This is a genomic window from Streptomyces sp. AC627_RSS907 (genome assembly GCF_019049165.1).
The window spans coordinates 56,747-112,954 of the sequence record NZ_JAGMUE010000030.1 but is presented as its reverse complement, the minus strand read 5'-3'; the positions used below and the strand labels follow the sequence as shown (position 1 = coordinate 112,954).

56 protein-coding genes (2 of these 56 only partly in view) are annotated in these 56,208 nt (G+C 70.7%); 25 read left to right on the top strand and 31 right to left on the bottom strand.

The features are described from left to right. Window positions 1-1,379, bottom strand: the 5' portion of a protein-coding gene (locus KUM32_RS08910; protein WP_217141261.1) for a fumarate hydratase. It extends 289 nt beyond the left edge of the window; only the first 1,379 of its 1,668 coding nucleotides appear in the window; it begins with the start codon at window positions 1,377-1,379; its stop codon lies off the left edge, out of view. A gap of 210 nt (window positions 1,380-1,589) precedes the next feature. Here KUM32_RS08910 and KUM32_RS08905 point away from each other — a divergent pair, with 210 nt between their 5' ends. Continuing rightward, window positions 1,590-2,294: a DUF1707 domain-containing protein gene (locus tag KUM32_RS08905; protein ID WP_217141260.1), complete on the top strand. Its 705-nt coding sequence runs from the start codon at window positions 1,590-1,592 to the stop codon at window positions 2,292-2,294. Window positions 2,295-2,398: 104 nt separating this feature from the next. Continuing rightward, window positions 2,399-2,779, top strand: a complete 381-nt coding sequence (locus KUM32_RS08900; protein ID WP_217141259.1) for a WhiB family transcriptional regulator — start codon at window positions 2,399-2,401, stop codon at window positions 2,777-2,779. 236 nt (window positions 2,780-3,015) lie between these two features. Here the strand turns inward: KUM32_RS08900 and glpX are convergent, their stop codons facing one another. Beyond that, the gene (gene glpX, locus KUM32_RS08895; RefSeq protein ID WP_217141258.1) at window positions 3,016-4,047 is read right to left on the bottom strand and encodes a class II fructose-bisphosphatase; all 1,032 of its coding nucleotides are present in this window, start codon (window positions 4,045-4,047) and stop codon (window positions 3,016-3,018) included. A 135-nt stretch (window positions 4,048-4,182) separates the two neighbouring features. Here glpX and KUM32_RS08890 point away from each other — a divergent pair, with 135 nt between their 5' ends. Next, a complete protein-coding gene (locus KUM32_RS08890) occupies window positions 4,183-4,707 on the top strand; it encodes a DUF4245 domain-containing protein (RefSeq protein WP_217141345.1) in 525 nt (174 codons plus the stop codon). An 84-nt stretch (window positions 4,708-4,791) separates the two neighbouring features. On the opposite strand, the gene KUM32_RS08885 is transcribed toward KUM32_RS08890, so the two are convergent. Then, window positions 4,792-5,382 (bottom strand): malonic semialdehyde reductase, encoded by a 591-nt coding sequence (locus KUM32_RS08885; protein ID WP_217141257.1) that lies wholly within the window; start codon window positions 5,380-5,382, stop codon window positions 4,792-4,794. A gap of 522 nt (window positions 5,383-5,904) precedes the next feature. On the opposite strand from KUM32_RS08885, the gene KUM32_RS08880 reads away from it, so the two are divergent. Beyond that, window positions 5,905-6,117, top strand: a complete 213-nt coding sequence (locus tag KUM32_RS08880; RefSeq protein ID WP_217141256.1) for a DUF4287 domain-containing protein — start codon at window positions 5,905-5,907, stop codon at window positions 6,115-6,117. Between the two features lie 71 nt (window positions 6,118-6,188). Here KUM32_RS08880 and KUM32_RS08875 read toward each other — a convergent pair whose 3' ends face one another. From KUM32_RS08875 to KUM32_RS08865, 3 genes are all read right to left on the bottom strand, one after another. Continuing rightward, on the bottom strand, window positions 6,189-6,446 hold the full coding sequence (locus KUM32_RS08875) for an exodeoxyribonuclease VII small subunit (protein ID WP_217141255.1): 258 nt from the start codon (window positions 6,444-6,446) through the stop codon (window positions 6,189-6,191). 9 nt (window positions 6,447-6,455) lie between these two features. Further along, the gene (gene xseA / locus KUM32_RS08870) at window positions 6,456-7,664 is read right to left on the bottom strand and encodes an exodeoxyribonuclease VII large subunit (protein WP_217141254.1); all 1,209 of its coding nucleotides are present in this window, start codon (window positions 7,662-7,664) and stop codon (window positions 6,456-6,458) included. A 453-nt stretch (window positions 7,665-8,117) separates the two neighbouring features. Further along, window positions 8,118-9,491 (bottom strand): APC family permease, encoded by a 1,374-nt coding sequence (locus KUM32_RS08865; RefSeq protein WP_217141253.1) that lies wholly within the window; start codon window positions 9,489-9,491, stop codon window positions 8,118-8,120. A gap of 104 nt (window positions 9,492-9,595) precedes the next feature. On the opposite strand from KUM32_RS08865, the gene KUM32_RS08860 reads away from it, so the two are divergent. Then, window positions 9,596-10,612, top strand: a complete 1,017-nt coding sequence (locus KUM32_RS08860; protein WP_217141252.1) for a 4-hydroxy-3-methylbut-2-enyl diphosphate reductase — start codon at window positions 9,596-9,598, stop codon at window positions 10,610-10,612. A 29-nt stretch (window positions 10,613-10,641) separates the two neighbouring features. Next, window positions 10,642-11,406 (top strand): polyphosphate--glucose phosphotransferase, encoded by a 765-nt coding sequence (gene ppgK, locus KUM32_RS08855; protein WP_217141251.1) that lies wholly within the window; start codon window positions 10,642-10,644, stop codon window positions 11,404-11,406. 373 nt (window positions 11,407-11,779) lie between these two features. Here ppgK and KUM32_RS08850 read toward each other — a convergent pair whose 3' ends face one another. After that, on the bottom strand, window positions 11,780-12,394 hold the full coding sequence (locus tag KUM32_RS08850) for a DUF6542 domain-containing protein (RefSeq protein ID WP_217141250.1): 615 nt from the start codon (window positions 12,392-12,394) through the stop codon (window positions 11,780-11,782). A 175-nt stretch (window positions 12,395-12,569) separates the two neighbouring features. Here KUM32_RS08850 and ychF point away from each other — a divergent pair, with 175 nt between their 5' ends. Continuing rightward, window positions 12,570-13,658, top strand: coding sequence for a redox-regulated ATPase YchF (ychF, locus tag KUM32_RS08845; RefSeq protein ID WP_217141249.1), 1,089 nt, complete (start codon window positions 12,570-12,572; stop codon window positions 13,656-13,658). 108 nt (window positions 13,659-13,766) lie between these two features. Here the strand turns inward: ychF and KUM32_RS08840 are convergent, their stop codons facing one another. From KUM32_RS08840 to KUM32_RS08820, 5 genes are all read right to left on the bottom strand, one after another. Beyond that, window positions 13,767-14,060: a tyrosine-type recombinase/integrase gene (locus KUM32_RS08840; RefSeq protein ID WP_308408621.1), complete on the bottom strand. Its 294-nt coding sequence runs from the start codon at window positions 14,058-14,060 to the stop codon at window positions 13,767-13,769. Window positions 14,061-14,623: 563 nt separating this feature from the next. After that, entirely contained in the window at window positions 14,624-15,169 is a 546-nt protein-coding gene (locus KUM32_RS08835) for an HAD domain-containing protein (RefSeq protein WP_217141248.1), read from the bottom strand. Window positions 15,170-15,203: 34 nt separating this feature from the next. Next, entirely contained in the window at window positions 15,204-15,896 is a 693-nt protein-coding gene (locus KUM32_RS08830) for a bifunctional 2-polyprenyl-6-hydroxyphenol methylase/3-demethylubiquinol 3-O-methyltransferase UbiG (protein WP_217141247.1), read from the bottom strand. A gap of 1 nt (window position 15,897) precedes the next feature. Continuing rightward, entirely contained in the window at window positions 15,898-16,809 is a 912-nt protein-coding gene (locus KUM32_RS08825) for an aminoglycoside phosphotransferase family protein (RefSeq protein WP_217141246.1), read from the bottom strand. 81 nt (window positions 16,810-16,890) lie between these two features. Continuing rightward, window positions 16,891-17,640, bottom strand: coding sequence for a hypothetical protein (locus KUM32_RS08820; protein ID WP_217141245.1), 750 nt, complete (start codon window positions 17,638-17,640; stop codon window positions 16,891-16,893). A gap of 224 nt (window positions 17,641-17,864) precedes the next feature. Between KUM32_RS08820 and KUM32_RS08815 the strand changes: the two genes are divergently transcribed. Further along, on the top strand, window positions 17,865-19,220 hold the full coding sequence (locus tag KUM32_RS08815; RefSeq protein ID WP_217141244.1) for a tetratricopeptide repeat protein: 1,356 nt from the start codon (window positions 17,865-17,867) through the stop codon (window positions 19,218-19,220). A gap of 1 nt (window position 19,221) precedes the next feature. Further along, window positions 19,222-19,752 carry an NUDIX domain-containing protein gene (locus tag KUM32_RS08810; protein ID WP_217141243.1) on the top strand — a complete coding sequence of 177 codons (531 nt, stop codon included), beginning with the start codon at window positions 19,222-19,224 and terminating at the stop codon, window positions 19,750-19,752. A 310-nt stretch (window positions 19,753-20,062) separates the two neighbouring features. Here the strand turns inward: KUM32_RS08810 and KUM32_RS08805 are convergent, their stop codons facing one another. Both KUM32_RS08805 and KUM32_RS08800 read right to left on the bottom strand, forming a co-directional pair. Next, a complete protein-coding gene (locus KUM32_RS08805; RefSeq protein ID WP_217141242.1) occupies window positions 20,063-21,001 on the bottom strand; it encodes a restriction endonuclease in 939 nt (312 codons plus the stop codon). 261 nt (window positions 21,002-21,262) lie between these two features. Then, window positions 21,263-21,805, bottom strand: coding sequence for a hypothetical protein (locus KUM32_RS08800; RefSeq protein WP_217141241.1), 543 nt, complete (start codon window positions 21,803-21,805; stop codon window positions 21,263-21,265). A 96-nt stretch (window positions 21,806-21,901) separates the two neighbouring features. Here KUM32_RS08800 and KUM32_RS08795 point away from each other — a divergent pair, with 96 nt between their 5' ends. Continuing rightward, window positions 21,902-22,258, top strand: coding sequence for a hypothetical protein (locus tag KUM32_RS08795; protein WP_217141240.1), 357 nt, complete (start codon window positions 21,902-21,904; stop codon window positions 22,256-22,258). A 66-nt stretch (window positions 22,259-22,324) separates the two neighbouring features. Further along, a complete protein-coding gene (locus KUM32_RS08790; protein WP_217141239.1) occupies window positions 22,325-22,861 on the top strand; it encodes a CbrC family protein in 537 nt (178 codons plus the stop codon). A 20-nt stretch (window positions 22,862-22,881) separates the two neighbouring features. Here KUM32_RS08790 and KUM32_RS08785 read toward each other — a convergent pair whose 3' ends face one another. The 8 genes from KUM32_RS08785 to KUM32_RS08750 form a co-directional block, all read right to left on the bottom strand. Then, window positions 22,882-23,514 carry a DUF6000 family protein gene (locus tag KUM32_RS08785; RefSeq protein ID WP_217141238.1) on the bottom strand — a complete coding sequence of 211 codons (633 nt, stop codon included), beginning with the start codon at window positions 23,512-23,514 and terminating at the stop codon, window positions 22,882-22,884. Window positions 23,515-23,517: 3 nt separating this feature from the next. Continuing rightward, window positions 23,518-24,249, bottom strand: coding sequence for a HEAT repeat domain-containing protein (locus KUM32_RS08780; protein WP_217141237.1), 732 nt, complete (start codon window positions 24,247-24,249; stop codon window positions 23,518-23,520). Next, the gene (locus tag KUM32_RS08775) at window positions 24,246-24,626 is read right to left on the bottom strand and encodes a CPCC family cysteine-rich protein (protein ID WP_217141236.1); all 381 of its coding nucleotides are present in this window, start codon (window positions 24,624-24,626) and stop codon (window positions 24,246-24,248) included. Before KUM32_RS08775 ends, KUM32_RS08780 begins: the two co-directional genes overlap by 4 nt. Before the next feature lie 341 nt (window positions 24,627-24,967). Further along, entirely contained in the window at window positions 24,968-25,231 is a 264-nt protein-coding gene (locus tag KUM32_RS08770) for a type II toxin-antitoxin system RelE/ParE family toxin (protein ID WP_217141235.1), read from the bottom strand. Beyond that, the gene (locus tag KUM32_RS08765; protein WP_217141234.1) at window positions 25,224-25,493 is read right to left on the bottom strand and encodes a type II toxin-antitoxin system Phd/YefM family antitoxin; all 270 of its coding nucleotides are present in this window, start codon (window positions 25,491-25,493) and stop codon (window positions 25,224-25,226) included. Before KUM32_RS08765 ends, KUM32_RS08770 begins: the two co-directional genes overlap by 8 nt. 270 nt (window positions 25,494-25,763) lie before the next feature. Beyond that, a complete protein-coding gene (locus KUM32_RS08760) occupies window positions 25,764-26,582 on the bottom strand; it encodes an NAD(P)-binding domain-containing protein (protein ID WP_217141233.1) in 819 nt (272 codons plus the stop codon). Between the two features lie 60 nt (window positions 26,583-26,642). Then, the gene (locus tag KUM32_RS08755) at window positions 26,643-27,053 is read right to left on the bottom strand and encodes a hypothetical protein (protein WP_254405227.1); all 411 of its coding nucleotides are present in this window, start codon (window positions 27,051-27,053) and stop codon (window positions 26,643-26,645) included. A 97-nt stretch (window positions 27,054-27,150) separates the two neighbouring features. Next, complete coding sequence (locus tag KUM32_RS08750; RefSeq protein WP_217141231.1) at window positions 27,151-28,095, bottom strand: alpha/beta hydrolase; 945 nt, start codon at window positions 28,093-28,095, stop codon at window positions 27,151-27,153. Window positions 28,096-28,206: 111 nt separating this feature from the next. Between KUM32_RS08750 and KUM32_RS08745 the strand changes: the two genes are divergently transcribed. Continuing rightward, window positions 28,207-28,848 (top strand): TetR/AcrR family transcriptional regulator, encoded by a 642-nt coding sequence (locus tag KUM32_RS08745; protein WP_217141230.1) that lies wholly within the window; start codon window positions 28,207-28,209, stop codon window positions 28,846-28,848. Between the two features lie 189 nt (window positions 28,849-29,037). Here KUM32_RS08745 and KUM32_RS08740 read toward each other — a convergent pair whose 3' ends face one another. The 3 genes from KUM32_RS08740 to KUM32_RS08730 all read right to left on the bottom strand — a co-directional run bounded on the left by KUM32_RS08740 (window position 29,038) and on the right by KUM32_RS08730 (window position 31,044). After that, a complete protein-coding gene (locus KUM32_RS08740; RefSeq protein ID WP_217141344.1) occupies window positions 29,038-29,385 on the bottom strand; it encodes a DNA-binding protein in 348 nt (115 codons plus the stop codon). A 115-nt stretch (window positions 29,386-29,500) separates the two neighbouring features. Then, window positions 29,501-30,490, bottom strand: coding sequence for a hypothetical protein (locus KUM32_RS08735; protein WP_217141229.1), 990 nt, complete (start codon window positions 30,488-30,490; stop codon window positions 29,501-29,503). Then, the gene (locus KUM32_RS08730) at window positions 30,487-31,044 is read right to left on the bottom strand and encodes a hypothetical protein (RefSeq protein WP_374227494.1); all 558 of its coding nucleotides are present in this window, start codon (window positions 31,042-31,044) and stop codon (window positions 30,487-30,489) included. The genes KUM32_RS08735 and KUM32_RS08730 overlap by 4 nt, the downstream gene beginning before the upstream one ends. A 399-nt stretch (window positions 31,045-31,443) precedes the next feature. Between KUM32_RS08730 and KUM32_RS08725 the strand changes: the two genes are divergently transcribed. Next, window positions 31,444-31,977 carry a hypothetical protein gene (locus KUM32_RS08725; RefSeq protein WP_217141227.1) on the top strand — a complete coding sequence of 178 codons (534 nt, stop codon included), beginning with the start codon at window positions 31,444-31,446 and terminating at the stop codon, window positions 31,975-31,977. 648 nt (window positions 31,978-32,625) lie between these two features. Continuing rightward, window positions 32,626-34,302, top strand: a complete 1,677-nt coding sequence (locus tag KUM32_RS08720) for a cellulase family glycosylhydrolase (RefSeq protein WP_217141226.1) — start codon at window positions 32,626-32,628, stop codon at window positions 34,300-34,302. Window positions 34,303-34,363: 61 nt separating this feature from the next. Here KUM32_RS08720 and KUM32_RS08715 read toward each other — a convergent pair whose 3' ends face one another. Then, the gene (locus KUM32_RS08715; protein ID WP_217141225.1) at window positions 34,364-35,392 is read right to left on the bottom strand and encodes a LacI family DNA-binding transcriptional regulator; all 1,029 of its coding nucleotides are present in this window, start codon (window positions 35,390-35,392) and stop codon (window positions 34,364-34,366) included. Further along, window positions 35,389-37,812, bottom strand: a complete 2,424-nt coding sequence (locus KUM32_RS08710; protein ID WP_217141224.1) for a glycoside hydrolase family 2 protein — start codon at window positions 37,810-37,812, stop codon at window positions 35,389-35,391. Before KUM32_RS08710 ends, KUM32_RS08715 begins: the two co-directional genes overlap by 4 nt. A 278-nt stretch (window positions 37,813-38,090) precedes the next feature. Here KUM32_RS08710 and KUM32_RS08705 point away from each other — a divergent pair, with 278 nt between their 5' ends. The 4 genes from KUM32_RS08705 to KUM32_RS08690 all read left to right on the top strand — a co-directional run bounded on the left by KUM32_RS08705 (window position 38,091) and on the right by KUM32_RS08690 (window position 43,527). Next, window positions 38,091-39,413, top strand: coding sequence for an ABC transporter substrate-binding protein (locus tag KUM32_RS08705; RefSeq protein ID WP_217141223.1), 1,323 nt, complete (start codon window positions 38,091-38,093; stop codon window positions 39,411-39,413). A gap of 94 nt (window positions 39,414-39,507) precedes the next feature. Beyond that, window positions 39,508-40,482: a carbohydrate ABC transporter permease gene (locus KUM32_RS08700; protein ID WP_217141222.1), complete on the top strand. Its 975-nt coding sequence runs from the start codon at window positions 39,508-39,510 to the stop codon at window positions 40,480-40,482. After that, complete coding sequence (locus tag KUM32_RS08695; protein ID WP_217141221.1) at window positions 40,479-41,342, top strand: carbohydrate ABC transporter permease; 864 nt, start codon at window positions 40,479-40,481, stop codon at window positions 41,340-41,342. Before KUM32_RS08700 ends, KUM32_RS08695 begins: the two co-directional genes overlap by 4 nt. A gap of 604 nt (window positions 41,343-41,946) precedes the next feature. Continuing rightward, entirely contained in the window at window positions 41,947-43,527 is a 1,581-nt protein-coding gene (locus KUM32_RS08690; RefSeq protein WP_217141220.1) for a S8 family peptidase, read from the top strand. A gap of 12 nt (window positions 43,528-43,539) precedes the next feature. Here the strand turns inward: KUM32_RS08690 and KUM32_RS08685 are convergent, their stop codons facing one another. After that, a complete protein-coding gene (locus tag KUM32_RS08685) occupies window positions 43,540-44,736 on the bottom strand; it encodes a serpin family protein (RefSeq protein WP_217141219.1) in 1,197 nt (398 codons plus the stop codon). 134 nt (window positions 44,737-44,870) lie between these two features. Between KUM32_RS08685 and KUM32_RS08680 the strand changes: the two genes are divergently transcribed. The 7 genes from KUM32_RS08680 (at window position 44,871) to KUM32_RS08650 (ending at window position 53,135) form a co-directional block, all read left to right on the top strand. Continuing rightward, entirely contained in the window at window positions 44,871-46,007 is a 1,137-nt protein-coding gene (locus KUM32_RS08680) for a DUF4190 domain-containing protein (protein WP_374227493.1), read from the top strand. Window positions 46,008-46,153: 146 nt separating this feature from the next. Continuing rightward, on the top strand, window positions 46,154-46,906 hold the full coding sequence (locus KUM32_RS08675) for a GntR family transcriptional regulator (RefSeq protein ID WP_217141218.1): 753 nt from the start codon (window positions 46,154-46,156) through the stop codon (window positions 46,904-46,906). A 376-nt stretch (window positions 46,907-47,282) separates the two neighbouring features. Beyond that, complete coding sequence (locus KUM32_RS08670) at window positions 47,283-47,462, top strand: SPOR domain-containing protein (protein WP_217141217.1); 180 nt, start codon at window positions 47,283-47,285, stop codon at window positions 47,460-47,462. A 289-nt stretch (window positions 47,463-47,751) separates the two neighbouring features. Continuing rightward, window positions 47,752-48,174 carry a (deoxy)nucleoside triphosphate pyrophosphohydrolase gene (locus tag KUM32_RS08665; protein WP_217141216.1) on the top strand — a complete coding sequence of 141 codons (423 nt, stop codon included), beginning with the start codon at window positions 47,752-47,754 and terminating at the stop codon, window positions 48,172-48,174. A gap of 139 nt (window positions 48,175-48,313) precedes the next feature. After that, window positions 48,314-48,721: an ATP-binding protein gene (locus KUM32_RS08660; protein WP_374227492.1), complete on the top strand. Its 408-nt coding sequence runs from the start codon at window positions 48,314-48,316 to the stop codon at window positions 48,719-48,721. Window positions 48,722-49,011: 290 nt separating this feature from the next. Then, window positions 49,012-51,597 carry a SpoIIE family protein phosphatase gene (locus tag KUM32_RS08655; RefSeq protein ID WP_217141214.1) on the top strand — a complete coding sequence of 862 codons (2,586 nt, stop codon included), beginning with the start codon at window positions 49,012-49,014 and terminating at the stop codon, window positions 51,595-51,597. A 314-nt stretch (window positions 51,598-51,911) separates the two neighbouring features. Continuing rightward, a complete protein-coding gene (locus KUM32_RS08650) occupies window positions 51,912-53,135 on the top strand; it encodes a glycoside hydrolase family 18 protein (protein WP_217141213.1) in 1,224 nt (407 codons plus the stop codon). A 14-nt stretch (window positions 53,136-53,149) separates the two neighbouring features. Here KUM32_RS08650 and KUM32_RS08645 read toward each other — a convergent pair whose 3' ends face one another. The 3 genes in view from KUM32_RS08645 to KUM32_RS08635 are tightly spaced (at most 56 nt apart) and all read right to left on the bottom strand, a layout consistent with a single transcriptional unit that may run on beyond the window. Continuing rightward, window positions 53,150-53,917 (bottom strand): succinate dehydrogenase/fumarate reductase iron-sulfur subunit, encoded by a 768-nt coding sequence (locus KUM32_RS08645; RefSeq protein WP_217141212.1) that lies wholly within the window; start codon window positions 53,915-53,917, stop codon window positions 53,150-53,152. Further along, complete coding sequence (locus KUM32_RS08640) at window positions 53,914-55,851, bottom strand: fumarate reductase/succinate dehydrogenase flavoprotein subunit (protein ID WP_217141211.1); 1,938 nt, start codon at window positions 55,849-55,851, stop codon at window positions 53,914-53,916. Before KUM32_RS08640 ends, KUM32_RS08645 begins: the two co-directional genes overlap by 4 nt. A gap of 56 nt (window positions 55,852-55,907) precedes the next feature. Continuing rightward, on the bottom strand, window positions 55,908-56,208 hold the 3' portion of the coding sequence (locus KUM32_RS08635) for a hypothetical protein (protein WP_217141210.1). Its footprint extends 536 nt past the window's final position; 301 of the gene's 837 nt are visible here — the last part of the coding sequence; the start codon falls outside the window, past its right edge — the gene reads right to left on this strand; the stop codon is at window positions 55,908-55,910.

Genomic DNA, 56,208 nt, shown 5'->3' with positions numbered 1-56,208 from the left:
ATCACCTTGGAGCCGCCCGCCGCCTGGAACTGCTCCACGTAGGAGTCCATGCGCCCGGCGGTCGTCGGACCGAACGACCCGGACGCGTACCCCTCCGGCGTCTTCGCCGGACCCGCGTAGTACACCGGGTGGTCCTTCAGGTACTGCGGCATCTCCTCGCCCGCGTCCAGCCGCTCCTTGATCTTGGCGTGCGCGATGTCCCGCGCCACGACCAGCGGACCGGACAGCGACAGCCGGGTCTTGACCGGGTACTTCGTCAGCTCGGCGAGGATGTCGTCCATCGGCTGGTTCAGGTCGATCCTGACGACGTCGCCGTCGGCGTCCAGCTGCTCGTCCGTCGTCTCCGGCAGGAAACGCGCCGGGTCGGTCTCCAGCTGCTCCAGGAAGACGCCCTCGGCGGTGATCTTGGCGACCGCCTGCCGGTCCGCCGAGCAGGACACCGCGATGGCGACAGGGCAGGACGCCCCGTGCCGCGGCAGGCGCACGACCCGCACGTCGTGGCAGAAGTACTTGCCGCCGAACTGCGCGCCGATGCCGATCTTCTGCGTCAGCTCGAAGACCTTCTCCTCCAGCTCCTTGTCCCGGAAGCCGTGACCGAGCTCCGAGCCCTCGGCCGGGATCTCGTCCAGGTAGTGCGCGGAGGCGTACTTCGCGGTCTTCAGCGCGTACTCGGCCGACGTGCCGCCGACGACGATCGCCAGGTGGTACGGCGGGCAGGCGGCCGTGCCCAGCGAGCGGATCTTCTCCTCCAGGAACTTCATCATGGAGGCCTCGTTCAGGACGGCCTTCGTCTCCTGGTAGAGGAACGACTTGTTGGCCGAGCCGCCGCCCTTCGCCATGAACAGGAACTTGTAGGCGCCGCCGTCGGTCGCGTACAGCTCGATCTGGGCCGGGAGGTTGGAGCCGGTGTTCTTCTCCTCCCACATGGTGAGCGGAGCCATCTGGGAGTAGCGCAGGTTCAGGTTCTTGTAGGCGTCGTAGATGCCCCGGCTCAGGGCCTCCTCGTCACCGCCCGCCGTGAGCACGTTCTGCCCGCGCTTGCCCATGACGATCGCCGTGCCGGTGTCCTGGCACATCGGCAGCACGCCCGCCGCCGCGATGTTCGCGTTCTTCAGCAGGTCCAGCGCCACGAACTTGTCGTTGCCGGACGCCTCCGGGTCGTCGATGATGCGGCGCAGCTGGGCGAGGTGCGCCGGGCGCAGGTAGTGCTGGATGTCGTGGATGGCCTCCTCGGCCAGCTTGCGCAGCGCCTCCGGCTCCACCTTGAGGAAGGTCCGCCCGTCGGCCTCGAAGGTGGAGACACCTTCGGAGGTCACCAGCCGGTACGGAGTGGTGTCCTCTCCCTGGGGGAGCAGATCGGTGTACGCGAACTCAGGCATCTCGCCCATTCCTCACTCGACAGACGCGCGGCTGGATTCCACAGCACGACGGCTGGCCTCCATCGGCAGCGTCCACCAGCGTAGAACCTGCCGTCGGCCCCCAGCTTGTGAGGTAAGGCTCAGTAGGGCGACAGGAGACGGTCGGCGGGCCGCGGCGAGGTTGTCCACAGGGGGTAGTCGCGATCTATCGCGTTTCGGTACGCTGCTGCCGTGGACCTTCACCAGCACGCCCAACCGCAGGACGCGGCCCCGCGCGGCGCCGCCCCACGCGTCTCCGAGCTGCGCGCCTCGGACGCCGACCGTGACCGCATCGCCGACATGCTGCGCGAGGCCCTCGCGGAGGGGCGGCTCACCGCCGAGGAGCACGCCGAGCGCGTCGAGGGCGTGCTGGCCGCCAGGACGGTCGGTGAGCTGGACGTCTTCGTCCGGGACCTGCCCGCGGCGCACGCCGGGCCGGCCGCCGCCGCCCCGGCCCCCGACCGCCCCACCGCCGGCGCCGTCCCGCCGGTCCCCGACGAGAACGTGGTGGCGGTCTTCAGCGGCGCCGTCCGCAAGGGCCGGTGGCGGGCGAGCCGCCGCATCCACGCGTACGCGGTGTTCGGAAGCGTCGAGATAGACCTCAGCGAGGCGCTCTTCGAGCACCGGCAGGTGGTGATCAAGGCGTTCGCGGTCTTCGGCAGCGTCGAGGTGCGTGTCCCGGAGAACGTGTCGCTGCGCGGCGCGGGCGGCGGCGTGCTCGGCAACTTCGAGGTGGACACCCTCGACTCGGCCGAGCCCGAGGCCCCCGTCATCTATGTGGACGGCTGGGCCGTGCTGGGCAGTGTCGAGGCGCGTCCCAAGCGCGGCAAGCTCGTCGCGGACATCCTCGACCGGGTGCAGCGCAAGGTCGACAGGAGTGTGCGCAAGCATCTGTAGCCCGGCACCGGTGGCGGTTGGGAACCCAGTGCATAGGCGCGCGTACAACGGGTAAGCCTTGACGCATCGTCTCTCGCTCGCGAAGCCGTCGTCAGGAGTAGACCGTGCTGCAACCGCCGCATTCGTCCCTGCAGGTAGCTGCCGTTCCGGCCCAGCGGGGGCCCGTGCGGGACAGGGACCAAGACGCTCCCTGGCACACCGAGGCGGTGTGCCGGCGCGACGAGGCCGGACTGTTCTTCGCTCCTTCCAAGGAACCCACCGCCGCCCGGCTCTCCCGCGAGGAGGCGGCCAAGCGCGTCTGCGCCCGCTGCCCGGTCATGGTCGAGTGCCGCGAGCACGCCCTCCTGCAGCCCGAGCCCTACGGCGTCTGGGGCGGCCTCACCGCCGCCGAACGCCGCGTGGTCCTGGCCCGACGCCGCCGTCGCGACGTCGAACTGAAGAAGACGGCCCGCGCGGCGGCCGGCCGCATAGTGGCGGCGGGCTAGCGCTAGCGCGCACGCGCACGAAGGGCGCCCCCTCCGCACAGGGGGCGCCCTTCGCGTGCCGCCGGCGCAGTGCCGCCGGCGGCACGGGGCCGTATGCGACATGCGGCTGCGCCGCGTGGGCGCGACCGGCCACCTCGGACCCGTACCCGCCGACGCGACCGCACCCTCGGCTCAGGAGGCGCCCGGCGAAGCCGATGGGGCCGATGGGGCCGATGGGGCCGATGGGGCCGACGGGGTCACTTGGCCCGGTCGAAGTCGATCGCGCTGTACGCCCGCAGCTTGCTCAGCCGGTGTTCGGAGTCGATCCGCCGCACCGTGCCCGACTTGGACCGCATCACGATCGAGTCGGTCGTGGCCGTCTCGGACCGGTACCGCACCCCGCGCAGCAGCTCACCGTCGGTGATGCCGGTCGCGACGAAGAAGACGTTGTCCCCGGAGACCAGGTCGTCGGTGGTCAGCACCCGGTCCAGGTCGTGCCCGGCGTCGACCGCCCGCTGCCGCTCCTCGTCGTCCTTGGGCCACAGCTTGCCCTGGATGGTGCCGCCCAGGCACTTCACGGCGCAGGCCGAGATGATGCCCTCCGGTGTGCCGCCGACGCCGAGCAGCAGATCGATGCCGGTGCCCTCGCGCAGCGCCAGGATGGAGCCGGCCACGTCGCCGTCGGAGATCAGCTTGATGCGGGCGCCGGTCTCCCGGACCTCCTTGATGAGGCGCTGGTGGCGGGGCCGGTCGAGGATGACGACGGTGACATCCTCGGGCGTGCGCCGCTTGGCCTTCGCGATCCGGCGGATGTTCACGGACACGGGCGCGTTGATGTCGACGAAGTCGGCGGCCTCGGGCCCGGTGACCAGCTTGTCCATGTAGAAGACCGCGGACGGGTCGAACATGGACCCGCGCTCGGCGGCGGCCAGCACCGCGATCGCGTTGGTCATACCGTTGGCGGTCAGCGTGGTGCCGTCGATCGGGTCGACGGCGATGTCCACCTCGGCGCCGGTGCCGTCGCCGACCCGCTCCCCGTTGAAGAGCATCGGGGCCTCGTCCTTCTCGCCCTCGCCGATGACGACGACGCCGTTCATCGAGACGGTGTGGACGAGGGTCCGCATGGCGCGCACCGCGGCACCGTCGGCGCCGTTCTTGTCGCCGCGCCCGACCCACCGGCCGGCGGCCATCGCCGCGGCTTCGGTGACCCGCACGAGTTCCATGGCGAGGTTGCGGTCGGGGGCCTCTGAGGGGACGTCCAGCTCGGACGGCAGGTGATGCTCGGTCATCGGAACGCACCTTTCTGATACGACGACGGCCGGATGAGGGTGTGCTCCGACTCTATCGTCCAGTACGACAAAATGAGCAGGGGACCCCACGTATGAGCGGAACAGGCACCTGCGACGATAGGGGGCGTGGCAGGTATGCAAGGCAAGCAGAAGTCGGCCCGGGACATGATCCTCTCCCTTGGGCTCATCGTGCTCGCGGCGGGCGTGATCTGGATCTTCATCCCGCACGACGACAGTGAACCGGACATCAAGCGGGTCGACTACCGGATCGAGCTGGTCACCGCCCAGCGCGCCGCGTCGTACCCGGTGGTCGCGCCGGAGGGCCTCTCCGAGGACTGGAAGCCGACCTCCGTCCGCTTCCGGGGTGACGAGTCCGACGCCTGGCACCTGGGCTTCCGCGCCCCGGACGGGGAGTACGTGGCGATCGAGCAGTCCAGGCAGAAGCCGTCCACCTTCATCCAGGACGCCACCCAGGGCGCGCGGGCGACCGAGAAGACCCAGGAGGTCGGCGGCCGGACGTGGACCCGTTACGAGGGCGGGCGGTACGACGCGCTGGTGCTGCGCGACGCGGACGACATGAAGGGCGCGACGACGGTTGTGGCGGGCACGGGCTCGTTCGACCAGCTGGCCACGATGGCGGCGGCGCTGAAGCTGTCGTGAGCCTCCGCCGCACCCCGATGACGTGACGAAGCCCCCGGTGGATGCCGGGGGCTTCGTCACGTCACGTCATCGGGGCCGCGGGGCTCAGACCGTGGTGACGACCTGGTCGTACGCCAGGCGCGGGGAGCGCGGGAACCAGGCGTCCGGGCCCGGACGGCCGATGTTGACGACCATCAGCGGGGTGTGGTCGTCGTCCAGGAACTCCTTGCGGACGCCGTCGTGGTCGAAGCCCGTCATGGGGCCGGCGGCCAGCCCGGCGGCGCGGACGCCGACGATGAAGTACGCGGCCTGGAGAGCGGCGTTCAGGCCGGCGGCGCCCTCACGCACCGGACGCTCGCTGAAGAAGGCGTCCTTGGCCTGCGGGAAGTGCGGGAGGAGCTGCGGCAGCTCCTCGTGGAACTCGTTGTCGGCCGACAGGATCGCGACCAGCGGGGCGGTGGCCGTCTTGGGCCGGTTGCCCTCGGCCATGTGCCCGACCAGGCGCTCGCGGGCCTCGGGGGAGCGGACCAGCGTGATGCGCAGCGGCGACTGGTTGAAGGCGGTCGGGCCGTACTTGACCAGGTCGTAGATCGCCTGCACCTGCTCGTCGGTGACCGGCTCGTCGGTGAAGGTGTTCGCGGTGCGGGCCTCGCGGAACAGCAGGTCCTGGGCGGCGGGGTCAAGAACGAGAGACATCGTGATCTTCCTTGGGACGTGCGTCGGAGCCGTGTACGCGGCACGGGACCGTTGACGGGACACGACGGTACGCCAAAGAAGTTCAACCTTCAACCACCCCTCTGGTGTGATGATCCACTTCACGCCGCCGCCGGAGTGAAGGCGCCCCCCGAGTTGTCCGGTCGGCGTGCGTACGCGGCACCGCAGGCCCCGGCGAGCCGGGTGCCGAGGGCATGCGCCGGGAGCTCGGCCCGTCGGGCAGGTGAACGCGGCGTGTGGGTGACTTTTGGGGGTGGTGTGCGCGTGTCCGTCGGCGGCCCGCTCTGAGGGGAGCTGCGGGCGCACCGGAGGCCGATGCGTGGGATGCGGGGAGGTTCGGCCCCGACGTGCCAACGTGCGTAGCGGGGCGGATGTGGTCCCGTCCCCCGCTCCGCCTCGCTCTGGTGAAGTGACGTACGTCACCGCCGTCGGGCGATCATTTCGCCAGGCCCGCGCGGTCCTACGGACAACACCCCGCCACCACACAGATGGGACCGCGCCGACATGACCGCCACCGTGAAGGGCCCCGCCTCCTACTTCCCGTCGATCGAGAAGAAGTACGGCCGCCCGGTCGCGGAGTGGAAGGAACTGATCCGTTCCTCGCCGCTCACCAAGCACATGGAGCTCGTCTCCTGGCTCAAGGCCGAACACGGCCTGGGCCACGGGCACGCGAACGCACTCGTCGCCCACACGCTCGCCGAGGACAGCGGTCGATAGGGCGCGGGCGGGCGGGGGGAGGGGGTAGGGGCGGCAGGACGGGCCGGCCACGGGGGCCGGCCACGGAAGGCCTACCGGCCCCCGTCCTCGCCCTCCGCCGTCGCCTCGGACTCCTCGGCCAGCGCCGCGTCCAGGCGGGCCCGGGCGCCGTCCAGCCGACGGCGGCAGATCTTCGCCAGCTCCTCGCCCCGCTCCCACAGGGCGAGGGACTCCTCCAACGTCGTACCGCCCGCCTCCAGCCGCCGTACGACCTCGATCAGCTCGTCCCGTGCCTGCTCGTACCCGAGCGCCTCGGACGCGGCCGTCGGCTGTTCCACCTCGCTGGTCATCCACCCACCCTATGCGTCGACTCGTACGGAGAACTCGCCCTCGCTGACGCGTGCGCGCAGCGTCTCGCCCGGCCCCACCTCGCCGGGGGCGCGGACGGCGTGGCCGTCCGCCCGTTGCAGCACCGCGTACCCCCGCTTCAGGGTCGCGGCGGGGGAGAGGGCCACCACGCGCGCGTGCGTGTGCGTCAGCTCGGAGTCGGCCCGGTCGAGGTGGTGCCGCAGGGAACGGCGGCCCCGGTCCAGCAGGGCCGCCACCTGCTCGGCCCGCTCCTCGATCATCCGGTGCGGATCCTGTATCGACGGCCGGGCGAGCGCGTGGGCCAGCCCCCGCTCCTCGCGGTCGACGAACGCCGCCACGCACCGGCGCGCCCGGTCCCGCAGCAGCCGGACCCGCTCGTACTCCTCGCCGACGTCCGGCACGACCTTCTTCGCGGCGTCGGTCGGGGTGGAGGCACGCAGGTCGGCGACGAGGTCCAGGAGGGGGCTGTCCGGCTCGTGCCCGATCGCCGAGACGACCGGCGTACGGCACTGGGCGACCGCCCGCACCAGTTGCTCGTCGGAGAACGGCAGCAGGTCCTCCACGCTGCCGCCGCCGCGCGCGACGACGATCACGTCCACGTCGTCGATCGCGTCCAGCTCCTTCACCGCCTGCACCACCTGCGGCACGGCGTGCACGCCCTGCACGGCGACATTGCGCACCTCGAAGCGGACGGCGGGCCAGCGGTGCCGGGCGTTCTCCAGGACGTCACGCTCGGCCGCCGAGGCGCGTCCGCACACCAGGCCGATCAGCCGCGGCAGGAAGGGCAGCGGCTTCTTCCGCTCCGGCGCGAACAGCCCCTCGCGTGCGAGGGCCTTCTTCAGCTGCTCCAGCCGCGCGAGCAGCTCCCCGACACCCACCGGCTTGATCTCGGCGGCCCGCAGCGACAACTGCCCGCGCGGCGCGTACCACTCCGGCTTGGCGTGGACGACGACCCGCGCGCCCTCGCCGACCAGGTCCGCGACGGCGTCGAACACCTGCCGGTAGCAGGTCACGCTCACGGAGATGTCGTACGACGGATCGCGCAGCGTCAGGAACACCACCCCGGCACCCGGTCGCCGGGACAACTGCGTGATCTGCCCCTCGACCCACACCGCACCGAGCCGGTCGATCCACCCCCCGATCAGCCGTGACACCTCACCCACGGGCAGGGGGCTTTCGGGAGTCGAGTTAACAGCCATGCGCCCGAGCGTATCGGCCGGGTCCGACAACGGGTCCCGCCGTGACGCCCCCACCGGTGACGCGCGTCGGCACAGGTGTGCGCGGGGTCGTCGGCGGGGGCACGCGCGCCGCCGGCTCGCGCCGCCGGTTCGCGCCCGCGGGCCGGGCGTCGTGGCTGGGCTGCACCGCTTCGTGTCCGGCCGCACGCCCCGCGCCTCGGCCGGCGGCGCGGGGCGTGCGCTCGCGCCCGGTCGGCCCCGAGGGGCCCGCGTGCCGCCCGTGCGTGCCCGGGGCGCCGTGGTCGACCGCCCCACGTCCCCGCCGGTCACCACGCCGGCTCACGCCCGGGGCGCCCGGTCGTCCTCCGAGGGGCACCGTGGCGCCGGTGCCTGCCCGGGCGCCAGGCGCCGGCCACCGTGGCCGGTCGGCCCGCCGGGGCCGGCATACCGGCTCGGGCGGACTGGCCGCCCGTCTCACGCCCCCGCCGTGCGCCGCCCGCGCGCCTGCACCGCCAGAACCGTCAGCCCCACCGCCAGCCAGACCGCCCCCACCACCTGCGCCGTCCGGGACGCCTCCACGATCACCGCGATGGTGATCGCCGCGCCGAGCACCGGCACCAGTACGTGCCGCCACCAGCTCACCGGGCCACCGCCGCGCCGGACCGCGAACCAGCCCACCACGCTCGCGTGGAGCAGCGTGAAGGCGGTGAGGGCGCCGACGTCGACCACCGAGACCAGGTGGTCGAGACCGTCGTCCCGCCGTGCCGCCCACACCGCCGCCACCATCGTGACCGCGGCCGAGACCAGCAGCGCCACCCGCGGCACCCCGGAGTCCGTCCGCGCCAGGACCCGCGGCAGCCGCCGGTCGCGCCCCATGGCGAACAGCAGCCGCCCGGCCGCCGCCTGCCCGGCCAGCGCCGCGAACGCCGCGCCGATCGCCTTGCTCACCGCGACCAGGTCGCGCAGCCACGTCCCCACGGACGCGTCCACGGCGTCGTAGAACGCCGCCCCCTGCCGCGCCGGCTCCGCCGCCAGCCGAGCCGACGACACCGGCTCCAGCAACGCCACCAGGTACGTCTGCGCCACGAACAGCACGCCCGCCAGAGCCAGACAGAACAGCAGCGCCCGCGCGACCTTCGCCGACCCGCCGGTGACCTCCTCCGCGAAAGTGGCGATCGCGTCGAAGCCCAGGTACGACAGCACCGCCACCGACACCGCCCCCACCACCGCCGACAGCGCGAACGCCCCCTGCGTGCCGTCCCCGGACAGCGGCGACAGCCAGCCGCGCTCGGCGCCGTCGCGCGCGAGGACCACGATCGCCGCCCCCACGAACACCAACAGGACCACGATCTCCATGGCGAGCACCAGGAACCCCACACGGGCCGCCGCGCGCACCCCCCACAGGTTCAGCAGGGTCGTGACGACCACCGCCAGTGCCGTCCACACCCAGCGTGAGACCGCCGGGACCAGCGCCTCCATGGCGATCCCGGAGAACAGGTACGCCACCGCCGGGATGAGGACGTAGTCCAGCGCCGCCATCCAGCCGGCGACGAAACCGAACTCCTTGCCGAGCCCCACGCGCGCGTACGCGAACACCGACCCCGCCTGGGGGACCACCCGCACCATCTGCGCGTAGCTGAACGCGGTGAACGCCATCGCGACCGTGGCGACGACGTACACGAGCGCCACCGCGCCGTGCGACTTGGCGTCCAGCGTGCCGAAGACGCCGACCGGCGCCATGGGCGCGATGAACAGCAGCCCGTAGACGACCAGGTCCCTGAAGCCCAGGCTGCGCTTGAGCCCGTGTTCCTCACCGGCCCCCCGGGCCGTCGTACCGGTCTCGGACATCGTGCCTCCGCGAGCGCCTGGGACTGTGCCTCGGAACGTCCCCGTCAGTTTCCCCGTCAAGGCCTTGCCCACGCGACCTCCGACCCGCCGAACGCGGCCTTACGATGGGTCCCATGACTGCTTCGCCTGGCCGCCGTGTCCTGCTCGCCGCCCCCCGTGGCTACTGCGCGGGTGTGGACCGCGCCGTGATCGCCGTCGAGAAGGCCCTGGAACAGTACGGGGCCCCGGTCTACGTCCGGCACGAGATCGTCCACAACAAGTACGTCGTCCAGACCCTGGAGAAGAAGGGCGCCATCTTCGTCGAGCAGACGGAGGAGGTCCCCCCGGGGAACATCGTCATGTTCTCCGCGCACGGCGTGGCCCCCGTCGTCCACGAGGAGGCCGCGCGCGGGAAGCTCGCCACCATCGACGCCACCTGCCCGCTCGTCACCAAGGTGCACAAGGAAGCCGTCCGCTTCGCGAACGACGACTACGACATCCTCCTGATCGGTCACGAGGGCCACGAGGAGGTCATCGGCACCTCCGGCGAGGCACCCGACCACATCCAGCTCGTCGACGGCCCCGAGGACGTGGCGAAGGTCGAGGTCCGCGACCCGTCGAAGGTGGTGTGGCTCTCCCAGACCACCCTCTCCGTCGACGAGACCATGGAGACCGTCGACGCGCTGAAGGACAAGTTCCCGCAGCTCATCTCCCCGCCGAGCGACGACATCTGCTACGCCACGCAGAACCGCCAGCTCGCGGTCAAGCAGATGGGCGCCGAGGCCGACCTGGTCATCGTCGTCGGCTCCCGCAACTCCTCCAACTCCAAGCGGCTGGTCGAGGTCGCCAAGCAGGCGGGCGCGCGCGACGCGTACCTGGTGGACTTCGCCGACGAGATCGACGAGACCTGGCTGGAGGGCGTCTCCACCGTCGGCGTCACCTCCGGCGCCTCCGTCCCGGACATCCTGGTCGAGCAGGTCCTGGAGTGGCTGTCGCAGCGCGGCTTCGAGGACGTGGAGATCGTCAAGGCCGCCGAGGAGTCGATCACGTTCTCGCTGCCCAAGGAGCTCCGCCGCGACCTGCGCGAGGAGGCGGCAGCCCTGGTGGCGGAGCGGGGCGGCTCCGGTACGGCCGGGGCGTGACGGTCAGTCGTCCGTCGTAACGTAGGGCCATGCAGATCTTCGGCGTGGACATCGGCGGATCCGGGATCAAGGGCGCCCCTGTGGACCTCGACAGGGGTGACCTGGCCCAGGAGCGCTGCAAGGTACTGACCCCGCACCCGGCCACCCCCGACGGCGTGGCCGACGGGGTGCGGCAGGTCGTCGAGCACTTCGGCTGGACCGGACCGGTCGGGCTCACCTTCCCGGGCGTGGTGACCGGCGGTGCCGTGGTCCGCACGGCGGCCAACGTCGACAAGAGCTGGGTGGACACCGACGCACGCGCCCTGTTCGGCGAGCGGCTGGGCGGGCTGGACGTGACGGTCGTCAACGACGCGGACGCGGCGGGCGTCGCCGAGATGCACTTCGGCGCCGGTCGCGGTCGGCAGGGCACGGTCATCCTGCTCACCTTCGGCACCGGCATCGGCAGCGCCGTCTTCACCGACGGCGTCCTCGTGCCCAACAGCGAGCTGGGCCACCTGGAGCTGGACGGCCACGACGCGGAGAAGCGGGCGTCCAGCAAGGTCAAGGACGACCACGACCTGTCGTGGGAGCAGTGGGCCCACCGCGTGCAGAAGTACCTCGCCCACGTCGAGATGCTCTTCTCACCCGAGCTGTTCATCATCGGCGGCGGCGTCAGCCGCAAGTCCCACAAGTTCCTGCACCACATCGAGGGCATCAAGGCGGAGATCGTCCCCGCGCAGCTCCAGAACAACGCGGGGATCGTGGGGGCGGCGATGCGGGCGGCGGAACGGGCCGGCGACCCCGCCTCGGGCTGAACCGACACGGCCGGGGGCCGTGCCGGCCAGGGGCCGAACCGGCCTGCACGCCGACCGCGCCCGCCACGATCCGAACCGGCCTTCACGTTGGCGCGTGGTTCCGGGCGGCGCAGCGGGCCGGCGACCCCGTTCCGGGCGGAACCGGCGCACGTGCGGGCCGTACCCGCCTCGGGCCGTAGCGGCGCGCACGTGCCGGTCACGTCCGCCACGGACCGGACCGGCCCTCGCACCGGTCACGTCCCCGCGCGAGCCCTACCGGCGCATGTGCCGGTCACGTCCACCATGGACCGGACCGGCTCTCACACCAGTAGCGTCCGCCACGGACCGAACGCGCTCTCACACCAGTAACGTCCGCCACGGACCGGACCGGCCGTCACGCCGGCGCGCGGTTTCGGGCTGCGGTGCGGCGGCGCAGCAGGCGGATCCTCCGGACGATCACGGTCGTCCCCGCGACCAGGGTCCCGCCGTAGAGCCAGCCGGCCTGGGTGGCCAGCGCGGTCACCAGCCCCATCAGCCGCCCTCCGAGACCGTCCCCGCTCTCGGAGACGGTCACGAGCCCCACGGTGAAGGCGATCGGCACGATGACGGGGGCGGTCAGCAGGTCGCCCCGGCGCACCCAGAGCGCGGTGAGCAGGCACACCGGCAGGAACAGCACGCCGTACACCGTGAGGGACGCCCCGAACAGCACCTGGTCGAGGAACCCGAGCACGGTCATCACGGCCGCGCAGAACAGGCCGCCGCCCAGCCCCGTCAGCCGCGGGTTGGGCATCTCCCGCAGGGCGTGCAGAACCCGCGGCACCACGGGCCGGGGCCGGGGCGGCCGAACCGCGGCCGGGACCGGCCGCGGCCCGCCGCCCGTCCGCTGCCCGGCCGGTCGTCCACCCGGCCCTGCCGCCGGGGTGCCGCGGGCACCCCGCCCCTGAGGGGGCAGCGGCGCCCGGCCCCGTCGCGGTCCGTACTGCGCAGGTCGCGTCCCGTGTTGCTCCACTGGACCAACTTAGGTCGGTTTATGTGTCGAATAGCCCGACAGACACGCCGTCGGACCCAGGTCGGCCAAGCCTTCGACACCGCGCGGGGCCGCTACCGCCCACCCCGTAGACTGGTGGATCGGCCCTGCCTGGCCCGCCCCACCCTCCGCATCCTCACGTACGGGAAGTCGCAACGTGTCGCTCACGATCGGAATCGTCGGTCTGCCGAATGTCGGCAAGTCGACCCTGTTCAACGCCCTGACCAAGAACGACGTGCTCGCGGCCAACTACCCGTTCGCCACGATCGAGCCCAACGTCGGCGTCGTCGGCGTCCCCGACCCCCGCCTGACGAAGCTGGCCGAGATCTTCTCCTCGGAGAAGGTCCTCCCGGCCACCGTCGACTTCGTCGACATCGCGGGCATCGTGCGCGGCGCGAGCGAGGGCGAGGGCCTGGGGAACAAGTTCCTGGCCAACATCCGCGAGTCCGACGCGATCTGCCAGGTCATCCGCGCCTTCAAGGACGAGAACGTCGTCCACGTCGACGGCAAGGTCTCGCCGAAGGACGACATCGAGACGATCAACACCGAGCTGATCCTCGCCGACCTCCAGACCATCGAGAAGGTCCTGCCCCGCCTCCAGAAGGAGTCGCGGATCAAGAAGGACGTCGCGCCCAAGGTCAAGGCGGTCGAGGAGGCCAAGGAGATCCTGGAGAAGGGTGACACGCTCTTCGCCCACGGCATCGTCCAGGGCACCGAGCGCAACGAACTCCTCCACGACCTGCACCTGCTCACCACCAAGCCCTTCCTCTACGTCTTCAACGTCGACGAGGAAGAGCTGACCGACGAGGACTTCAAGAACGAGCAGCGCGCCCTGGTCGCCCCCGCGGAGGCGATCTTCCTCAACGCCAAGCTGGAGGCGGACCTCGCCGAGCTGGAGGAGGACGAGGCGCTGGAGCTCCTCCAGTCCGTCGGCCAGGACGAGCCCGGCCTCGCCACCCTCGCCCACGTCGGCTTCCGCACCCTCGGCCTGCAGACCTACCTGACGGCCGGCCCCAAGGAATCCCGCGCCTGGACCATCAAGAAGGGCGCCACCGCCCCCGAGGCCGCCGGTGTCATCCACACCGACTTCCAGAAGGGCTTCATCAAGGCCGAGGTCATCTCCTTCGACGACCTGGTCGCCACCGGCTCCGTCACCGAGGCGCGCGCCAAGGGCAAGGCGCGTATGGAGGGCAAGGACTACGTGATGCAGGACGGGGACGTGGTGGAGTTCCGCTTCAACGTCTAATACGTCCGGCGAAAGGCCGTCTGACCTGCGACGGAGCGGGTTGGGCGGCCTTTGCGGTCCGCACAGAGTCCGCAGCGTGCTGACTTCGGTCAGCGCGCGGGGGAGCGGCTACGCCGCTTCGTCGACCTGCGGCTGGGCATCGGCGGACTGGTCCGCGTACGCCTTGTCGACGGCCGCCCGGGTCCGCTCGTCGGAGTCGGGCCACAGGTGGGTGTAGATGTTCAGCGTCATGGCCGCGTTGGTGTGGCCGAGGCGCTCGGAGACCGTCTTCACGCACTCGCCGTGCTTGATCAGCAGGCTGGCGTAGTGGTGCCGGAGGGCGTGGGGTCCGGTGCCCTTCGGTATGCCGGCCTTCGCGCAGGCGGGCCGCCAGGACCCGTCCATGAAGTGCGTGTATGCCACGGGGCCGCCTTGCGGCGCCGTTGGCGCACAGGCCGATCAGCGTGCCGAGCGCACTGACAACGGCGGCGGCGTCACCCGAGCGCAACCGCTCCATAGCCTCGCGGACCCTGGCCCCCTCTGGGAAGCGGTCCCATGGCACCTCGTCAAGCAGAAACCCGTCCTTGGCGCCCGGACGGATGCCCGCCACCACCGCGCGAACGTCAAGGGGCCCACCGACTTGGTCGAGCGGATCCCCGCCACGAACGCCCGAACCACCGCCTGGTACGCCGGGTCGCTTTCCCACGAGTTCACCCAGCAACCCTTACGACGGCTCCTACGGCCCGACGGCACAATGCTGGAGGGAGGAGTCGAATCATGCAGCTGATCATGCCAGTCGCCACAGACAGCACGCCGCGGCTGGACAGCCGGGATGTCCCGTTGATGGCGCTTCCGCGGGTTGCGCTCGGAGCGGGAAACGATCACGCACAACCCGGGAACAGAACTCGCTCAACGCTTACATGAGCGTTGATCCCCACATCGCATCCTGATGCCCTCGCTGCTCCTGGCAGCGGGGGTATCAGTCTTCAGGCGGCGCGGGCTCTGGGTAGCTGCGAGGCCCACGTCGTGACCTCGGTCAGGTGCTCGGGCTGCAGCCCGAGGTGTGGGTCGGGCTGAACGAGGAGGGTCGCCGTTCCCTTGGCGGTGCGCTCCGCCGCCCAGGCGTGGTCGAGACCGGTGAAATCGTCGTCGATCCAGACAGCGGGGGCGTTGCCCAGCCGGGTATCGACGTGGTCGCGTTTCCACAGGTAGCCATTGGGGTGGCTGGTGGTGATCTGCGGACGCGGCAGGTCGACGTACGGCAGGTCCGGGAGGCCGAGGAGCGGTCCGATGAGGGTGATGGCGTCCTGCCGCCAGCTGGTGCACCAGACCGGGGTGACCAGGCCGGCCCGGATCACATCCATGAGCATGGAGCCGTGGGCAGGGTCGAGCCAGACGGTTACCGAGTTGTCGGCGCTCCGGCCGGCGGGGACGACGTCGTGGCGGGCATGGGTGGCCGGGGTCGAGCCGTCCGCGCTGGGGAAGGGTATGAGGACGCCGTCGATGTCGAGGAGCAGGTAGGGCGGGCGCATCAGTTCCTCCGGGGAAGCCGGGGCGAATGGCTGGTCAGAGCTTGCGGGCGCGGATCAGCAGGGTGGTGGGCCAGTGGCCCATGCGGGGGTCGTGGAACTCCTGGGCCGAGGTGAGCCAGAAGCCGGCGTGGCTGAGGTGTTTCTCCCAACGTTTGGTGCCGAACTCCCACCGGGCGATGGGAAGCCGGGTGCGGTCGGGGAGGGTGACGTGGTCGCGGCGGGGACGGTCGTCACTGGAGGGACGGCGTCCGCCGCGCTGCGGGTGCGGGACGGAGAAGACGAGCACCCGGCCGGGCGTGAGGCGCTGGGCGATGGCCGGGAACAGGAGCTCTGGGGCGACGAGCCCGAGGGCGCCGAAGACGGAGTAGATCGCGTCGAACTGCTCGTCGGAGGCTTGCAGGTAGTGCAGTGCGTGGCCGGCGACGAAGGTGAGGTTGTTCAGCCGTCCGTAGTGGGAGCGGGCGCGGCGGACCTGGAGGCCGACCAGGTCGACGCCGGTGACGTGGGCGCCGTGGCGGGTGGCGAGGTGGGCGGCGTTGTGGCCGGGGCCGCAGCCGAGTTCCAGGAGCCGCTTGCCGCGCAGGTCGGGCCCGAGGAGGTCAGCGCCGGGACCTTGGCCGGGTCTCGTCGTCCACTCCATCCGGGCGGGTACTGCCAGAGGTTCGGCGAGTCCGGCGGCGGTGCGCTGGAGCGCGTGGGCGTGCCAGGGGGATGCCTGGGCAAGCACGTCAGATCTCCAGGAGGTGGAGGACGTCGGTGAGGTGGCGGCGGACGGCCTTGATGTAGGCGGGGTCGGTGGCCGGGTCGTTGATCCATCGGATGGCCTGCTCCATGAACCACTCGACGGCCCACATGCGGTGCCAGCCCAGTGCCCAGTTCTCGGCGGTGAGCCCGCCTCGCGGGGCGAGGGCGTCGGGGGTGCCGCCGGCGGTCACGTACTGCTCCAGGAAGACGCGCAGGCGCACGGGGTGCGGGGGTTCGATGGTGCCGTGCCAGCTGGCGAGGTCGAGCAGACCGGGGCCGGTGCAGGCGCGGGCGAAGTCGAGCAGCCGCCAACCGCGCTCGCCGATGTGGAGGCTGGTGGGGTGGAACTCGGAGTGCACCCAGCCGAACGGTTCCAGCGTCGCCCCTGCCGAGCGGGCCTTGGCGGCCTGGGCGATCCGGTCGAGCGCGTCCTCGACGTCATCGGCGTCCTGCCACCGGTCGGCCTTGCGCAGCCGTTCGAGGTGCTCCAGCGCCCGGGCCGGAAGTGCGCGCAGGCGCTCCTGGCCGAGGACGGGCAAGGGCGGAGCCGTGCGGGTGCCGTGCAGGATCACTGCCGCGGCGACGCCATCGAGGTCGTCGGCCTCGCGGACGGACGGTCCGAGGTCCTCCATGAGCACGCCGAGCCATCCGTCCAGGACGGCGGAGGCGTGGACCTGTGGGACGGGTACGCCGAGGGTGTGGGCCAGGCGGAGGGCCTGGTCCTCGCTGTCGAAGGGCTTCTTGGCGTACTTGAAGATGGCCGTGGAGCCGTTGGGGAAGGCCACGCGCTCGACACCGGACATGGACCACACGCGCACCTCCTCCCGTACGGCGGTGGTCTGGCCGGTCGCGGTGAGCAGGTTGTCGAGGAGTTCGGCGCTGGGGTTCGTGGTCACGTGAGGGCTCCGGGGAGGGGTGGTGGCGTCCGGGGCGGGCGAGGGATGCCGGCCCGCCCCGGAGCCTGATCGGGTGGTGGGTTACGCGGCGGGGTTCACGCGGTGGGCGTAGACCCGCTCGATCCAGCCCGCCTTGAAGGCCGCGAGGTCGTCACGGAAGCTGGCCATCGAGGCACCGTAGGGCGCGACGACGCCGCCGGTCTGGTCCGGCACGGACTGGCAGCCGTGGACGAGCCGGCCGCCGAGGGCGGCGTGGGCCTTGATGGACTCGATGCGGCGGTGCTCGTTGAACCAGCCACCGTGGTAGACCTCGTCGAGCATCCCGCCCATCTCGTCGTCCAGGTCGAAGACGACGGAGGTGGCGGCGGGGAAGAACCAGCACGGGCCGACGTTGGAGATGTGTCCGTCGAGCTCGACCTTGTTGAGCGCCATGAGCGTGGCGGCCTCGCGGAGCATCCTCAGGTGGTCGGTGGTGATCTGCGGGAGTCCGAGGCCGGCCAGGTGTTCGTCGCGGAAGAGGTACGTGTACACCTCGTAGGCGGTGGACAGCACCCGGGCCGCGTCCGAGGTGGACTCGGCGTGGGCCTTGATGAAGTCCAGCGCGAGCTGCTCGACCGCGCTCTCGGTCGTCTCGTCCACGTCCAGGAGCTGCGACGTGACCAGCTCCCAGTCGGCGACGAGCCATGTGTTCGACTCGAAGCGGAAGAAGTACTCGGTCGGGTCGATGGTGATGCGCCGGCCGTCGACCTGGATGCCAGGCAGGCGGCTCCAGCGCGGGTCGAACGCCTCAGGTAGCTCGACCGTGATGGCCGTGGTGTCGATGGTGGTCACCGTGTCTCCGTCTCTGATCGGCCAGGTTCGGGCACAGGAATGCCCGAGCCTGGTGTGGGCGTACGGAACTTCGGGGTGCCGCCCGGACCAAGGGGGGGCCTGGATTACGGGTCGTGCCGTTCCGGGCGGCTGCTGATAAGTGAACCGGTGGTCACGCTCAGTGGGTACGGTGGAGGGCAGTTGAAGCGGTATACGCGGTTTACAGCTCCAGAGCGGAGGCGATCGTGGCGGCGCAGAGAGAACCCAATTCCCGTCTGCGCGACGTCATCGCGACGGTCGACTGTACCTACGAGGCCCTCGCCAGAGACGTGCGGCGCATCGCCGCCGAGAACGGCGACATCCTCCAAACCAACAAGTCGGCCATCTCGCACTGGGTGAACGGCACCCGCACCCCTTCGGGCCGGGTAGGTCAGTACCTGGCCGAGGCGCTGTCCCGCCGAGCGGGGCGCACCGTCACCCGCACCGAGATCGCCCTCCAGGCCGGTGATGACGAAGAGCCGACGGAATCCGACCCCGTCCTCACGGCCACCGACCTGGGCCGCGCCGACGTCGAGCGTCGCCGCTTCCTCGCCATCGCAGCCTTCACCACCGCCGGCGTCGCCATGCCGCTCGGTTACGACCACGAAGCCACCGCCCGCATGCTCCGCGCCCGCACCGGCACATCCCTGGTCGGCGCGGAGGACGTGGACGTCGTACGCCAGATCACCGCGGCCTTCAGCGCCGCAGACGAGCGCCTCGGCGGCGGACACGGCCTGACCACCGTCACCGCGTACCTCGCCGACACAGCCGCCCCCATGCTGCGCGGACGCTTCCCCAGCGAAGCCTTACGCCGGGCCGCCTTCGGCGCCGTCGCCGAACTCGCCTACCTCGCCGGGTGGAAACACCACGACCTCGGCCACGAAGGCGCAGCCCAGCGCTACTACCAGGTCGGCTACCAGCTCGCCTGCGAAGCGGACCCCCGCGGCCATGCCGCCTGGATGATGCGCGCCCTCGCCCACCAGGCCCTGAGCCTCAAGCAGCCTTACCACTGCGTCGACCTCGTCGAAGGCGCCCTACGCACAGGTCTCGGCCACGTCGACGGCCAGACCGAGGCTCTCCTCCACATCACCCACGCGCGCGCATACGCTGCCGTGAACGAGAACCCCCTGGCCGCCCGCGCCTTGCTCGCTGCCGAAGACGCCCTCCTCCGCGACGACGGCCCCCAGCCCAGCTACTCCCGCGTAAGCGGCCCGGCCGCCGGCACCGTGGCCAGCCACACCGCCCGCACCCTGACCGACCTCGCCGACCACATCGGCACCGAGCAGCAGCACCGGGACGCCCTCACCCGCTGGGACCCCGAGAAGTACAAGCGCGTCCACGCCCTCACCCACGCCGACCTCGGCGACAGCCTCGCAGCCCAGGCCCGCGCTGACGAAGCGGTCGCCGCCTGGACCCAGGCCCTGGTCCTGATGGAGGGCATGACCTCCGATCGGACCCGGAAGGCGATCACCTCAATCCGCTCCACGCTCGCGGTCTACCAGCGCCGCCGCGTTCCCGGCGCCGCCGATCTCGCCCGCCGCGCCCGCGAGGCCCTCGCCTAACATGCCCAACAACCCGCCCGATGAAGGGAACACCGTGGCCCAGCAGACCGACGACCGCTCCCAAGCCCTCAAGCCGGCGCTCGAATCGATGACCCTGCTGGTCGCGGCGGTCATTGTCCACGACAAGGCCACCAACCGCGTCGTCCTGCTCCAGCGCAGCGAAAACGCCAAGTTCGCCCAAGGCCTGTGGGACCTCCCCGTCGGCAAGAGCGAACCGGGCGAGCCCATCACGGAGACCGCAGTCCGCGAGCTCTACGAGGAGACCGGCCTCACGGTGAAGCCCGAGTCCCTCAAGGTCGCCCACATCATCCACGGCGCCTGGGGCGTCGAGGCCCCCAACGGCTTCCTCACCGTCGTCTTCGCCGCCCACGAATGGAGCGGAGAACCCGAAAACCGCGAACCCCGCAAGCATTCCCAGGTCCGCTGGGTCGATGCCAATGCCATCCCCGACGCCTTTGTCGACACAACTGCCAGTGCTCTCCGTCACTACCTGCGCGGCAGTTCTCAGGTATCACTTGACGGGTGGCGTTAGTTGCGCACCCTGAGTGCGGGTGAATCCGGAAATCCGAGCTTGTTGGAGGAGCCCCAAACTGCTTTGGTTTCAAGGAGTTCGCTATGAATTAGGCGTTCAACGTACGCCTTGTTTCGCCTGGCCCGATCATTTTCTGAGAGTGAGGCACGGCGTCCTCGCTCGATCGTCGCGCGCGGTTTCCTTTCGTTCCAGCGGGTGGATTTCCGGCGTCTTAGCCAGCCAAGCTGCGTCGGTCCACATCCTCGATACAGTCCGTCTGAGACAACAGAGCCTCCCGCGACTCCGGATTGACGGCAGCGGCTTGTTTCGGCTACTCGCCGGGGAACATCGTGGCTGGAAAGTAGCAACTTCCGGTCTCATTTGCATGACGCTTCTTGCGCCGTAAAAGTTCGTCGAGCGTGAGGCGCCCGTCGAGAACGTAGAAGAAATCGAGGCCCTCCATCGTCAGGAACGGCGTACTCTCCCTGTATGCTTCTCGGGCTCCGCTAGTGAATCCATTTACGCTGATAAAGATTCCAAGCGAATTCTTCCCCTTCCGCCTCACCTTCTCATTGAAGCTGTAGAGATGGTGGGGCTGGATTGCCTCCTGCCACCACTTGGCTTCAACGATGTAGTCGTCCGTGTCGAAAGTGAGCGAGCCGTCGATTTGCTCGTATTCCAGGCTGTATGATAGGCGGGGTTCCATGTCGAACAACCTGAAGACGTCATTCAGGAACGGCTCGAAAAGCCTGCCGGCCTTCTGGCGATTATTCATGCGCTCCAGTTCGAGGAAGCGATCTTTAAGGGCGGCAAGCTTAGCTTCAAAGCCGTGCTGGGCCTCCACCACTGCGCGGTACGTGAGAAGCTCGTCATCGAACTGCGACTGTTGCTCGTGGGCAACGCGCTGGCGGTCAACCAGCCCCCTGAGATGGTCGACTGCTTCTCTTGCCTCGGCGATCAGTGATTCGGCGCTCTCGTGCCGTTTCAGCGCAGGGAAGCTCGTCAGCTGCGAAACCTCCGCCATCATCCGAAGCGAAAGGTCGCGGTATTGGCGCTCATCTGCCATCAATCGGTCCACGAACTCATCTGCGGTGGCCCACTTATAGCCGCTGAAGTCCATGTGGGCCAGCAGCGAAGGGTGGTCTGTGGCCCACAAGCGGATGAATCGTTCGAGGTCACGCTTGTACCAGAAGATCGACTTAAGCGCGCCGGCCAGAGCTCCGTAGGCGGCTGGGCTGATCGGCTGCGCTGGTTTCGGCGTGCTGGTCATCCCTCGTCCGACCTCCCAGTCTCTGTACAGGGCTGCTAACGCCTGGTCAGATGATGCTACAGAGAGGAGTCGGGTACTCACCTGCCTTCGCGTCGGATTGCCGCGTCATACGCGGCAGTCGGCGAGTTGGATGTCGTACTGAAGCCCGTGAGTGCGAGCAAGCCGGAACCCTCCAGCCCGGAAACGGGTTGGAGGCGTGCCCCATCGGAGTGCGTTGGGGCCACCTGAGACTGTGCCATGGCCCCCATAGGGGCTGTGCCACTACCGAGGGCCGCCCCCGAAGAGAAGCTCGTACGGCAGATGGTCGTCGTCCGGAACGTATGGCATGTAGTTCGGGGTCGTGCGTGCGGCGGCGGCCAAGAGCCGAGAGGCAGCTTCTTCCTCGGAGGCAGGGGTGAGTCCGAGGGCCTGCAGGAGGCGGTCCCGCTCGGTGTCGAAGTCGGAGCGGTCGGCGCGGAGGTCGGCGCCCAGCTCGTTGATCGTGAAGCCCTTCGCCAGGTCGCGCCAGAAGGGCAGCACCACGATCAGCGTGATGGCCTCGACGAGGTCGGCGCCGATCAATGTGGCCTGGCCCTCCGAGTCGGCGTACAGGACGGGCCTCTCCTCGGCCCCAGCCTCCCCGCACAGGTAGTACGTGCCGCCAGCGCCGCAACCGGCTATCGGGTGTAGGGGGATCCTGGTAGGAAGGGCAAGTTCCTCGATGGGATCCCGGCGCTCGACGTCGAAATCGCCAGGCCAGGCGAGCGCGTTGGCAAGGGAAGGCTCCTGCTCGATCCGGCGGAGTAGATCGTCTGATGCGGTCATGGGACGGAACGTAACAGCGCCCTTGGACGTCTGGTGCGGTTGGCCTGCTGATCGACGCTAAGCGGTGCTGTCAGTAGGGCGTGGCACAGTTCGGCCATGAGCTACGACCTGGCGGTGTGGGAAGGCAGCAAGCCCGCTGACGATGTGATCGCGGGCGAGGTCCTCACCCAGCTGTACGACCGCTACATCGACACGGAGGAAGAGTTTCCACCGTCACCGCGTATCGCGGAGTACGTTGCTGGGCTCTTGGCGCGATGGGTGGATCTCACGGAGGACGATGAGGACACCTCCCCCTGGTCGACGGGGCCGTTGATCGGCGAGGCGTCCGGGCCGTTCATCTACTTCCCGATGCGGTACAGCATGGCCGAGGAGGCTTCGGCCTACGCCGCCGATCTCGCGGCATCGATGGGGCTTGTTTGTTATGACCCGCAGGCTCGGCTGCTGCGGCCGTGACCGCCTTCGGACCGAGGGCGGGTGCAGTCCGGCACGACCTTCCTGTGCGGAGGTAGCGTGACCGGCATGTCCGAGGAGTTGCCCGATTTTCCCTACCACCCCGACCCCTTGGCGACCGGGGCGGTCGTTGCGTCCAGTTCGACGTGCCTCTGCTGCGGGAGGGCGCGAGGGTTCATCTACACAGGCCCGGTGTACGCGGTCGAGGAACTTTCCAACCTGCTGTGCCCTTGGTGCATTGCGGACGCCAGCGCGGCTGCGAAGTACGACGCGCACTTCATCGGTGACCCGGTCGGGGACGATGTCCCGCTTGAGGTCGTGATGTCCGTCGACGCGCGTACGCCGGGTTTCTCGTCCTGGCAGGACCCGCGGTGGTTCTTCCACTGCGGTGATGGGGCGGCGTTCCTGGGGGGCGTCGGGGCCGCCGAGCTGGCCTCGTTCCCCGATGCCCTGGAGGCGCTGCGCAGTGAGGCCGGCGCGCGGGGGTGGTCTGCCGAGGCAGCGGAGAGCCATCTCGGCGCCCTGGACAAGGACGGCCAGCCCACCGGATACCTCTTCATGTGCCGCGCCTGCGGGCGGTACATGGCGTACTCGGACTTCACGTAGCCGCAGTCGGGCGGCTGCGGCTACGGCTGAGTCCAGCTGTTGGCGAAGTCGCAGAGGAGGTCGGTCAAGCGGCGCTGTTCGGCAGGGGTGAAGTAGGGAGAGTCCTGGAGGTGCGGAAGGGACTGGACCCAAGGGTCCCAGAGGCCGTCGGGCTCCGTGAAGCGATCGGCGTGGTGTGTGCCGAGCTGTGCGTCGAGGTGGAGGAGTGCGCCGAGGGCGGCGGGCTGGTCGTAGCGCAGGTCGGTGCGGGGGAGGTAGCGGTCGAGGTAGGTGGTGAGAATCTCGGCGTCCGCGTGTGTACCGAAGCGGGCCAGGGCGAAGCAGTAGGCGCCGCCAGAGAAGCAGAACTCGCTGGCCAGGAGCAGGTCGCCGATGCGTTCGCGGAACGTGGCGCGTTGGCCTACGCCGATCAGCCAGGCGGCGGTGAAGCGTGAGCGCCACTCGTAGCCGAGGAGGGCCTCCAGTTCGGCGTCGGAGATCGTGGCTGCGTCGTCGATGAGGTGACGGGCGAAGCGTTCGGCGTGTGGCCACCCGGGCCGCAGGACGCGACCGCTTTTCAAGTCGCGGTAGCGCGGGTGATCCGAGTCCTTCCTCGTCACGTAGCGCTCGATCACATAGCCGTAGCCGATCTCCTCGGGATGCTGGAACGGCATCGGTCACCTCTCCGGGTATAGGTCGGTACGGTCGATCCAGGTGGGGGCGACGAAGATGTTGTCGCCGGCGGGGGCTTCGGAGGTTTCCAGCAGGGACCATGTGCGGGCCTCTTCGACGAGGTGCTCCCAGGGTGCAGACCAGTCAAGTTCCCAGTCCAGGGAGGTGTCGGGGACGCCGTACGTGCGACCAGCGTCCACCCGCCAGAACTGGGAGTAGAGGATCACCTGGGCGTGGTCAGCCAGGTCGCTGATGATCTTAGTGAAGTGGGCCGAGGGCCAGCCAGGGGCGTCGTCCGCTGTGGTGGCTCGTAGGCGCGCGGTGAGCGGCGGGACGACAGGGGTGCGGGCGCCGAGTTCGGTCAGGGCCCAGCGGATGCCGTTGGGCTCGCTCCAGTCCGGTGGCGTCGCCCGTTCCAGGCAGGCGCGATAGGCGCGGCGCACGGGTTCGACCGCGCCGTCGATCTCCAGGCTCGCCAGGGCCATCGCCGCCCATTCCCGGACGGTGGAGTCGTCGCTGTCCAGGAGGGCGATCAGAGCGGGGCCGCAGCGCGGGTCCGCCACCTCTTCGAGGACCTCGATGGCGGTCAGCTGCCCGAAGCCGCCGAGAGAGGGCAGACCGTCGATGATGGCGGGGATGGCGTCGGAGCCGATGCCGATCAGTTCCGCGCGGGCGTCGTAAGACGGGCCGGTCGAGTCGTCGAGCTGCTGGATGAGTCTCTCGATGTGGGCGGTCATGGGTGGTCCCGTCGCCAGAAGGTGGGGAGCCACCAGCAGAGCACCGAGCGGTCGTCGGGCCACGGGGCCCGGCCCTCGGCGTCCCAGTCCTCGAAGGAGTCGCGCGTCAGGTCGATGGGGCGCCAGGCGGGGTCGAGCGGCTCGTCCTCGGCCGGAGGGCGGACGTACCGTCGGCTGTGCTGGTCGCAGGCGCCGAAGTCCTGATAGTTGCGCTGGGCCTCGGTCAGGGAGACCTTGTTCGCGCCGCCGGGCATGGCAGGCCAGCGGAACTGGGCCCTGTCGTCTTCCCAGAAGCAGACGGGGCAGATCTCGTACGAGCCGGGCATGGCATGGAGCACACGGTGCCCGCAGCAGGGACAGGGGTAGCGGTCGCTCACCTGCGCAGTCTCGTTGCGGGGCCGGCCGGTGCGCCATGGATTTCTCGACCTCGGCACCCCCGGCCAGTCCCCAGCCAGTCCGCAGGACACCCGTAAACGGCCGTCGGCAGTCAACGCATGCCAACGAGGAAACCCCAGGTGAGAGCCTTGGACGGGGCTCCGCCGCAGGTCAGGATCAGACCACAGACATTCCGCTTCAACGTGTGAGCGGATGACACAACATCACGTCGCTGACCTGGCAAACGTGCAGTTCTGAAGGGGCCAGGCTCGTGGGAGCCCGGCTCCTTCATCGATCCCGTGCTGGATCGGTGCTGGATGTCCTGACCCGCTGTCAGGAGTGCTCAGGTGTCGTAGACGGTCGAGCGATGCCCGACGTGTACGACCCACACCACCAACTCTCCGTTGTCGATCGTGTAGATCACGCGGTAATCACCTACCCGTAGGCGGCGCCGGTCGGGCTGGGAGACGAGGGCCGTGGTGTTGAACCCCAGAGGGTCGCTCTCCAGCTCGGTCAGCTTGGCCAGAATGCGGAGGGCCGTGTCTCGCGGGACCTTGCGGAGTTCGGCCTGAGCCTCGGGCCGGAAGACGGTGCGGTACTCACTCACTGCGCGCCAGCGTCTCCCTCATGATGTCTTCGATCGGGATGCCGGGTGCCGGGTTGGTCATGCGCTCGTCGATGATCCGGTTGATCTCGCGCTCTTCCCATTCCTGGTACTTGCGCAGCACCTCGATGGACACCACGGCGGCGACCTGCTTGCCGCGCCGGGTGATGACGGTAGGTACGTCGTCCCGGTCGGCCCGCTCCACGACCTCGGCCAGGTGCGCCCGGACATCGCGGATGGACTCTATGGGCAGTGACTGTGTCATGCGCCCAAGGGTACCGAGTGTCTCATGTGTACACAACGGCTCATTGTCGCTCGGGCGTACTGGATGAGCCGTGACCGTGCTGGATCTGTGCTGGATCGGATCTCCAAGAGGCACGTTTACGAAGGTGGGAGCGTCGTGGTGGGCGTTCCGCTTCAATGTGTAGCGGTTCTGTATCTCCACGTCACTGACCTGGCGAACTCGCACGTCGGAGAGGGTTCGGCTTTTCGGAGTCGGGCCCTCTGTCTTTCCGTGCTGGGACGTGCACTGTCCTCAGCAGGGAGCGTCCGGTTCACGCTGTGGCCCGGGGGTGAGTCTCTCGTCCGAACACCGCAGGTCGGCGAGGAGGCCGTCGAGCGCGCTGTCGAGGGCGGCGGCATTGGCCTGGTCGAACCATGTGGTCCGGATGCGTTCGTTGTTGCCCTTGGGGGTCTCGTGGTCGGCCGCGAGCCGTTGCAGGCTGCGGGTCTCGTCGCTCAGGGCGCGGCCGACGGCCCGGAAGAGGCCCCGCACGTAGCGTTCCGCGTCGTCGGCGGGGATGCCGTGTCCGGCGGCCCACGACGTGAGCGCGGCGAGGTAGGCGTAGTGGGTGGTAAGTGTCCCGGTCAGTGCGGAGAAGACGTCGAAGGCCGCCTCGTCCGCGACCGGCAGTGCTCCGCCGAGCTGCTCGAAGAAGGCGTCGGCGGCCGGGTGCGACGGGTACGTCACGGTGACAGAGCGGCGTTCGCGTACGGAAGGCAGCGGGATGGCGCGTACCAACGGGGCGTCGGTGGCGAGCATGCCGCGCAGCTCCTCGTTCGCGACCCCGGCCATCACGTTGACAACCACTTCGGCCCCGTCCACCCGCAGGCCGTCCAGCGCTTCGTGCCGGTCCTGACGGCGTACGGCGATGATCACCAACTCGGCGCGGTCCACGACCTGCTGGTTGTCGGCGCAGACGCGGACGCCGTCGTACCGCTCGGAGAGTGCGGTGGCGGTGCGGGCGCCACGCGGCGAGAGGAACACCTCGGGCGCCGGGCCGCCCGCGCCGCACAGGCCCTGCACGAGGGCCCGGCCGATCTCTCCCACTCCGATGATGCCGATGCGTTTCACGGTGCCGTCCTCCCTGGTGTGTATCAGCGGGTTCTGTGCCGAGCGCGGAGTTGCCGCACGTCACGCCGGTCGCGGCTGTCTCCACAGCAGAGCGATCGCCAGGGCGCCTGCCAGGCAGGGAGCCACCCCGGCCCAGCCCAGGGCCGGTGGCAGGCCGGTCGAGCCTGAGGTGTCCTCGGTGAGCAGCCCGGTCAGCGCGAGGCCGGCGCCGAGGACGAACAGCATGGTCGAGACAGGGCGGGCCCACCGCTTGCCCGCTTTGACGGCCCAGGTCGCCCCGAGCCAGGCCAGTGCGCCGAGTGCTCCGGTGATGGTCAGCAGGACGAGGCAGGTGTTGACGGCCGAGTCCACCCGGGCTGGGGAGTAGGCGGGATAGCCGGTCCGGATGTGGTCGGCCAACAGGTGGGTGGTGGCACGGTCTGCGTAGGGGGCGACGGTCGCGATGAGGGTGAGGCCAAGTCCCGTGTACATCGCCCCGATCGCCCCTCGCCGGTGCGTGCTCGGCATGGCGCTCCGTTTCGGCGTACGGGGTGGGTGAGTGCGCGGTCCGGCGCTCATCGGTCGCCCCTCACTTCGTCAGGGCCGCGCGGAGGAATGCGAGGATCTCCGCGCGGGCGGGCTCGGCCTGCGGCTGCACTCCCGGCAAGGTGAGGAACGCGTGCACCGCTTCCGGGTATTCGGTGATCCGTACCGTCGTTCCCGCCGCGCTCAGCCGCTCTGCGTAACGGCGGCCGTGATCGGCCACCGCGTCATGGGTCGGCACCACCACGAGCGCCGGAGCCAGCGAGCCGAGGTCCTCGGCGTGCAGCGGTGATACCGAGCGGGCATCGGTACCCGGTGGCACCGCGAGGCGCTGGAACAGTTCCAGTTGCGGAACGGTGAGGCCCGTGCTGTATCCGTACTCGGACATCGAGGCGTGCGCGTACATCGTCGCGGTCACGTCGACCGCGGGGTTGACCAGCACCTGCGCCCTGAGCCGCAGGCCGGCCTCCCTGGCCCGGATTGCCGTCAGGGCGCTGATCAACGCGCCGCAGCTCTCACCGAAGACGGCCACCCGGGCCGGATCCACGCTCCATCGCTCGGCGTGCCGCACCACGTGCTCGAGCGTCTCCCAGCAGTCGGCGGCGGCCTCGGACAGCGAGGTCTCCCGGTCGAGGAGCCGGTGTTCGACGGAGACGACGAGTGCGGGGAGTTGGGCGGCGAGGTGGCTGTTGGCCCAGTCGCACTGGACGGCCGTGCCCACGAACCCGCCTCCGTGCACATGGAGTACGAGGGGGAGGGGGGCCTGGGAGGCTCCGCTGGGCCGGTGTACGCGCACGGGGACGGCGCGGCCGGGCAGCGGCACCTGCTCCCAGTCGATCGTGGCGCCCGGATCGGGGTGCCCCAGGAGGGACCGGGCCGCGTCGGACGCCCGGAAGTGGTTCTCCGCGACGCGATAGGCGGCCACGTCCTCGTCCGTGACCGACGACCAGTCCGGCTGTGGTGGCCGGTCCGCGGTGGTGATCTCGCTCATGCCTGTCCTCCGGGTTCTTCGGCAAGCCCCTTTGAAATCTACGCCGTAGGTTTCGCTGTGTACGCTAATTTCTACGTCGTAGATTTGGCAAGGGGCGAAGGAGGGGTGGCCGTGGCCAGGCGTGCCCGGGGTACATCGGCGGGGCTCGACCGCGAGCGCATCGCGGCCGCGGCCGTCGCACTCGTGGATCGCGACGGCCTCGAGCGTTTCGGCGTACGGCGACTGGCCGAGGAGCTCGGGGTCGACCCGATGTCGCTCTACCACCACGTCAAGGGCAAGGCCGCGCTCCTCGACGCGGTCTGCGAGGCCGTGCTCGCCGAGGTGGCGGCTGCTCCCGATGGCGTGTCGCACGACTGGGAGGAGGTCGCCCGGCGAACGGCCCACTCCTACCGGGACATGGCGTGCCGGCATCCTCGGGTGTTCCCGCTGCTGGCCACGCGTGCTCAGACCTCGCCAGTGGCCGTGACCGCCCTGGAGCGTCTGGTCTCCGCGATGCGTACGGCCGGCCTGCCCGACCGAGTGGCAGCGGACGCCCCGATGGTGCTGTTCGGCTTCCTCAACGGGCACTTGATGGCATCCACCGGCGGCGGGCCCGACGGTCCCGCACCCGTGCCCGAGTTCGACTCCGGTACGTACCCCGGCATGGCCGCCCTGGCGCCCCGGTGGTCCGACTTCGGTTCTGCCGCGGAGTTCGACCGGATGCTCGACATCGTGCTCGACGGGATCAGGGCTCAGGCAGCTCGTTCCGCCTGAACGGGACGTGCGTGCGCGGGGACTCCGGGTCGGTGCCTCGGGGTGCACCCTCGCCAGGCTGTTCCTGGCCGGCACGGGCATGCCGTTCGGCCCGCTGGCGCACCTCGTCCGCCTCCAGGCGGCGCTTGCCCGCGCCGGCCGTGGGTGAGCCGCTCCAGCGGGTGTCACGCTCCGTCGGACACGAAACGGTCAGCGCGTGCGCGCGTTCCGACGTGAGACCGGAACCTCGCCGCACAGTTCCGACCAGTCGTCGCGGTCTGAGGTCAGCACCAGGACGGGCGCCGGAGAACGGAGCGCCATCGCGGCGACGAGGGCGTCGATGGCGTACTCGTGGCCGTGCAGGCCGACGGCGTCGCTCAGCAACTGCACCGCGGTGAGACTGTCCGCCTGGGTGACGTCCTGGACCTGGAGGCGCGAGAGCACCCAGTGCAGCCGGGCCTCGTCCGTCTTTCCGTAGACGGCCTCCACCACCGTCAGGGCCGACACGAGGACGGGCACGCCCACGCGCCGAGCGGCCTCGATCCCTTGTGGTGGAATTCGCTTCCACGTCTGATACGCCTGGCAAGAGGCCGCCTGACCTGCGGCGGAGCGGCTTGGGCGGCCTTTGCGGTCCGTGCGGAGTGCGCAGTCGACTGATCGCGAGAACCCGGTGTCAGCCCGTGTGCAGGGCCAAGTTGAGGACGACATAGCTCTGGTGCTCGCGCCCGTGCGGTGAGCGGACGGTTGACACGAGGACCTCGGCGGTGATCCGACGGTTCGCGAAGGCACTCAGCAGGCTGGTGACCTCGTGATTCACGCGCGCCGTGATGACGCCCCGGTCGGCCGTCTCGATCTCCACCGTTCCCCGCAGCACGCTGCCGCCGACGAGCCTGCCCGCCAGCCGCTCCGAGTGCTCCTCGGGCTGCGCGGCGCGCAGCGCGTCCCGGCACCGCTGGGCGTTTCCCGAGCCGAGACGGGATGCGCGCACACCGTTGTACGGCGAACTCCAGGTCAGGCTGACATCGGTGCCCGAGTCAGCGAGTACTTCCGTCAGGTCGGCAAGACGGTTGAAGACCCGCCCACCCAAGGGCAGCGCTGTTTCGATCACCGCGTCGATCGCTCCCGGGCCTGCCTCCGCCCGGTCGGTGATGTCAAGGACGGTTCCCATCGCGCGGTCCAGCAACGACTCCGTCGAGGCCACCCCCGGTAGCGGCAGCTCGTCCTCGTCCGTCGGCGCTTCCTCCAGGACCATGCCGTACGACGAGGGAAAGGTCGCTGCGGCGTAGAGCCGTGTTGCTTTTCGGACCGCGTGCGGCAACGGGCCGTAGTCGTGTGTGGGGCGACTCTCGTCGAGGGCGTGGGCGACGGTGGTGACGGCCTCCTGGAAGACGGTCAGCCACTGTCCGAGTACGGACGACTCCACGCGATGTTCCCGGACGGGCGTCCCTTCGAGAGCCAGCCGGAGCGATCGCGGGGCCGTACCGGCTTCGGTACTGCCGGTCGCCCAGCCCACGGTTTCCAGCAGCTTGCGCCGCTGTGCCGCGGCGAATTCGTCCGCCGACCGCACCGGACGGCGACCGTCTGCTTTGACACGGTGGGCCTGCATCCAGGCCCTCAGGGCCTCCTTGTCCGAGGGATCGGGCAGGTTCTGCGGGCTGTTCACAGCAGCACCTCCACATATCCTCGCCGGGCCCTTTCGGGGATGCCGTTCTGCCCGCTCCGGCAGCGCTGCCAGACCTCGTCATAGACCCCGAGGCTTTCGAAGACCTTGTGGTCGCTGGGTGCCATGGCCCCAGTCACCCCCAGGGAACGGAAGTCCTCCGTCTTGGGAAGGCACAGGACATATGCGTCCACTCGCATGGCGTGGCGCATACACCAGTCCTTGGTACCCAGATTGTCAAGGTAGTCAATCGTGTCGGCGTCCGCCATCGCCCGGGCGTATGCATCCGGAGGTATGAGGTAGGTGACGTCGACGTCCTCGGGATCCACCTTGCCGCTGACGAAGCTTCCGGCGAGCCATAGCCGACCCACTGCTCCGGTGGTGAGGTCCACCATTGCGTAGTGGGTCTTCAGCTCTTCGAAGAGGTGGCCGCGCGTGGACGAGTCCGCGAAGTACGCCGCCTTCACCAGTTCGGACTCGACTTCGTCCCAGGTCAGCGGAAACCTGCCCGGGGGAGGGCACTCCGTGACGGGATCGAATGCGGGTAGCGGTGACATAGGGACCCTTTGGGCAGATGGTGAACGCAGAGTCAACCTAATGGATCTCTCGGTGACGCGTGGACCGAATGCGTGAACACGTGGCAGGACCACCGACCCCCGCAGCGAGTCGGGAAGTAGCCCTCCACGTCAACAGCCTCGAGGTGCTCCCCGTCGTATGGCCTTGCACGACGCATGGTGAAGATGCTGGAGGAGAAGCCCCGTCTGTCTGCTGGGGACGCCCGCCACCCGGCAGGCCGGTTCCGGTCGTTCGGGGGGAGCGCTCCAGCCCGTCGGCCGGCAGGTGGGCGAGCCCCGGCGGATGGCGTCCGTGACCCTCGTCGGGTGGAATCGGTTCGTGGGCCGCCAGAACCGGCGGGCCACAGTCGATCTCCGTATCCGTTCGAGGACCACGTGCCCATGCCCCGCTCGTCCCCGCGCCTACGCCAGTCCGCCCGCGCGCTGCGTCACTGGGCAGCGCGTCCCCATGTGCTGTTCGGCGGCGTGTACGGGGCGGTGCTGGCCAGTTCCATGGTGGCCGCCCTCACCGACCAGGGCGCGACCGCGCCCGCCGCCCGGCTCAGCAGCGCGCAGTGGCTCGCGGTCACGGCCGTCGCCTCGGCCTTGGCGCACGGCTACGCCCATCTGATCGCCCGGCGCGGTGACCAGACCGTTCACGGTGTGCGCGTGGTGGCACGCCTGCTGCTGTCCGAGTGGCCGTTGGTCCTGGCGACGGCACCGACGATGATCCTGCTGCTCGGCGCGGGGTGGGGCTGGTGGTCCTCGCCGGACATCGAGTACGTGGCTTTCGCCGTGAACGTGGTGCTGCTGTTCGCCTGGGGACTGCTCGCCGCCCGCGCCGGAGGCCGCACCTGGGGCTCCGCCTTGAGGATCGGCATGGCGGACGCGCTGCTGGGCCTGGTCGTCGTGGTGGCCAATGCCCTCATCAAGTAGGAGGGCGACCGGCGGTGCCGTTGCCGCGGTCTGCCGGATGTCCTCCTCCGGACCAGCTCGTTCGTCTCCCGTCGGCCCACCGGCAACCGAACCGCTGGGCAACTAAACCGCTAAACCCGCTGTTCCTCCCCGTCGCGCCCGCAAGCACCGGCCTCCAGCAGCAAAAAAGGGTGCTGCGCGAGTGATTGACACTCGAAGCGCCTGTCTCTACGGTCCCTTTCAATTAACCGGTACAGGCAGGCGACGGACAGGGCCTGTCCGGGTGAACGCCGCGAGAACGTCCTCCGTACGGACCCGTTGCCGGAAGCCGCCCGGCAGCGTGGGGCCGCTCACCGTGCGCGGGCGGCTGCCCGCCTGCCGTGCCACAAGCCGACGCGCCGTCTTCCTTTGGACGAAAGAGACGCACATGCCTGGTCGCTGCTCCGCCGCGGCCGGACGCCACAGGCCTCCGGCCCGTCCCGTTCGTGCACCGCCCCCGGCGGACCATCGTTGCGCACCAGGCAGAACGCGGCAGACCGCATCGGACCACCCGCCGGCCGTGCACGTCGGCCGAGCGCGCTCGACACCATCGCACAGGGACACGTGCGTGCCCAAAGGCCCGTCGGTGAGACGGACCGGGACGGCCGCCCCAGAGCCGGGAGACTCACCATGAAGAAGAAGCTGGCCGCAGCCGCGGGCACGGCGATCGCCGTGTGCGCGTCACTGCTCGCGGTCGCACCACAGGCGCAGGCCCAGACGCAGGCCGTGGCCCAGACACAGGCCGACGCCCAGACACAGGCCGACGCCCAGGCCGCCGACACACCGGGGTTCCACATCAGCGCGGGCCGTCTTCTCGACGCCAACGGCAAGGACTTCGTGATGCGCGGCGTCAACCACGCCCACGCGTGGTACCCCGACCGCACCGACCAGGCCCTGAGCGACATCAAGGCCCTGGGCGCCAACTCCGTACGGGTGGTGCTCGCCACCGGCGACCAGTGGACCCGCAACGACGCCGCCGACGTCGCGCACGTCGTCGCCGAGTGCAAGGAGAACCGCCTGGTCTGCGTTCTGGAGGCACACGACACCACCGGTTACGGCGAAGCGGGCGCCGCCGTCCCGCTGTCCAGAGCCGTGGACTACTGGCTCGGCGTCAAGGACGCCCTCGTCGGCCAGGAGAAGTACGTCATCGTCAACATCGGCAACGAGCCGTACGGCAACTCCCACTACGGCGCCTGGACCGCCGACACCAAGACGGCCATCGGACGGATGAGGGCGGCGGGCATCGACCACACCCTCATGGTCGACGCGCCCAACTGGGGCCAGGACTGGTCCTTCACCATGCGCGACAACGCGGCCGCGGTGATGGCCGCCGACCCCGACCGCAACACCCTCTTCGACATCCACATGTACGGCGTCTACGACACCCCGGCCGAGGTCAGCGACTACCTGGGCCGCTATGTGTCCGCCGGACTCCCCGTCGTCGTGGGCGAGTTCGGTGACATGCACTCCGACGGCAACCCCGACGAGGACGCCATCATGGCCACCGCCGAGTCCCGCGGCGTCGGGTACCTCGGCTGGTCCTGGAGCGGCAACGGCTCCGGGGTCGAGTACCTCGACCTGGTGCAGAACTTCGACCGGAGCAGGCTCACCGCCTGGGGGCAACGCCTCTTCAACGGCACCAACGGCATCAAGGCCACCGCCAGGGAAGCCAGCGTCTTCGCGGGCACCGGAAACGACGACACCACCGCCCCCACCGCCCCCGGCACCCCGGCCGTGACCGGGGTCACGGCCGACAGCGTCCGGCTGACCTGGCCGGCGGCCACGGACAACACCGGGGTGAGCGGCTACGACGTCGTACGCGTCGAAGGCGGTCAGGAGACCGTCGCCGCCTCCACCCCCACGACGACGGCCACGGTCACCGGTCTGGCCGCGGACACCACGTACACCTTCGCGGTCTACGCCCGGGACGCGGCCGGCAACCGTTCCCCGCGGTCGGCGACGGTCACCGCCACGACCGACGACAACGTTGTCGGAGCCTGCTCCGTCGAGTACCGGCTGAGTGACTGGGGCAGCTCCTTCAACGCCGACGTCACCATCCGCAACCGCTCCGACAAGGCCGTCGACGGTTGGGAGCTGGTCTTCGACTTCCCCGGCGCCCAGAAGATCAACTCGGTCTGGAACGCCCGGGCGACCCAGCAGGGCGGCACGGTGCGGGCGACCCACGAGGCGTGGACCCGGACGATCCCCGCGGGCGGTTCGGTGAGCTTCGGCCTCAACGGCTCCTCCTCGGGCGGCAACGGCATCCCCACCGCCTTCGCCCTCAACGGCCAGACCTGCGGCTCCTGACACGACAAGGGGTGAGGGGGCGTGGCAGCCGGCCGCGCCCCCTCACCCCTGCGTCCGCTCGTCACGCACGCGGTGAGGCCGTCGACGCCCTCGGCACCAGCGACGGCGTCGCCACGGGCTGGGACCGGACCTCGTGACCGGCGAGCACCTCGAACAGCACCCGCGTCACCTGGGCCCCGAACCCGTGCACGTCGTGACTCATCGCCGACAGCGTCGGATGGGTCAGCCGGCACAGCTGGGAGTCGTCCCAGGCCAGCAGGGACAGATCGTCCGGCACGGAGACGCCCATCTCGGCGGCCACGCCCAGTCCCGCGACCGCCATGATGTCGTTGTCGTAGAGGATCGCCGTGGGCCGCTCGGCGGACAGCAGCAGGGAGCGCGTGGCGCGGGCGCCCTCCTCACCGGAGAAACCCGTTTCGACGTGCAGGCCGCCCTCGAGGCCGAGTTGCTCCATGGTCTCCTCGAACGCGACCGCGCGGATGGCGCTGTGCCCCAGTCCGGTGGGGCCGCCCACGCGCGCGATGCGCCGGTGCCCGAGGGCCGCCAGGTAGCGCACCGCCTCCACGACGGCGGCGGCGTCATCGGTCCACACCGAGGGGAACCCCCCGGTGAGACTGGGATGACCGACCGCCACGGCGGGAAGGCCGAGCCCCCGCAAGGGAGCGATACGAGGATCCTCCTGGTGGAAGTCGACCAGGATCGAGCCTCCTATCTGGCGCTCCCTCCACCAGCGCTCCTGCAGCAGGATCTCCTCCTCCAGGGAGCCGACCAGGCGCAGCAGCAGGGAGCAGTCGCGCTCGGCGAGCACGCTCTCGATGCCGGAGATGAACTCCATGTAGAAGGGTTCGAGGCCGAGCAGGCGGGCGGGCCGGCAGATGGCCAGCCCGATGGTGTCGACCGACTGCCGGGACAGGCTGCGGGCCGAGGAGTTCGGCGCCCATCCCAGCTGCCGGGCCGCGGCGAAGATCCGCTCCCGGGTGGCCTCGGAAACCCCGGGTTTGTGGTTGAACGCCAGGGACACGGCACCCTTGGACACCCCGGCGGCCGCGGCGACGTCCTTGATGGTGACGCGTTCCGAGGGTGCGCTCACGCCGGTTCCACGCAGAAGAGGGCCGCGCGTACGGCGTTGGCTCCCGTCTCGGCCGCTCCCCGCACCCGCAGACGGGCCTGCTCACCGGGCAGCAGCGTACGCAGTCCGGTGTCACAGACGGTGTCCGGCCCGAGCCGGTCGGCCTGCAGCAGGAGGTCGCGTACCAGGGTGTGTGCTGTCACCACGACCTCAACACTATCCCCACCGCTGCTCACCGGGGACTCCACAGCGACGTCGTAGCGCGGAGCGGGGTAGGCGAACTCCTTGTCGACGACGGGGAAGTGCAGGGCGCGCAGTTCGCCGCAGTCGGCGACGAGGAACTCCTTGGCCGACTGCTCGTCGGGTGCCAGCGCCTCCGGCACGGCCTGCCGGTGCACCGAACGTGCCGCGACGCTCACGTCGAGGGTCTGCTCCGCCACCGCGGTGCCGTCCGCCCGCATCCGGCGCAGGGTCACGCGCGCCCGCCAGGGCTCGGCGCCCTGGTTGACCACCGCGAGCACCGGGCCGTCGGGCGCGGGCTGGAGGGTGAGGAGGCGGTCGGCGTAGACCCGGCGCAGCTCGTGGTAGAGCGGCTTGAGCCGGCCGTCGCCGTCGACGGCCGACCAGGAGCTGACCGGCCAGCAGTCGTTGAGCTGCCAGACCACCGTGCCGGCGCACACCGGCCAGTGCGAGCGCCAGTGCTCGATCCCGGTGGCGATGGCGCGGGCCTGCACCACCTGGGTGAGGTAGTGCCAGCGGTCGAAGTCGTCCCCGGGCAGGTCGAAGTGGCGCTCCAGGCCCCGGTTCAGCTTGCCGTTGCCGTCCTCCGCCTTCTGGTGGTGCAGCATGCCGGGGGAGTCCGGAGCGAGCCGCTCGCCGGGCAGCGCGCGCCGCAGGGTCGTCAGCGCGGGCGGGGCCTGCCAGCCGAACTCCGATACGAAGCGGGGCACCGAGTCGCGGTACTCGGCGTAGTCCCGGCGGTTCCAGACCTCCCACGAGTGGTAGGTGCCGTGGGCCGGGTCGTTGGGGTGGTGGTCCCACGAGCCGGACCAGGGGCTGCCCGCGGTGTAGGGGCGGGTGGGGTCGAGTTCGGCGACGATCCGGGGGAGCAGCCCCAGGTAGTAGCCCTCGCCCCAGGAGTCCCCGCCGAGCTCGGGCTCCCAGTCCCAGTCGCGGAAGCCCCACAGGTTCTCGTTGTTGCCGTTCCACACCACCAGGCTCGGGTGCGGCATCAGTCGGACAACGTTGTCTCGCGCCTCTGCCTCGACCTCGCCGCGCAGCGGCTGCTCCTCGGGGTAGGCGGCGCAGGCGAAGAGGAAGTCCTGCCAGACCATCAGGCCCAGCTCGTCACAGGCGTCGTAGAAGGCGTCGTCCTCGTAGATCCCGCCGCCCCAGATGCGCACCAGGTCCACGCCCGCGTCGGCCGCCTGCCGCAGCCGGGTGCGGTAACGCTCGGGCGTGATCCGGGAGGGGAAGACGTCGTCCGGGATCCAGTTCACGCCCCGGGCGAAGACGCGTACGCCGTTGACGACGAGGGTGAAGCCGGTGCCGTGCTCGTCCTCGGAGCGGTCGAGGACCACCTCCCGGAAGCCGATCCGCCGGTGCCAGGAGTCCAGCGGTCGCTCCTCGGACCCCTCGTCGACGAGGACCAGCTCCATGTCGTACAGGGGCTGCTCGCCGTACCCGCGCGGCCACCACAGGGACACGTCGGGCACGTCGAGCGTCAGCACGGCCTGGTTCCCGTCCACCGAGGTCCGGGCCCGCACGCCGCCCACCGTGGCGCGCACGGCGAGGGGGCGGTCCGCCCCCTGCGCCGTGCGTTCGATGCCGACGCGCACCTCCACGCGGCCGGTGCCGTCGGCGACCGTCACCAGTGGACGCACCTCGGCCAGGCGGGCCGTCGACCAGCGCTCCAGCCGCACCGGCCGCCACATGCCGGCGGTCACCAGGGTGGGGCCCCAGTCCCAGCCGAAGCTGCACGCCATCTTGCGGATGTACTGGAAGGGCTCGGGGTAGACGTTGGGGCGGTCACCCGTCAGCGCGCGCACCGACTCGGCCTCGTCGTAGGCGGAGGCGAAATCGACGTGCAGGGGCCCGCTGAGGCCGGTGACGTCGAAGCGGTAGCGGCGGTGCATGTTGCGGGTACGGCCCAGCTCCCGCCCGTCCAGCGTGACCACCGCGGCCGTGTCCAGGCCGTCGAAGACCAGGTCGGTCCGCTCGTGCCCCGCCCGGTCCGTGTCGGCGGCGGCGAGGTCGCGGACGTAGCTCCAGGCCCGCTGTCCGACCCAGGCCACCTCCGCTTCGTTGGCGCCGATGAAGGGGTCCGGGATCAGGCCGGCCGTGAGCAGGTCGGTGTGGACGCAGCCGGGCACCTGGGCGGGCAGCAGGTTCTCACTGTGGCGAAGGCCCCAGCCCTCGGTGAGCTGGACAACTTCCTTCATGTGCGGCTCCTTCGGCAGGACGGGCCCGGTTTCGTGTACAACGCAGCTCAACCTAAACCCCCGGTGGTGAACCGGTCTAGCCCTGTGTTTCGGCAGGTGTTCAGGGCGAATTCCTGTAGGTGTGCAGTTGGAAGGGGTGGTTCCGACCTCGACGCCTTGATGCAGGTAACGATTAAGTATCGCGGCTGAGAGAGAAGCTTTACCGGTTCACCGTCGGCTGACATAGTCGCCGTCAACCACCGGAGCCCGAGCCGTAGTCCTTGGAAGGAGCTGGGCACATGGGGAAGAAGACGCTGAGCGTCGCTCTGCTCACCACCGCGATGCTGACCGTCGCGGGGTGCAGCGGAGGAGGGAGCCCGAACGCTGACGAGACGGCCGCCGCGCCGGTCAACCCGGACGGCGTCTCGGGCGACATCACCGTCCTGACCAACCGCACCGACCTGGTGCAGGACGGCACCATGAAGAAGTACGCGGAAGACTTCAACAAGACCTACCCCAAGGTGAAGGTCAAGTTCGAGGCCCTCACCGACTACGAGGGCGAGGTCAAGATCCGCATGAACACGGAGGACTACGGCGACGTCCTGCTGATCCCGGCGGTGGTGGCGAAGGGGGACTACCCCAAGTTCTTCGCCCCGCTCGGCGACACCGCCTCGATGAAGGACACCTACCGCTTCACCGACAAGACCGACGTCGGCGGCAAGACGTACGGCATCGCCACCTTCGGCACCGCCAACGGCTTCGCCTACAACAAGGCGCTGTGGAAGAAGGCCGGCATCACCGACTGGCCGACCACCGCCCAGCAGTTCCTCGACGACCTCAAGGCGGTCAAGGAGAAGACCGGCGCCACCCCCTACTACACGAACTTCAAGGACGGCTGGCCGCTCAGCAGTCCGTGGACCAACAGCATCGGCTCGGTGAGCTGTGACAGCCAGGCCTCCGACAAGCTGGCCGAGATGGACAAGCCCTGGGGTGAGGGCACCGAGCTGAACGCGCTCGACGGCCTGCTCCACGACATCGTCCACGAGAAGCTGTCCGAGAAGGACCCGGCCACCACCAACTGGGAGAGCTCCAAGACCCTCCTGGCCAAGGGTGAGGTCGGCAGCATGATGCTCGGTTCCTGGGCGATCAACCAGATGCGGGACGCGGCCGAGAAGGCCGGCAAGAACCCCGACGACATCGGCTTCATGCCCGTCCCGGCGCAGCAGGGCGGCAAGTTCTGCGCCACCCTGGTCTCGGACTACCAGCAGGCCGTCAACATCCACTCCGACCACAAGAGCGCGGCCCGGGCCTGGATCGACTGGTTCACCGAGAAGTCCGGTTACGCGACCAAGGAGGGCGCCGTCTCCGCCCTGAAGGCCGAGGCGATGCCGACCACGCTCAAGGGCTATGTTGACAACGATGTCAAGATGGTGGAGCGTTCCGAGGCCAAGACGGCCGAGGTCAACGCCATCGACAACGCCTCCGAGATCGGCCTGGCCAAGCCCGACTACCGGCAGAAGCTGATCGACATCGCCCGCGGGGCCGTGGACGGATCACGCGAGGACTACTTCGACGAACTGAACAAGCGCTGGTCCGAGGCTCGGCAGACCGCCGGCTCCTGAACCGTCGCCCGCCGGGTCCCGGCCTTTCCGGCCCCCTGACCGGGACCCGGCGTAGCAGCGCCCTCAGCGGACGACGAAAGGCCCTGGCTCCGCAATGACCCGAACCGCATCCACCGCATCACCGCCCGCTCCGGCCGCCGAGCCGGGCCGGACCGGCAAACAACCCTCCCGGCAGCGCGCGCGGGGCGGCACGTCCTGGCGGCACCAGCCGTTGCGCCGCGTGACCCCGTGGCTGTTCCTCCTCGCTCCCCTCGCCCTGCTGGTCACGTTCACCTACGTGCCCGTGGGCAACATGCTCTACTACAGCTTCACCGACTGGGACGGCGTCAGCCCCGAGCGGAACTTCGTCGGCACCGAGAACTACACCGAGCTGTTCACCCGGCCCGAGCTGTTCCGGGTCTTCGCGGTGAGCCTCTACTACCTGGCGGCGTCGTTCGTGCAGGTCGCGATCGCCCTGTACTTCGCCACCATCCTCAGCTTCGACCTGCGCTTCAGGAACCTGTTCAAGGGCATCCTGTTCTTCCCCTACCTGATCAACGGGGTCGCGATCGGCTTCGTCTTCCTGTACTTCTTCCAGGACGGCGGCACGCTCGACTCGGTCCTGTCCTGGTTCGGCGTCGGCACCGACCACGCCTGGCTGGGCAGTCCGGAGTCGGCCAACACGTCCCTCGCGGGCGTGTCCGTATGGCGCTTCACCGGCCTCAACTTCGTGTTGTTCCTCGGCGCCATCCAGTCGATCCCGGGCGAGCTCTACGAGGCGGCCCAGCTCGACGGCGCGAGCCGGTGGCAGCAGTTCCGGCACATCATCGCGCCGAGCATCCGGCCGGTGCTGAGCCTCAGCGTCATCCTGGCGATCTCCGGCTCCCTGTCCGTCTTCGAGATCCCGTACATCATGACCGGCGGCGCGACCGGTACCTCGACCTTCGTCATCCAGACGGTGAAGTTCGCGTTCCAGTTCAACAAGACCGGCCTGGCCTCGGCCTGCGCGGTGGTGCTCCTGGCGATCATCCTGCTGATCACCTGGATCCAGCGCCGCCTCGTGCCCGACGAGAAGGTGGACCTCGTATGACCATCACCGCCCCTCCCGAGCAGCGGTCGCGGCGCCGGCTCGGCATCGCGACCACGCTGACGTACCTGTCCCTGGTCGTCGCCTCGCTGGTGGTGCTGCTCCCGCTCGTCGTGGTGTTCCTGACCTCCCTGAAGTCCTACGACGAGATAGCGGACGGCCAGGGCGCGCTCGCCCTGCCGGACGACTGGCTGAACTTCTCCAACTACGCCACCGCGTTCAGCGACGGCCACATGCTGACGGCCTTCGGCAACACGGCCTTCATCCTGCTGTTCTCCATCACCGGCACCGTGCTCATCGGCTCGATGACGGCGTACGCGATCGACCGCTTCGACTTCCGCTTCAAGAAGCTGGTCATGGCCCTGTTCCTGATCGCCACCCTGGTCCCTGGGGTGACCACCCAGGTCGCCACCTTCCAGGTCGTCAACAGCTTCGGCCTGTTCGACACCCGCTGGGCGCCCATCCTGCTCTACATGGGCACCGACATCGTGTCGATCTACATCTTCCTGCAGTTCATCCGGGGCATTCCCACGTCCCTGGACGAGGCCGCGCGGCTCGACGGGGCCAACGCCTTCACCATCTACCGGAAGATCATCTTCCCGCTGCTGAAGCCGGCGATCGCCACCGTGGTGATCATCAAGGGCATCACCACGTACAACGACTTCTACATCCCCTTCCTCTACATGCCGTCAGAGGAGCTGGGCACCATGTCCACGGCCCTGTTCCGGTTCAAGGGGCCGTTCGGCGCGCACTGGGAGAACATCTCGGCCGGAGCCATCCTCGTGATCGTCCCGACCCTGGTGGTCTTCCTGTTCCTGCAGCGCTACATCTACAACGGGTTCGCGCAGGGAGCGACGAAGTAGCGCGCCGTATGCCGGGGCACGGGGCACGGGGCAGCGCCCCGTCGCGCCGTCGATCGGTTCGCGCGGGATGTCCGGGTGCCGGCGTGGCGGCCGGTCCCGTCGGTCAGGCGGGTGAGGGCCCGCCGGACGCCGGGGGCGGGGCACCCGGCCGCGGCCGGGGGAGCGGTCCGCCGAGTCGGCGCACCCGTCGAGCACCCTGTTCGCGGGGTCGGCGGTCTCCCGGTGGCGGGCGCGGGCGACGACGTCGGCCACGCCGCCGTCCTGCAGCGCGGCCCGGAACGTTCGTCCGCCGTTCGGCGACGACGGCGCCGGGGCGGTTCCCGGCCGCCTCGACCGGGTCCGTGCGGACGTCGAGGCGTGGGAGAAGCGGAGCAGGGCGACGGGCTTCGACGGCTGCCCCTCCGTCAGCCGGGGAGGCCGCTCGAACGGCCGAGGGCGTCGCACGTCCGTGCGGCGCCCTTGTGCATCTCCTCCGGAACCGTCAATCTTTCGGCTGACGCACCAAAGCCGCCCCAGAATTGACATGATCATGCCTTATGGGGGCGGTCTGCTCGGCGTGCACGAGAACCCCACCACGCACCACCGACTGAGGAGGACCCCTCACATGGCAGTGCTGCGTCACCACCCCCACCGCACCACCCGGCGAAGACTGGCCGCCCTCAGCGCCGTGGCCACCGCGGCCCTCGCCGCGGGCCTCGTCTCCGCGCTGCCCGCCACCGCGGCGGAGGGCAGCATCCAGTACGAGGACGCGGCGAACGCGGTCCCCGGCAGCTACATCGTGACCCTGAAGGCGGACGAGGCGAAGGCCGGTACCGCCGAGGGCCGCGCCGTCGCCGAGCGCCACGGCGCCGACATCGAGCGCACGTACACCAAGGCCCTCAACGGCTACGCGATCGAGGCCTCCCAGACCGAGGCGAGGCGTCTCGCCGCCGACCCGGCCGTCGCCTCCGTGGTCCAGAACCGCACCTTCCACGTCACCGGCACCCAGCCCAGCCCGCCCTCCTGGGGCCTGGACCGCATCGACCAGCAGAACCGCCCGCTGGACAACTCCTACACCTACCCGGACAGCGCCGGGCAGGGCGTGACGGCGTACGTCATCGACACCGGCGTCCGCATCACGCACACCGACTTCGGAGGCCGTGCCTCCTACGGCTACGACGCCATCGACAACGACAACACCGCCCAGGACGGCCACGGCCACGGCACCCACGTCGCCGGCACCGTCGCGGGCGGCTCCTACGGCGTGGCCAAGCAGGCGAAGGTCGTCGGTGTCCGGGTGCTCGACAACTCCGGCTCCGGCACCACCGACCAGGTCGTCGCCGGCATCGACTGGGTCGCCCGCAACGCCGTCAAGCCCGCCGTCGCCAACATGTCCCTCGGCGGCGGCGCCGACAGCGTCCTGGACACGGCCGTCCGCAACGCCATCGCCTCCGGCATCACCTTCGCCGTCGCGGCCGGCAACGAGTCCACCAACGCCTCCACCAAGTCCCCGGCCCGGGTGACGGAGGCGATCACGGTCGGCGCCACCACGTCGAGCGACGCCCGCGCGAGCTACTCCAACTACGGCTCGGTCCTGGACCTGTTCGCGCCCGGCTCGTCCATCACCTCGGCCTGGAACAGCGGCGACTCGGCCACCAACACCATCTCCGGCACGTCCATGGCGAGCCCGCATGTCGCCGGCGCCGCCGCGCTCTACCTGGCCGACCACCCCACGGCCACCCCCGCCCAGGTCTCGTCCGCGCTGACGTCCGCCGCCACCAGCGGCGTCGTCACGAACCCGGGCACCGGCTCGCCCAACCGCCTGCTGTACGTCGGCGACGGCGGCACGACGCCCCCGCCCGGTGACCGCTTCGAGAACACCGGCGACTACACCATCCGGGACAACGCCACCGTCGAGTCCCCGGTGACCGTCTCCGGCGTCCCGGGCAGCGCGCCCTCCTCCCTGGCCGTCGAGGTGAACATCGTCCACACCTACATCGGCGACCTCCAGGTCCAGCTGGTCGCCCCGGACGGCACGGCGTACACGCTCAAGTCGTACGGCACTGGCGGCAGCGCCGACGACATCAACACCACGTACACCGTGAACGCGTCCTCGGAGACCGCGAACGGCACGTGGAAGCTGAGGGTCAGCGACAACGCGTCGAGGGACACCGGGCGGATCGACGCCTGGGCCCTGCAGTTCTGACAGCGGCCCGGCTCAGTGAAGGAACCCGCCCTCGCGGTACGGCTCCGGGTCGGTGACCCAGCCCGCCGCGAGGGCGAGGCGCGTGTGCCGGTGCACGGCGAGGAACCCGAAGGGGCGGTCGAGGACGGCCCGGACGGTGGTGCTCAGCCAGAGCGGACGAGGCGCGGCGCATCCGATCGCGCCGACCGCCGTCACCGCCGCGGCCTCGAAGCCCCGGGCGCCGAACCGGGCCAGGGCGGACTGCCGGGCCGCCTCGACGCACAGGGGGTGCGGGCTGATGCCGGGGAAGTGACCGGGCACGGCCCGCACGGCCGACGCGAGCCCGAACAGTTCCGGACGTTCCAGCAGGTCGTGGCCGGCCGTCACGGCGTACGCGGGCGTCGTCACGTCGAGCGTCGGCGGCCGGGGCGTCCCCGTGCGCTCCCGTCCGACACCGAGCCCGGGGCCCGCCTCGCCGTACGGCAGACGGGAGCCCGGTGTCACCGGATGCGTACGCGCGAGGACGCCGATCCCCGCCCCGAGCACCTGTCCGGGGGGCATGCCCTCCTCGCCGAGCAGCAGATGGACGTCGACGGCGGTGTCGCCCAGCACCTTCAGCTCGGTGACGTGGCCGTGGGGCGTGTCCGCCACGCCGACCCGGTCCAGCAGTGCGCTCTCCCGGTGCAGGCCCAGCAGTTCACGCCCCTCCCAGGGGCCGCTCTCCGGCGCGAGGTACGTCTCCCGGAAGGGCCGCAGCCACCGGGTGCGCAGCGCCAGCGCGCTCGCCAGCACCAGGTCGGTGTCCGGCGTCACCCGCACCGGCATCCGCTCGATCAGCCCGCCCGTGCGCCGCTTCGCCCACACGTCCAGCGCTTCCCGGTCGGCTCCCGTGTCGCCCGTGAGCACCCCGTGCGTCCCGGTGGGCAGCCCCGCCACCCACGCGTCGCGCAACTCCAGCGTGCGCCTGGTCCACAGGCCCAGGGCCGTCTCCGTGCCGCGCACGGAGCCGAGCCCGGCGAGCAGTTCCCGGGCCGCGCCGGCCGCCCGGCCGGCGCTCACGCCCAGCGCGTCCTCCAGTTCCGCCCGTACGGCGCCCGCCGCGCCGTCCGCGAGGAGGGCGAGCACCGGCCACACACCCACCGCGGAGAACACCGTGCCGCCGTTCGTGGTGGCCGCCCAGCGCGCGGTGAGGCCGTTCACCGCCCGGACCGTCGCACCGGTGACCCGCATGCCGCCCCCCTCCGCCCCGCGCTTACGATGCGCCAGACCGTACGGTCCCGCAGCCGCACCCCGTGTGCCGCACTCCGGGGACCGGCCGTCCGCCGCACCCCGCCCGACCGCCTGAACAGGAGCACACGGTACCCGTGTCCATGCCGCCACCGCCGGGGCCCCAAGGGCCGTACCCCCAGGGTCCGTACGCTCCCCCGTGGGGCCACCCCTACGGGTCCGTCCCTCCCCGGCCGGCGCCCGTCAACGGGGTCGCCATCGCCGCGTTCGTCCTCGGCGTCCTCTGCTTCGTGCCGGCCGTCGGGCTCGTGCTGGGACTGGTCGCCCTCGGCCAGATCAGGCGGAGGGGCGAACGGGGCAAGGGGTTCGCCGTGGCCGGTTCCGTGCTGTCCTCCGTGGGGCTGGCCCTGTGGGTGGTGACGCTCTCCACCGGCGCCGCCACCGACTTCTGGGAGGGCGTCGAGGACGCCGCGCGGGGTGAGGGCACCGCCTACGCGCTCGAGAAGGGGCAGTGCTTCACCACCCCCAGCGGCTCGCTGCAGGGCGTGACGTACGACGTCGACGAGGTGTCCTGCGAGGCGGAGCACGACGGCGAGGTCTTCGCCACCTTCCAGCTGCCGGGCGGTTCCTTCCCCGGCGACGAGGAGATCACGCGCACCGCCGACGAGCGGTGCTACGCGCTCCAGGACGGCTACGCCATGGACCGGTGGGCCCTGCCGGTCGACGTCGACGTCTACTACCTGACACCGACCGCGCAGAGCTGGCGCGCGGGCGACCGGGAGGTCACCTGCCTGTTCGGGAACGCGGACGAACGGGCCACGCTGACGGGCTCACTGCGCAACGACGGCAGGAGCCTCGACCCGGACCAGCACGCCTACCTGGTGGCGGAGGGCTACCTCAACCGGGCCATGGACGAGGCGCCCGCGGCGGAGGCCGTCGAGGACGACTTCGCGGGCCACCGGATCTGGGCGGGGCAGGTGTCGGAGGCGCTCAGGGGCGAGATCGGGATGCTGGACAGGCACGAGTGGCCCGCCGGCGCCGAGCGGCCGGTCGCCGACCTGGTCGAGGACCTCAGGGCGGCTCAGGAGGAATGGGGCCTCGCGGCGAAGGCCACCGACCCCGAGTCGTTCTACGAGCACTACGGCAAGGGGTACGACCTGCTCGGGGCCGACACGACGGTGACCGCCCGCGAGGCTCTGGGTCTGGCCACGAACCGTCCGGAGTACGAGGAGGGCGGTGACGGCGGGGGAGAGAGCCCGGGCAGACAGGTGTGACGGCGGTGCCAGCGGGGAGAAAGTGCCTGCGTGATGCCCTTCCCGGCCACAAGTCATCACATCGAGTGATTCTCTGGCCTTTGCTTGCCTGGGACATCCCACGGTTGCCACGCTCTTGCTGTCTGTACAACTGATGGGAGCGGCCAGTGACATTCGGTGAGCAGCCGGCGTATCTGCGTGTCGCGGGTGATCTCCGCAAGAAGATCACCGACGGCCTGCTGCCGCCCCACACCCGCCTCCCGTCCCAGGCGCGGATCCGCGAGGAGTACGGCGTCTCCGACACCGTCGCCCTGGAGGCGCGCAAGGTGCTGATGGCCGAGGGGCTGGTCGAGGGCCGCTCCGGTTCCGGGACGTATGTGCGCGAGCGGCCCGTGCCCCGGCGCATCGCCCGCTCCGGGTACCGGCCGGCCGGCGGCGCCACCCCCTTCCGGCAGGAGCAGGCCGACGGCGAGGCGCACGGCACGTGGGAGTCGCGCAGCGAGCAGGCCGAGGCGAGCGGCGCCGTGGCCGAGCGGCTCGGGATCAAGCCCGGTGACCGGGTGATGTGCACGCGGTACGTCTTCCGCGAGGCCGGCGAGGCGATGATGCTCTCCACCTCCTGGGAGCCGCTCGACCTCACGGGACGCACGCCGGTGATGCTGCCCGAGGAGGGCCCGCTGGGCGGCATGGGGGTCGTCGAGCGGATGGCCGCCATCGACGTCGTCGTCGACAACGTCACCGAGGAGGTCGGCGCCCGGCCCGGCCTCGCCGAGGAACTGCTCACGCTGGGCGGCGTCCCGGGGCACGTGGTCCTGGTCGTCCAGCGCACGTTCTACGCCTCGGGCCGCGCGGTCGAGACGGCCGACGTGGTGGTGCCGGCCGACCGGTACCGGGTGGCGTACCACCTGCCCGTCAAGTAGCGGCGCCGCCGGGGGAGTTCGCAGCTCCCTCCGGTGGTGTGAGATGGCGCACGCCTCCCGTGCGCCTCTCGCGCCCCCTTCCTCGCGCTCGCACGGGTGTTTGCTCCCTGTGCCGTCGTCCGCGCCGCGCCGGAATCCGGTCGTTCCCGCAGGTCGCCGTTGCCGTCCCCGGAGTGCCTCCAGTCGGAGGCGGGTGGGCGTATGGACGGCGCGTTTCGCATCGTGCGCCCCCTGCGTTCTGGCTGGTTGCGTACCTCTTTGTGTAAAGCCGTATTCGCTGCGTGAAGGTTAGGCGTAGGGTCGGGCATATGCGGATTGCGGTTTCGTTATCGGGCGGGGCGCGGCGCGGGCTGTGGACGGGAAGTGGAGGGGCGCGATGAACGACGGCACGGTCACTCTTCCCTGGCTGGTCTTCCGGCAGGACGACAACGGCAATCGCTACCGCGTGGGCAGGTACGCGACCCGGGCCGAGGCCCAGAGGATCGCGGACACCCTCGACGGTCGCGGCCACAAGCAGCTCTACTGGGTCGAGAAACTCCCGGGACCGACGGACTGACCCCGGGCCCCGGTCTGTCCCGGTCGGCGTCCCGCGGTGGCTGAGCCGTCCGGTGCACGGGGGCCGGCGGTCCGGCCTGGTCCGGGTCTCCGGTCCGCGGTGACCGGACCGGGCTGGGCACATGGACCGCGACGGCCTGGCCGGGGGCCCGCCCGTCCCGGCGGCGGCCCTGGCGGTTGTGCGGGCTCGGGCGGACCGGCCTCGGGTCGCCTCGGGTCCGGGCGCCCGTGCGGCCCGCCTGGACGCGGCCCCGCGCCCGCGCCGGCCGGCGGGCCCTATGCTCCGGCGCATGACGGAACGGATCGTGGTGGGCGCCGCCCTGGTCGACGGCGGGCGGCTGCTCGCCGCGCGGCGCAGCGCACCGGCCGAGCTGGCCGGGCGATGGGAGTTGCCCGGCGGCAAGGTCGAGGTGGGCGAGACGCCGGAGGCGGCCCTCGTGCGGGAACTGCGGGAGGAACTCGGCGTGACCGCCGAAACCGGCGAGCGGGTGCCGGGGTGGTGGCCCCTGAGGTCCCCGTTCGTCCTGCACGTGTGGACCGCGCGTCTGCTTCCCGGCTCCGCCGCCCCCGAACCCCTCGAGGACCACGACGCGCTGCGCTGGCTCACCCCGTCCGAGGTCTGGGACGTTCCGTGGCTCGACCAGGACGTGCCGGCCGTGGAACGGGTGCTCGCGCATCTGGGGCTCGGACCGGCCGGTGCCCGGGGCGCGTGAACCGACCGGCGTGAGCGCCGCGTACCCCGTCGTCACCACCGTGCGCCCCGGGCGGTACCGGCACCCCGATACCGGGTATGAGCACATTAGTCGACTAATCCCATGAAACCGGACATGGGTGAGGAGTGCCGACCGGGAAGTGATCGGCGTGAGCGACAGCGACGGCGACTGCGCCGAGTGGGTCTTCCCCGCGGCGCCGGCCGCCGTGGGAAGCGCCCGCTCCCTCGTCCGCGGCAAGCTGCACGGGTGGGATCTCGACAGGGTCGGTGACATCACGGCCCTGCTGGTCAGCGAACTGGTCACCAACGCCCTGCGGCACGCCACCGGCCCCATCGGCGTCCGCCTGCGCCGCCCCGCCGGGCCGGCCGGCGTCCTGCTCGTGGAGGTCTCCGACCCGCTCCCCGACCCGCCCCGCGCGCGCGTCGCGCGCCCCGGCGACGAGGGGGGCCGGGGGCTGCAGCTGGTCGCCTCCTCCGCACGCCGCTGGGGGACCCGGCCCGGAGGGACGGGCAAGACGGTGTGGTTCGAACTCGCCTTGCCGGAATGACGGTGCATTACCCTGGCGGAACGCCGTCTCACCGTGCCGAGATCTCCCTGCGTCCGGCCCGGCCCCGTCAACCAATCGGTTCACGCCAGTGGCAGTTGTCGAACTACGTGATTCGATGCCGTGTCCGCTGGTTAGAAGACTGGAAGTGTTGTCACGGTCCGGACCGAAAACCATCGGGACCGTGCTGTGATCGTGAACACCGTGTTGTGCGGCGCCGTGGTGCTGGATACTGCGGGCAGCCGCCCCCGGTGACCGGTGCCGGACGCGGTGAGCTGGAGGGGACGGTTCGCGTGAGCGAGATACCAGCGAGGGCCACGGAGTCCGAGGGTCCGCCGGACGGCGGGCCGCTCGGTGACGCGGTGTGGCAGAGCAGCCCGCCCGGCTCCATCTACGACTACATCAAGGTCGCGTCCTTCTCCATCGGCCCCGACGGCCTCGTCGACCAGTGGAGCCTGCGCGCGGAGCAACTGCTCGGTATTCCCGCCGATCAGGCCGTGGGCACCGACCCCATCGAGACCTTCATCGACCCCGACCTGAGGGAACGGGGCCAGCGCAAGATGGCCGAGATCCTCGACGGGCGGGAGTGGACCGGTGTGGTCCCCTTCCGGGCCCCGGACCGCGGCACCGGGAGCGGGCGGCACGGACGCGGACCGCGCGGGCTCGCCGAGGTGTACGTCATGCCGACACGCACGGAGGACGGGGAGAAGGCCGCCGTCTGCATCGTCGTCGACGTCCGCGTGCTGCGCAGCATCGAGACCGACCTCGCCGCCTCGCAGGCCATATTCGGCCAGTCCCCGTTCGGCTTCGTGCTGATCGACCCCGACCTCCGGGTGCGCCGCGCCAACCAGCGGTTCGCCTCCGTCTTCGGCGGCACGCCCGACGACCACCGTGGCAAGGGCGTCCACGACTATCTGTCCCGCGCCGAGGCCGACCGGGTCTCCGCGACCCTGCGCCGGGTGCTGGAGACCGGTGACTCCATCACCGACATGCACGTCACGGGCTTCGTGCCGGGTTCCGGCGAGCGCCGCCACTGGTCCGTCAACCTCTACCGCGTCCACAGCGGTTCCGGCCGCCCCATCGGCGTCGCCTGGCTCGGCACCGACATCACCGCACGCCGCGCCGCCGCCCGTGAGGCCGCCGCGGCCCGGCGCAACCTGGCCCTGCTCAACGAGGCCGGCGCCCGCATCGGCAACTCCCTCGACCTGGAGACCACCGCCCGCGAACTCCTCGGCGTCGTCGTCCCCGGCTTCTGCGACCTGGCCACCGTCGACCTCTACCAGGGGCTGCTGGTGGGCGACGAGACCCCGCCCGGCCTCGCCGACGGCGGCGCGGAGCTGCGCCGCGTCGCGTTCTCCAGCGCCGTCTCCGAGGTGCCGTTCCACGGCACCGGCGAGCGGGTCCGGCTCGGCGCCGTCCACCACTACCCGTTCAACTCGCCCTGCGCGGACGCCCTGCGCACGGCCCGCCCGCGCACCGTCCCCGCCGAGGAGGGCGGTCTCGTACAGTCCACGCTCGCCGTGCCGATGGTCGCCCACGACACGGTCGTCGGACTCGCCCAGTTCGCCCGCACCAAGGGCAGCGAGCCGTTCGGGGACCGCGACCGCGACCTCGCCGTGGAGCTGGCCGCGCGCGCCGCGGTCTGCATCGACAACGCCCGCCTCTACCGGCGCGAACACGAACGCGCGCTGATACTGCAACGCTCCCTGCTCCCGCCCGGCGACCCCGAGGCCTCCGGGCTCGACATCGCCTGCCGCTACCTGCCCGGCAGTGCGGCCACCGGCCGGCCCAGCGAGGTCGGCGGCGACTGGTTCGACGTCATCGAACTCCCCGGTCACCGCACCGCGTTGGTCGTCGGCGACGTCATGGGGCGCGGTCTGCGCGCCGCGGTCGCGATGGGCGAACTGCGCACCGCCGTCCGCACCCTGGCCCAGCTCGACCTCGAACCGGCCGAGGTGCTCGCCCAGTTGGACGAAATTGCACGCGGTCTCGGCGCCCCGGGAGGCGTCCAGCAGGCGACCCGCGCCGCCCGCCGCCCCCGCGAAGCCGACCTGTCCGAGGTGTACCTGGCGACCTGCGTCTACGCCGTCTACGACTCGGTGACCAGGCGCTGCACCTTCGCCAACGCGGGCCACCTGCCGCCCGTCCTGGTCGAGCCCGGCGAGTCCGCGCTGATGCTGGACGTGCCGCCGGGCCTGCCGCTCGGCGTCGGCGGGGAGCCCTTCGAGGAGGTGGAGGTCGAACTGCCCGAAGGCTCCCTGCTCGCGCTCTACACGGACGGCCTGGTCGAGAGCCGCGACCACCCCCTCGACGAGGGCCTCCAGGCCTTCGTGGGGGCGCTCACCGACCCCACGCGCCCCCTGGAGGACGTCTGCGACCAGGTCCTCGACACCCTCGGCAGCCACCACGGCGAGGACGACATCGCCCTGCTGATGGCCCGTGTCCAGGGCCTGCCCGCCGAGTCCGTCGGCGACTGGACCCTGCCGCGCGAGCCGCGCAGCGTCGGCCGGGCCCGCGAGTACGCCCGCGCGCAACTGCTCAGCTGGGACATGGAACCGCTGGTCGACACGACGGAGCTGCTGGTCAGCGAGCTGGTCACCAACGCCCTGCGGTACGGCGAGGGTGAGATCAGGCTCCGCCTCCTCCTCGACCGCACCCTGGTCTGCGAGGTCTGGGACTCCGGCCTGGTCCAGCCCCGCCGACGCCGTGCCCGCGACACCGACGAGGGCGGCCGTGGCCTGCAACTCGTCGGCCTGCTCAGCGCGGCCTGGGGCTCACGCCGTACGCCGCGCGGCAAGACGGTCTGGTTCGAACTGCCCCTGCCGGGCGGTGACACCCGGTTGACGGACCCGGCCGAGGCTTTGATGAGCCTCTTCTGACGCGTCCCGGTGTCGTACGGGTCCGGGTGCGCCGGGTGCGGCGCACATGGCCGTACCCGGCCAGCAGCAACGCCGCCCCGGCCGCGGCCAGGGGCGGCACCAGGTCGGCGGACATCACGGCGTCGCACCCCCGACCGCAACTGGAACACCGGTTCGAGTCGTCCTCGTCGGAAACACCGGCCACGGCCGGCTCCGGCTGACGCATGGCCTCACACGCGGAGCCTAAGAGCGCGAGCGGGCCACCGCGACCGGGGACGGGCCACAGGGCCACGGGCCGGGCCACAGGGCCACAGGGCCACAGGGAGGGGAACGCCGTGGAGCACACGGAGCCGAAGACCACCGAGCCGCAGACCCCCGAGCCGGAGACCCCGGAGCCGCAGTCCTCCGAGCCGCAGACCCCGGAGCCGCAGACCCCCGAGCCGGCCGCCCCCGGCGACGGGGGCGCTCCGCAGGATCCGGCCGCACCCGACGACGCGAGCCGTACGGACGGCGCGAGCCGTACGGACGGCGCGGTGGGGAACGCGAAGAGGAGAAAACGGTTCCGCCGCGCACGCCGCGTCGCCCTGGCCGTCCTCCTGGCCCTGCTCCTCCCCCTCCTCACCGCCGAGGCGGCCCTGCGCATCAACTACACCGGCGACCCCGCCGACGGCACGTACACCAGGAACCGCGACGCGATCTGGCTCGGCCACGCCTGGGTCGACGGCCGCAAGGGCGACGCGGACCTCACCGCGCTGGCCCGCCGCCTGAAGACCACCGGCATCCGCGACCTGTACGTCCACACCGGCCCGATGGAGCACGACGGCACCCTGCCGAAGTCGCGGTACCCGCGGGCCCGCCGGCTGACCGACGCCGTGCACCGGGAGATGCCCGGCGTCCGCGTCCAGGCCTTCCTCGGTGACGTCCTCGCCACCGAGAGCCCCGACGGCATGCGCCTGGCGAAGGCCACCACCCGCGCCGCCGTCGTCGACTCGGCCCGCCAGGTGCTGGACGTGGGCTACGACGGCGTCCACCTCGACCTGGAGCCGCTGCACTCGGGCGACCGCGACTACCTCTCCCTCCTGGACGACGTACGCGCTGTCACCCGGGCCCGGGACGCGCAGCTCTCCGTCGCCGCCCACCAGATCGACCCGCTCCCGGGCTTCCACTCCTTCTGGGGCACGGTCACCGGGCACCCCAAGTGGTGGTCCCAGAAGTTCTTCGGCCAGGTCGCGCGCCGCGTCGACCAGATCGCCGTGATGTCGTACGACACCATGCAGCCCCTGGAGAGCCTGTACGGCGGCTACGTCGCCCAGCAGACCTCCCTCGCCCTGGAGGTCACGCCGCCCACCACCCACCTGCTGATGGGCCTGCCCTTCTACCACGAGAACCGCTTCGGCCACTGGAACCACGCCGAGACCGTCGCCGCCGCCGTCCGCGGTGTCCGCCTGGGCCTGTCCCGCACGGACGCCGACCGCGCCCGTTTCGGCGTCGCCGCGTACATCGACTTCGCTGCGACGGAGGAGGACTGGACGGCGTACCGGGAGGGCTGGGTGCGCTAGCGGGCCACGCGCCGTCAGGAGCGGCGCCTGATCTTCGACCCGAGCCACACCAGCGGGTCGTACTTGCGGTCGACGGCCCGTTCCTTCAGGGGGATCAGGGCGTTGTCCGTGATCCTGATGCCCTCGGGGCAGACCTCCGTGCAGCACTTGGTGATGTTGCAGTAGCCGAGGCCGTGTTCGTCCTGGGCCGTGCGTCCCCGGTCCAGGCCGGTGGCGTCGGCGGCGTCCAGCGGGTGCATGTCCAGTTCGGCGACGCGCATGAGGAAGCGCGGGCCCGCGAAGGCCGGCTTGTTCTCCTCGTGGTCACGGACGACATGGCAGGTGTCCTGGCACAGGAAGCACTCGATGCACTTGCGGAACTCCTGCGAGCGGTCCACGTCCTCCTGCGTCATCCGGTACTCACCGGGCCCGAGGTCGGCGGGCGGGACGAACGCCGGGACCTCGCGCGCCTTGGCGTAGTTGAAGCCGACGTCCGTCACCAGGTCGCGGACGACCGGGAAGGCGCGCAGGGGCGTCACGGTGATCGTCTCCTCGGGGGAGAAGACGGACATGCGGGTCATGCACAGCAGCCGCGGGCGCCCGTTGACCTCCGCCGAGCACGAACCGCACTTGCCCGCCTTGCAGTTCCAGCGCACGGCGAGGTCGGGGGCCTGGGTGGCCTGGAGGCGGTGGATGATGTCGAGGACCACCTCGCCGTCGTTCACCTCGACCCTGAAGTCCTCCAGGCCGCCGCCCTCCACGTCGCCCCGCCACACCTCGAAGCGGGCCTCGTAACCGCTCATCGGGACAGCTCCTCTTCGGTGAGGTACTTGACCAGCTCTTCCTTCTCGAAGAGGGCGAGCAGGTCGGGGCGGACGGGCTCGCCGGCCGTGCGTTCCACGGTGATCCGGCCGCGTGCCGGGTCCGTCGCCGCCAGGCCGTCCGTCGGGTCGGCCAGCGAGCAGAGCAGGTTGACCTGGCGCCACCGGCGGTCCATCGACGGATGGTCCTCGCGGGTGTGCCCGCCGCGCGACTCGGTGCGCTCCAGTGCGGCCCGCGCCACGCACTCGCTGACCAGCAGCATGTTGCGCAGGTCCAGGGCGAGGTGCCAGCCGGGGTTGAACTGCCGGTGCCCCTCGACACCGGCCCGGCGGGCGCGCGCCCGCAGCTCCGCCAGCTTCTCCAGGGCCTGTTTCATCTCCGGCTCGCGGCGGATGATGCCGACCAGGTCGTGCATCGTCTGCTGGAGTTCCTGGTGGAGGGTGTACGGGTTCTCCGGCGGGCCGTCCTCGGGCTGCCGCGCCTCGGTGGAGAACGGCCGCAGCGCCTCCGCGGCGGCGGCGTCGACCTCCGCGTCGTCCACCCGGGGCCGCGCCCCGCCGGCCCGCCCCGCCGCGTACTCCGCCGCGTGCCACCCTGCCCGGCGCCCGAACACCAGCAGGTCGGACAGGGAGTTCCCGCCGAGGCGGTTGGAGCCGTGCATGCCGCCGGCCACCTCACCGGCCGCGTACAGGCCGGGCACCCCGCGCGCGGCGGCCGTGTCGGAGTCGACGGCGATGCCGCCCATCACGTAGTGGCAGGTGGGCCCGACCTCCATCGGCTCCGCCGTGATGTCGACGTCGGCCAGCTCCTTGAACTGGTGGTACATGGAGGGCAGCCGGCGCTGGATCACCTCGGCCGGCATCCGGGTCGACACGTCGAGGAAGACCCCGCCGTGCGGGGAACCCCGCCCCTCCTTCACCTCGGTGTTGATCGCGCGCGCGACCTCGTCCCGGGGGAGGAGTTCGGGCGGACGCCGGTTGTGGTCCGGGTCGTCGTACCAGCGGTCGGCCTCCTCCTCGGTCACCGCGTACTTGTCCTTGAAGACGTCGGGGACGTAGCCGAACATGAACCGCTCGCCCTCGGAGTTCCGCAGCACCCCGCCGTCGCCGCGCACCGACTCCGTGACCAGGATGCCCTTCACCGACGGCGGCCAGACCATGCCCGTCGGGTGGAACTGCACGAACTCCATGTTCAGCAGGGGCGCCCCGGCCAGCAGCGCCAGCGCGTGGCCGTCGCCGGTGTACTCCCACGAGTTCGACGTCACCTTGAAGGACTTGCCGATGCCGCCGGTGGCGATCACCACCGAGGGCGCCTCCAGCACGAGGAAGCGGCCGGTCTCGCGCTCGTAGCCGAAGACGCCGGAGACCTGCGCACCGTCCTTGAGCACGCGCGTGACCGTGCACTCCTGGAACACCCTCAGCCGGGACTCGTAGTCCCCCGTCTCGCGGTGGTCCTCCTGCTGGAGCGAGACGATCTTCTGCTGGAGCGTGCGGATCAGCTCCAGACCCGTGCGGTCGCCGACATGGGCGAGGCGCGGGTACTCGTGGCCGCCGAAGTTGCGCTGCGAGATCCGGCCGTCCTCCGTGCGGTCGAACAGCGCGCCCCAGGTCTCCAGCTCCCACACCCGCTGCGGGGCCTCCTGGGCGTGCAGCTCGGCCATCCGCCACTGGTTGAGGAACTTGCCGCCGCGCAGGGTGTCACGGAAGTGGACCTGCCAGTTGTCGCCGGAGTTGACGTTGCCCATGGCCGCGGCGATGCCGCCCTCGGCCATCACGGTGTGCGCCTTGCCGAACAGCGACTTGCAGATCACGGCCGTACGGGCGCCCCGCTCGCGCGCCTCGATGGCGGCGCGCAGCCCGGCGCCGCCCGCGCCCACCACGACGACGTCCCATTCCTGCCGGTCGACCACGGACATCAGAAGGCCTCACTCATCAGGTCTCATCACTCATCAGGTCACATCGGGACTCGTCGTCAGAAGAAGCGCGGATCGGCGAAGGCACCGGACGCGACGAGGTACACGTAGAAGTCGGCGAGTGCCACGCTCACCAGCGACGCCCAGGCCAGTTGCATGTGCCGGGCGTTGAGCCCGCTGACCAGCTGCCACATCCGGTAGCGCACGGGGTGCCGGGAGAAGTGCTTGAGCTTGCCGCCGACGATGTGCCGGCAGGAGTGGCAGGAGAGGGTGTACGCCCAGATCAGCACGATGTTGGCCAGGAACACCAGGGTGCCCAGGCCCATGTGGCCCCAGGCGTAGTGCTCGTCGCGGAAGGCG

Coding starts and splice junctions, on each gene's coding strand:
- glpX (WP_217141258.1), bottom strand. CDS start 4,047: ATGACCGAGCATCACCTGCCGTCCGAGCTGGACGTCCCCTCAGAGGCC.
- KUM32_RS08890 (WP_217141345.1), top strand. CDS start 4,183: ATGCAAGGCAAGCAGAAGTCGGCCCGGGACATGATCCTCTCCCTTGGG.
- KUM32_RS08885 (WP_217141257.1), bottom strand. CDS start 5,382: ATGTCTCTCGTTCTTGACCCCGCCGCCCAGGACCTGCTGTTCCGCGAG.
- KUM32_RS08880 (WP_217141256.1), top strand. CDS start 5,905: ATGACCGCCACCGTGAAGGGCCCCGCCTCCTACTTCCCGTCGATCGAG.
- KUM32_RS08875 (WP_217141255.1), bottom strand. CDS start 6,446: ATGACCAGCGAGGTGGAACAGCCGACGGCCGCGTCCGAGGCGCTCGGG.
- xseA (WP_217141254.1), bottom strand. CDS start 7,664: ATGGCTGTTAACTCGACTCCCGAAAGCCCCCTGCCCGTGGGTGAGGTG.
- KUM32_RS08865 (WP_217141253.1), bottom strand. CDS start 9,491: ATGTCCGAGACCGGTACGACGGCCCGGGGGGCCGGTGAGGAACACGGG.
- KUM32_RS08860 (WP_217141252.1), top strand. CDS start 9,596: ATGGGTCCCATGACTGCTTCGCCTGGCCGCCGTGTCCTGCTCGCCGCC.
- ppgK (WP_217141251.1), top strand. CDS start 10,642: ATGCAGATCTTCGGCGTGGACATCGGCGGATCCGGGATCAAGGGCGCC.
- KUM32_RS08835 (WP_217141248.1), bottom strand. CDS start 15,169: ATGCGCCCGCCCTACCTGCTCCTCGACATCGACGGCGTCCTCATACCC.
- KUM32_RS08810 (WP_217141243.1), top strand. CDS start 19,222: ATGCCCAACAACCCGCCCGATGAAGGGAACACCGTGGCCCAGCAGACC.
- KUM32_RS08805 (WP_217141242.1), bottom strand. CDS start 21,001: ATGACCAGCACGCCGAAACCAGCGCAGCCGATCAGCCCAGCCGCCTAC.
- KUM32_RS08800 (WP_217141241.1), bottom strand. CDS start 21,805: ATGACCGCATCAGACGATCTACTCCGCCGGATCGAGCAGGAGCCTTCC.
- KUM32_RS08795 (WP_217141240.1), top strand. CDS start 21,902: ATGAGCTACGACCTGGCGGTGTGGGAAGGCAGCAAGCCCGCTGACGAT.
- KUM32_RS08790 (WP_217141239.1), top strand. CDS start 22,325: ATGTCCGAGGAGTTGCCCGATTTTCCCTACCACCCCGACCCCTTGGCG.
- KUM32_RS08785 (WP_217141238.1), bottom strand. CDS start 23,514: ATGCCGTTCCAGCATCCCGAGGAGATCGGCTACGGCTATGTGATCGAG.
- KUM32_RS08780 (WP_217141237.1), bottom strand. CDS start 24,249: ATGACCGCCCACATCGAGAGACTCATCCAGCAGCTCGACGACTCGACC.
- KUM32_RS08765 (WP_217141234.1), bottom strand. CDS start 25,493: ATGACACAGTCACTGCCCATAGAGTCCATCCGCGATGTCCGGGCGCAC.
- KUM32_RS08755 (WP_254405227.1), bottom strand. CDS start 27,053: ATGTACACGGGACTTGGCCTCACCCTCATCGCGACCGTCGCCCCCTAC.
- KUM32_RS08750 (WP_217141231.1), bottom strand. CDS start 28,095: ATGAGCGAGATCACCACCGCGGACCGGCCACCACAGCCGGACTGGTCG.
- KUM32_RS08730 (WP_374227494.1), bottom strand. CDS start 31,044: ATGTCACCGCTACCCGCATTCGATCCCGTCACGGAGTGCCCTCCCCCG.
- KUM32_RS08725 (WP_217141227.1), top strand. CDS start 31,444: ATGCCCCGCTCGTCCCCGCGCCTACGCCAGTCCGCCCGCGCGCTGCGT.
- KUM32_RS08720 (WP_217141226.1), top strand. CDS start 32,626: ATGAAGAAGAAGCTGGCCGCAGCCGCGGGCACGGCGATCGCCGTGTGC.
- KUM32_RS08710 (WP_217141224.1), bottom strand. CDS start 37,812: ATGAAGGAAGTTGTCCAGCTCACCGAGGGCTGGGGCCTTCGCCACAGT.
- KUM32_RS08705 (WP_217141223.1), top strand. CDS start 38,091: ATGGGGAAGAAGACGCTGAGCGTCGCTCTGCTCACCACCGCGATGCTG.
- KUM32_RS08700 (WP_217141222.1), top strand. CDS start 39,508: ATGACCCGAACCGCATCCACCGCATCACCGCCCGCTCCGGCCGCCGAG.
- KUM32_RS08695 (WP_217141221.1), top strand. CDS start 40,479: ATGACCATCACCGCCCCTCCCGAGCAGCGGTCGCGGCGCCGGCTCGGC.
- KUM32_RS08690 (WP_217141220.1), top strand. CDS start 41,947: ATGGCAGTGCTGCGTCACCACCCCCACCGCACCACCCGGCGAAGACTG.
- KUM32_RS08685 (WP_217141219.1), bottom strand. CDS start 44,736: ATGCGGGTCACCGGTGCGACGGTCCGGGCGGTGAACGGCCTCACCGCG.
- KUM32_RS08670 (WP_217141217.1), top strand. CDS start 47,283: ATGAACGACGGCACGGTCACTCTTCCCTGGCTGGTCTTCCGGCAGGAC.
- KUM32_RS08665 (WP_217141216.1), top strand. CDS start 47,752: ATGACGGAACGGATCGTGGTGGGCGCCGCCCTGGTCGACGGCGGGCGG.
- KUM32_RS08645 (WP_217141212.1), bottom strand. CDS start 53,917: ATGAGCGGTTACGAGGCCCGCTTCGAGGTGTGGCGGGGCGACGTGGAG.
- KUM32_RS08640 (WP_217141211.1), bottom strand. CDS start 55,851: ATGTCCGTGGTCGACCGGCAGGAATGGGACGTCGTCGTGGTGGGCGCG.